Here is a 57,671-nt window from a genome sequence, read left to right as displayed (position 1 = left end):
CCAGAGCCGTTTGCCGCTGGCCCGGTCGATCGTCCACGCGCCCTGCGGACTCGACTCGCAGATCAGTTCACCCGAACAGAAGCCCACGAATGCGTCGTCGCGCACCGGCCGGCTCCACACCTGCCGGTACGTTTCCGTGGAGTACGCCGTGACCTCCAGGGCGTTGTGCCGGACCAGCAGCAGGTCCCCGCTGAGCTGCAAGGTGCCGGGGTCGACGACGGGAAAGCGATGCCGCACCGCACCCGTACGCGGATCCCGCAGTTCGGCGGCACCGTCGGCGGTCAACACCGCCAGGTCGTAGTCCCGGTCCGGCATCCTGGCCAGAGTGCCGTCGTCGAACAGGACGGTGACGCCGACAACCGCGGTGCTCAACACCTCGGAACGCCACCGCACCTGACCGGTGCTCAGCTCGATGCCGGTGACGACCCTCCCCAGCGGTGGCCCGTCGTAGAACTTTCCCCACGGCGACCCGTAGGACGTAGCTCCTCCGGGTGCGTTTGCCTGTGCTGGCTCGGTGGAGAAGAGCAGATCGATCGCGAGCGCCGTGCCGTCGCCGCCGAGTGATTGCACGTCGCTCGGCAGCGACCAGCGTTCCCGACCGGTACGGTCGTCGAGCGCGACCGTACGCATGCCGCTCCGGTCCGGTCGGGGTCCGCTGACCAGCAGCAGCCCGGCCCGGTGCTGAAGCTCCAGTTTGGTGTCCGGCCACACCGGCAGGTCGTACGTCCACATCCGACGCCCCCGGTCCAACTCGTACGCCGAAACCCGCCAGACCACATTGCGCTGCTGCGCGGTGGCGACGAAGAGCAGGTCGTCGGTGAGCAGCACGCCCCGGTCGGGGTAGGCGGCCGACTGGGGGGTGGACGGGCGCGGCAGGCTGGCGATCTGGCTCAGGATCGGTTCCGGTGGCAGCCCGGACCCACCGATCGTGAGCAGCAGCACCGCCGCGAGCCCGAACGCCACCGGGCGCAGCCGCCACCAGGTGAACGGTCGACGGGGCGAAACCTCGACCGGATCGTCCCGCACGGTACCGAGGTCGATCACCAGTTCCGGTGGATCCCCGGCACGTTCGCCGGTCCGTTCCGTGCCGACCATCGCCGTCCCCCGTTTTCGGTGTCACACCGAATGTTAGGTGGAGATGGATGTCAGGTGGGGGTGCCGGATCTCAGGTGGGCATTGACGTCAGGGGGAGGTGTGCGATCTCAGGTGGGACGGACGTCAGGTGGGGATGGCGGCGAGTAGGCGGGCGCGTAGTGGGGCGGCGCGTTCGGCGAAGCCGCGCTGGGCGGCGGCGTACTCGGCCCGTCCCTCCGCGGTCTCCACCCGCACCGGCGGATGACCGAGAGCGGCGAGATCGTACGGGCTGGCCCGCATGTCCAGCGTCCGGATCTCCCGGGCCAGCTCGAACGCGTCGGCCACCAACTCGCTCGGCACCAGCGGCGACAGCTTGTAGGCCCACTTGTAAAGATCCATGTTGCCGTGCAGACAGCCGGGCTGCTCCAGCTCGTGCTGAGTTTCCCGGGTCGGGCTGAGCAGGTTCAACGGCCGAGCCGGAGCGGTGAAGAACCGGTACGCGTCGAAGTGGCTGCACCGTACGCCGGTCCGCTCGACGGTCTGCGCGGTCTGCTCCGGTGACAGCCGCAGCGGCCAGGAGTTGTGCCTGACCTCCTGCTGGTTCTGCCGGTAGACCATCGCCCACTCATGCATGCCGAAGCAGCCGAACTGGGCGGGACGGTCGGCGGTGCGGCTCAGCAGCGTACGGATCCAGTCGATCGAATCGCCGCGCCGCGCGCGTACCGCATCGGTGTCGAGGGTGAGTCCGGCGGACGTCGACCGGTAGTCGCGGCCGAAATCGTCCGGGTCCGCGTCGGCCAGCAGCACCCCGGCGCCCGGATGCCAACGTCGCAGTTGCGCCGGCCGGTGCGAGTAGTAGGTGAACAGGAAGTCCTCGACCGGGTGCCGCTCACCGGCCCGCCGCCGCTGCAGGTGCGGCGCCAGCCAGCCGTCCACCCGGCGTTCGTGGGCCGCCCGCCGTTCCCGCCAGGTCGTCGCGTCGAGCACGACGGTACGGGCGGCAGCAATGGTCACCGGCCCAGCGTACGCAGTGCCTGACCGCCCGGCCCGGCCAGCGGTGGCAGTGCCTGCCCGGCGCGGCCAGCGGTGGCAGTGCCTGCCCGGCGCGGCCAGCGGTGGCAGTGCCTGCCCGGCGCGGCCAGCGGTGGCAGTGCCTGCTCGGCCCGGCCAGTGGCGGCTTGGCTGACCGCCCGGCCCAGCCGGTGGTGGCAGTGCCTGCTCGGCCCGGCTAGCGGTGGCAGCGCAGGTAGTGGCCGTGAGTTCCAGCGCGTAGCGGTGCGAGGTTCTGGGCACGATCACTCCTTCGGCCGAACCCGCCGCCCGGCCCAGCGAGCGGCGGGGCTAGCCGGCGGTGAACCGTTCGACGTACCGCCGCTGCCACGGTGTCTCGACGGCGTGGCGGTCGTAGTGCTCCCGGACGTAGGCCACCGCCCGACCGGCGGGCACCCCGTCGATCACCGCGATACAGGCGAGCGCGGTCCCGGTACGCCCCCGCCCGCCGCCGCAGGCGACCTCGATCCGCTCGCTGGCGGCCCGCTCCCAGATGTCGGCGAACACGCTGCTGGCCTGCTCACGGTCGCTGGGCAGACGGAAGTCCGGCCAGCGCAGCCACTGCGCCGGCCAGGTCGTCGGCGGTGGCGGGCGGCCGAGGAGGTAGACGCCGGACGTCGGCTCCGGCCCGGCCGGGAGCGGATTCCGCAGGCCACGCCCCCGGACCAGTCGCCCGGACGGCAGCCGCAGTACGCCGGGGTCCGTCGGTTCCCAGAGCTGCGTCACCCGGCCAGCCTAGGTCCGCCGCCCGGTTCGAGCGCCCCGACTCGGCCCGAGCGCCCCCGACTCGGTCGCGCGGGTGGGCTTGATCCACGCGCGCTGAGCTGTTGCCGAGGGGCCTCCGAGAACAGCTCAGCGCGCAATGATCATGAGTGGCGGGTGGCGCGGCGAGTGCTGGTCAGGTTACGGCGACGCTTACGCCGGCTGAGAAGACCGCGCCGCGTAGCTCGACCCGGGTGGGCGGGTTCGGCCCGTCCATGGTGAACACGATCGGGAAGAGCATCCGTTCGCTCGGTGGCACCGGCTCAGCGAAGATGTCCCGCCCGCCGTTGACCGCCCTGGTGGCGCCGAGATCCGTGGTCACCCAGTTGCCCGTCGCCGCGTACGCCCGCTGCGACTCGCCGTACCAGAGCTGGGGTTCCTTGCTGACGTTGCGGGCGCTGATAGTGGCCAGGCACCGGTGTCCGGACGGCCGTGGTCCGGCGGGTTGCTGGACCGTGTCCCCGCAGTTCACACGGTAGATGGTGAACTCGAAGGTGGCGTCGCGCATCGTCGCGCCGATCGTGCCCGTGCTGGTCCGGCCCACCCAGGCGCCGCTGGTCGGTTGTTTGCCCGTGTCGATCGCGCTGACCTTGGAGGTCGCCGCCCAGGTCGCCGCCGTCACCACCAGCCCGACGATCACCACCGCGATTCCGATCACCCCCCACAGCGGTGGCCCCGTACGACCCTTGCTCCGACCCGGTACGGCCGGTCGGGGCGGTGCCGTCGGCGACCCGCCGGAGAGGAACGTGTTCGGTATGCCGTCGGGCATTCTCGGAATGGTCGCCGAGAGCTGGCGCGCTTGATCTTGCTGTCGGCTCGGACCAGGCTGGGATGTGCCGGACTGGGTCGTGCTGGGCTGGCTCGGTCCGCCGGTTTGGCTCGGGCCGCCGGGTTGGCTCGGGCCGCCGGGTTGGCTCGGTCCGGACTGGGGTGCGCCGGGCTGCGCCCTGCCCGGCTGTGACGGGGATGGTGCGTCGGCGCTGGCCGGGGGCAGGTCGACCGAGGCCCAACCGGTCGCCGGTCGTTCCTCGGGCGGGATGTGTCCGCCCCACGTCGGCCTCGGTGAGGGCCACGACTCGGCGCCGTCACCCGGGCGGATCCGGGCCACACCGCGGGCCAACCCTCGGGCGAGCCCGGGCGGTGGGCGGTCCAACGCCGCCGGCCGGTCGAGGAAGGGCGGCTCACCGACACCGCGAGGTGCCGCCGCGCCACTCCGGTCCACCGAGCCACCTCCGGCCCCCGAGCCAGCTCCGCCCCCCGAGCCACCTCCGGCCGTGGCGCCACCTCCGGACTGTGCGCCACCTCCGGTCGGTGCGCCCACACCCGCCGGAGTCCCGCCGCCGGCTGGTGCTCCGCCCCCGGATGCTGCTCCGCCCCCGGCCGATGGCCCGCCACCGGATGACGTCCCGCCGCCGGTCGGTGGCCCACCGAAGCCCCGTGAAGCCCCACCGCCCGGTCCATCACCGCCCGGTCCACCGCGGCCCGGTCCTCCGTCAGGGCCACGGTCGGCCCGCTGGCGGATCCGGCGGCGCCACCACCAGAGTCCCGCCACCAGGAGCAGCACGAGCACCGCCACCGCGCCGAACAGGTACGCCGGGCGCTGCCAGATCGCCGGGTCGGCGTCCTCCGCCTTCTCCGCCGTGCCGGCCTGCCAGGTCGCGCTCGCGCAGTCGAAGGGGATGTCGCCGGTCCCCGCGAATGCGCAGGCAGGTGCGCTCATCGGGACACCGGCCGGCGTCGGGGCGAGGGCGGTGTTCAGCGTGTGCATGCCGCCGGGCGGGAGTTGCAGGCGCCAGGAGATTTCCGTACCGCCGGTCTGTCCGGCGGGTTGGCTGGTCTGGCCGCCGTCGCTGACCACGGTCGGGGAGGTGCCGCGGGGCAACTCCTGCCGGACGGTGGTGTCGATGGTGCTGGTGGTGCCGTTGTGCACCAGGATCTGATAGGTGGGCGCGTGCTGGCCGCCGCTCGCCATCACGACCGTGACCGCCGAAGGCGCTGCCCGTGCGGCCCCGTCGGGCAGGATGGTGGAGAGCAGACAGCCCGCGAGGACCGTACTGGCCAGGCGCCGTCGGGTCGATGCAGAAATCACAACGAGACCTCCTTTTCTGACGCTAAGCCGCCTGTCGGTCAATGGTGTTTGGAAGGGGCGAATCGCGTCGCGAAATCGGCGGGCTGGCGTATGGTGCGGCGTCGCCGTACCGGCACCGTCGGTGGTCGCCGGCCGGATTGACGCTGGTACGGCTAGATTGGCTGCGTGCGTATCGTTCGTTTTGCTCATGCCAAGGGAATGTCGTTCGGCGTCGTGGAGGGTGAGCCGGACGCCGGCCCCGGCGCCCTCACGGTGGCCGAGATCGAGGGTCACCCGTTCGGGGAGATCAAGCTCACCAACGCCCGCTGGGCGCTGGCTGACGTACGGCTCGTCTCGCCGATCCTGCCCAGCAAGGTGGTAGCGGTCGGGCGCAACTACGTCGAGCACGCGGCCGAGCACGGCGCCGAGGTGCCGAGCGAGCCGCTGCTCTTCCTCAAGCCCTCCACCTCGGTGATCGGGCCGCGGGACGCGATCCGGTTGCCGACCCAGTCCAAGCGGGTCGAGCACGAGGCCGAGCTGGCTGTGGTCATCGGTGTGACCGGTGCCCGCCGGGTCGACCGGGCGACCGCCGCGAAGGCGATCTTCGGTTACACCGCCGCGAACGACGTCACCGCGCGCGACCTGCAACGCGCCGACGGCCAGTGGACGCGAGCGAAGAGCTTCGACTCGTTCTGCCCGATCGGGCCGTGGATCGTCACCGACCTCGACGTCAGTGACGTGGAGGTTCGCTGCGAGGTAGGGCGCAACCCCGACCAGATGGAGGTACGTCAGCTCGGCCGTACCAAGGACATGGTCTTCGACGTACCGACGCTGGTGTCCTACATCTCACACGTGATGACGCTGCTGCCCGGCGACGTGATCCTGACCGGCACCCCGGCGGGGGTTAGTCAGCTCACCGACGGGGATACCGTCACGGTGCGGATCGACGGGATCGGCGAGCTGTCGAATCCCGTGGTGGCGCTGGACTGAGCCACCCGCCCAGTACGGCGAGCGGCCCGGCCAACGGCCGCTCATCCGCTGGTGGAGGCCGGATCCATAACCCGATTTGGCCTCTCCCAGTCGGTCCGGTAAAGTCTTTTCTCGGTGCCGGAAGGCACCGATGGGGTATGGGGTAATTGGCAGCCCAACTGATTCTGGTTCAGTTAGTCTAGGTTCGAGTCCTGGTACCCCAGCTACCGACGCCAGAGATGGCGCCGGTAGCTGATCTCTGATAGAGTTCAGCGGTCCTCTTCGGAGGACAAAGTAAGACAGGTAAGACAGAAAGTCCTGGCCCCGTCGTCTAGCGGCCTAGGACGCCGCCCTCTCAAGGCGGTAGCGCGGGTTCGAATCCCGTCGGGGCTACAGGTTCGGAGCCCGTGTCACGCAAGTGGCGCGGGCTATTTTTATTATGCGATAGCGAGCGCGGTGCCGCCGGCACTTCGCTCGCTTTTTCGTCGCCCGTTTCGCACCCGGTTCCGCGCTCGTCCTGACTCGCGCCGGTCGTGCTCCCTGCCACCGCACCCGGTTCCGCGCCCGCTCTGACTCGCGCCAGTCGTGCTCCCTGCCACAGCACCCGGTTCCGCGCCCGCTCTGACTCGCGCCAGTCATGCTCCCTGCCGCCGCACCCGGTTCCGCGCGCTCGCCGTGCTCGCGCTCGGTTCGGCGCTCGCCGTGCTCGCGCTCGGTTCGGCGCTCGCCGTGCTCGCGCTCGGTTCCGCGCTCGGTTCCGCGCTCGCGCTCGCCCCGTCCGTGTCGGCCTCGCTCTGGTGCCAGCCGCGCCCGGTGCCAGCCGCGTTCCGCGCGCTCGCCCAGCCCCGGCCCCCGTGCCGCTCGCCCCCACCCCCAACACCCAACGGGTCACCCCACTTGTAGAGAAAGAGGGGCTATCCGCGATGAGATAACCCTCTTTCTCTCCAAGAGGGCGGATCTTGGGGGAAGGGGGAGGAGAAGGAGGAAGGAGGAGGGGGTTAGAGGCCGCTTAGGCGTTGGCCGGCGCGGACTACGGCCATGGCGTGGCGGTCGCCGGGGCGGCGGCCGAGGCGCTCTATCGGGCCGGAGATGCTGACCGAGGCGATCACCCGGCCGGTCCGGTCGCGGATCGGGGCGGAGACGCTGGCCACACCGACCTCCCGTTCGGCGACGCTCTGTGCCCAGCCGCGGCGGCGTACCTCGGCGAGGGTGCGGCCGGTGAACTTGCAGCGGGGCAGCAGCGGCATGACCGCCTCCGGGGGCTCCCAGGCGAGCAGGACCTGGGCGGCCGATCCGGCGGTCATCGGCAGCACCGCCCCGATCGGTACGGTGTCGCGCAGCCCGCTGGCCCGCTCGGCGGCGGCCACGCAGATCCGTTCGTCCGCCCGGCGCAGGTAAAGCTGTGCGCTCTCCCCGGTGGCGTCGCGCAGCGCGGCCAGCAGTGGCTCGGCGGCGGTCAGCAGCACATCGGGTGCGGCGTTGGCAAGCTCGCCCAGCCGCGGGCCCGGTCGCCACCGCCCCTGGGTGTCGCGTACCAGCATTCGATGGATCTCCAGGGCCTGTGCCAACCGGTGCGCGGTGGCTCTCGGCAGCTTGGTGCGATCGACGAGTTCGGCCAGGCTGGCGCCGTCCACGCAGGCGGCCAGGATGACCACCGCCTTGTCGAGAACGCCGACACCGCTCATACTGTGTCCCACAAGCCGAAACATACCTCCCAGAATTTAGGATGTCCAGATGGTGGGAGTCACGCCAACACCGTCCTCGCCCAGGACCCTGGCCGAGAAGGTCTGGGACGCTCACGTGGTGCGATCCGCCGACGGCGAACCGGATCTGCTCTTCATCGACCTGCACCTGCTGCACGAGGTGACCAGCCCGCAGGCCTTCGACGGGCTGCGGATGGCCGGTCGCCGGGTCCGGCGTACCGACCTCACGCTCGCGACCGAGGACCACAACACCCCGACCGGGTACGCCGATCCTGCGTTCCGCGCCCGTCGCGGTGACCTGCTCACGATCGACGACCCGACCTCGCGTACGCAGATCGAGACGCTGCGCCGCAACTGCGCCGAGTTCGGGGTCAGGCTGCACCCGCTCGGCGACGAGAACCAGGGCATCGTGCACGTGATCGGCCCCCAGCTCGGGCTGACCCAGCCGGGCCTCACGATTGTCTGCGGTGACTCGCACACCGCCACCCACGGCGCGTTCGGCGCGCTGGCCTTCGGCATCGGCACCAGCGAGGTCGAGCATGTGCTGGCGACCCAGACGTTGCCGCAGATCCGGCCGAAGACGATGGCGGTCACGGTCACCGGTGAACTCGGCCCCGGCGTCACCGCCAAGGACCTGGTGCTGGCCCTGATCACCCAGGTCGGCACGGGTGGCGGGCGCGGCCACATCGTGGAGTACCGGGGCGAGGCGATCCGCAAGCTCTCCATGGAGGGCCGGATGACCATCGCGAACATGTCGATCGAGTGGGGCGCCAAGGCCGGCATGATCGCGCCGGACGAGACCACTTTCGCGTACCTCAAGGGTCGCCCGAACGCGCCGCAGGGCGCCGACTGGGACGCGGCGGAGGCGTACTGGCGCACGCTGCCGACCGACTCCGACGCGACCTTCGACACCGAGGTCTTCCTCGACGCGAGCCGGATCACCCCGTTCGTCACCTGGGGCACCAACCCGGGCCAGGGCGCCGCGCTGAGCGCGGTCGTGCCGGACCCGGAGGACTTCGTCACCGAGGCCGAGCAGACCGCCGCCCGCAAGGCGCTGGAATACATGGACCTGCGCGCCGGTACGCCGCTGCGCGAGGTACCGGTCGACGTGGTCTTCGTCGGCTCCTGTACCAACGGCCGGCTGGAGGACCTCCGGGCCGCGGCCGACGTGCTGCGCGGGCACACCGTCGCCGACGGCGTACGGATGCTGGTCGTACCCGGCTCGGCCGCGGTGCGCGAGGCGGCCGAGCAGGAGGGGCTGGACAAGGTCTTCACCGACGCCGGAGCCGAGTGGCGCTTCGCCGGCTGCTCCATGTGCCTGGGCATGAACCCGGACACGCTCAAGCCGGGGCAGCGTTCCGCCTCCACCTCCAACCGCAACTTCGAGGGCCGGCAGGGCCGTGGCGGGCGTACCCATCTGGTCTCGCCACCGGTCGCCGCCGCCACCGCCGTGATCGGCCGGCTGGCCGCCCCGGCCGACCTGTGAAGGGCTGATACGACATGGAAAAGTTCACCGTGCACAGCGGCACCGCGGTCCCGTTGCGTCGCTCCAATGTGGATACAGATCAGATCATTCCGGCGGTGTATCTCAAGCGGGTCACCAGAACCGGCTTCGCCGACGGCCTCTTCAGTGCGTGGCGAGAGGACCCGGCATTCGTACTCAACGATTCCATTTATTCCGGTGCGTCGATCCTATTGGCCGGGCCGGAGTTCGGCACGGGGTCATCGCGCGAGCACGCCGTGTGGGCACTGCGGGACTGGGGATTCCGCGTAGTGATCTCTCCCCGCTTCGGTGACATCTTCCGCGGCAACTCGCTCAAGGAAGGCCTCTTGCCGGTCGAGCTCGAATTGAAGGCGGTCGAGGAACTGTGGGACCTGGTCGAGGCCGACCCGACCACCCGCATCACCGTCGACCTGACTGCCCGGGAGGTTCGGGCAGGTGACTCCACCTGGTCGTTCCCGCTCGACGACTTCAGCCGCTGGCGGCTCATCGAGGGCTTGGATGACATAGGACTGACCCTCCGCCACGAGACCAACATCACCGAGTACGAGCGCCACCGGCTCCCCTTCCTGCCGGTCGTGGCATAGCCCACACCGCCCTCCCGGGAGCCGATTTCGCCCCCGCCGGACTTACGGATTCGTTGCTGCCCTACGCCTTCCGGGCAGCTCCGAGCCGCCGGTGGGGGCGAATCCGTTGCGACACAATGGCTTTTTTCCCGCAGATGTTTGTGTCCCGGTGGCACAGGGCATACCGTGCGCGCAGAATGGCTCGCGTTGAGTCCAGTTGCACATACGGGAGGGAAGTCGTGAACAAGGCCGAGCTCATCGAGGCGCTCGCCGCTCGCCTGGGGGACCGGAAGACGGCGACGGCGGCGCTCGACGCGGTCCTCGCCGAGGTTCAGGGGGCGGTCGCCAAGGGGGAGAAAGTGGCGATCACCGGTTTCGGAGTCTTCGAAAAGCGTGTCCGGGGGGCGCGAACAGCGCGGAACCCTCGAACAGGCGAGTCGGTGAAGGTGAAGAAGACATCGGTCCCGGCCTTCCGGCCGGGCGCCGGGTTCAAGGACATGGTGTCCAGCGGCAAGGTGCCGAAGACCGCCGCCGCGGCGAAGAAGACCACGGCGACGGCGGCGGCCACCAAGTCGACGACCAAGGCCACCACGGCCACGAAGGCGACGGCCACCAAGAAGGCGACCGCCACCAAGAAGGCCGCGACACCGGCCAAGACCACCGCCACCAAGGCGGCGGCCAAGAAGACCGCACCGGCGACCAAGGCCGCCGGGGCCAAGAAGACCACCGCGGCCAAGAAGACCACGGCGGCGAAGAGCACTTCGACCCGCGCCACAGCGGCGAAGAAGGCTCCCGCGAAGAAGGCCCCGGCCAAGAAGGCCGCAGCCCGACGCTGAAACACCGCACCACCTGGGCGCCCACCGGTTCCGCCGGTGGGCGCCTTCGTACGCGGCGCCCGACAAGGACACCGCCGGCCGGGGGCGGAAACCGGTACGTGACAGGCGTGTCGCGGCGGGGCACGCCGGCCGGGCCGGACAACGGGTACGAACACCGACCGGGTACGGGCGTTGACCCGTCGATGGCTTCGCCGGAGAATGGCCCGACCTCGTCCGCCCCCGCCCCCACGGGAGTCCCGGTGCGTCGTTCGGCTCCTGCGCTCATCGCCGCCGCCCTCGGCGTGCTGCTGCTCGTCGACATCCTGCGGGTCTGGCTGCCCTCGATCATCACCATCTTCGGGCAGGCCGCGTCCACCCCGGCCGAGCTGATGGGCGCCTTCGCCCTGCTCTGGTTCGTACTCCCGCTCGGTGCGCCAGCACTGTTCCGGTTCCTCGGCGCCGCCCGGGTCACCGCCGTGGCGGCGGTCGTCCTGGCCGGCAGCCGGCTGCTGCTGCCGGCCACCGAGGGCGGGCAGGCGCAGCTCTACCTGGCCAGCGCCGGCCTGCTCGCCGGACTGGTCTGGCTCGCCGGACTGGCCGCCACCGCACCGGTTGCCGTACCGGGGGTGGTGGTGGGGCTGGCGGCGACGACCGTACTGCACACCGCACTCGGCACGTACGACCTGGTGTGGCGCGGAAACGTGGACTTTCTGGTGGCGGTACCGGTGGCGGGAGCGTTCCTCTACGCGCAGCTATCAAGGTGGGGTCCGTACCGGGCGGGGCCGGCGCGACCGTGGCTGCTCGTCGGCCCGGCGCTGCTGCTCTGGGGCATGCTCGCCGGTTCACCCGCGCTCGCCGCGACCGGCGCGTCCTACCTGGCCGGTGTCGTCGCCGGCTTCGACCGGGTGGCGGTCCCGCCCTCGGGCGAACCGCTGCCGGTGACCGTGCTGGTCGCGGCGGCGGTCGGACTGTTCCTGGCCACCGCACTCGGGCCGGTACGCCAACGCCTGCTTCGCGGGCTCTACCCGGTCGCGCTGCTGGCCGGCAGCGTACTGTTCGCGCTCGACCTGCCGCTGGCGCTGCCGCTGGCGATACTGCTCGCCGCCGCCGGACTCGGCGGCTGCCTGGCCCTGGCGAACGCTTCCGCCGCTGCGTCCGTGGTGGACGATGGCACCGGTGGGACGGACGGGTCCACCGGGACTGCTGGGCCCTCCGCCCGGCCGAGCTACGCCGCACTCGGTGGGACGCTCGTTTTCGTCGTCGGCGCGATCGGTTACTACGCCGCCTACGACATCGGTTACCCCAACGGGGCGCTGCCGGTGCTGGTGGCGCTCTTCGTGGCCGTGCTGGCGATCCGGGCTCCGGCGGCGAGCGAACCGGTGCGGGCGGAGGGCGTACCCGAAACGGCCGGCGGCGGGGTGCGGGCGCCGCTGCGGTCCTGGCGGCGCACGGCGGTGATATCCGGGACGGCGCTCGCCGTGGTCGGCGGCCTGCTGGCCCCGCCGGGCGCGGACGCCGCGCCGGCCCCGGACGGCAACCGGGTACGCCTGGTCGCCTACAACATCCGCATGGGTTTCGGGCTCGACGGGCGGTTCGACCTGGACGGGCTCACCGGTGTGCTCACCGGTCAGCGGCCCGACGTGGTGGTGCTCAGCGAGGTCGACCGCGCCTGGCTGCTCAACGGCGGCCACGACACCCTCGCCCTGCTCGCCGGGCGCCTCGGCATGCGGTACACGTTCGCACCGGCCGCCGACCCGGTCTGGGGCGACGCCGTGCTGACCTCGCTGCCGGTCGACTCGGCCGGCACGGTGGTGCTGCCCCGGCTGGGTGCGGTCACCGGCGCCCAGGCGCTCGGCGTGGTGCTCCGGGTCGGCGACACCGACCTGGTCGTCGTCTCCACCCACCTGCAACCGCCACCCGACGACGGACCGGTGGCACAGGCCCGTGAAGCGGCCCGTTACGCCGTCGAGTTGGCCGCTGGGCGGCCGTTGGTGCTGGCCGGGGACCTGAACACCCAACCGGGGGAGCCGGCGTTCCAGGCCCTGCTGGACGCCGGTCTGGTCGACGCGCTCGCCGCCGACCGACCGCTGCCGACCAGCCCGGCCGACGACCCGGTGGAACAGATCGACCACGTGCTCGTAGCCGGCGGTGTCACCACGACCGAGGTGACCGTCGTACGCAGCACCGCCTCCGACCACCTGGCCGTGGCCGCGACCCTCACCCTGCCCGCCTGACGACGCCCGCCTAGAGGCGGTCGGCGCCGAGCAGGCGGTCGGCGGAGAAGGCGAGCAGCCAACCGCCACCCTTCGGGGTGCGGTAGTCGCCCGGTACGCCGGTCAGCTGCTCCAACGCGCCCGGAATCACCTTGCCCTGGCTGCACACCACCGTCGTACGCCCGTCGACCGCCAACTCCACCAGCCGGGCGGCCAGGGCCAACGCGCACTCGGCCACGTCCTGTCCCGGCTTCGGCTCGTCGAGGTCGGAGTCGACGTCGATCGGCAGGTCCAGCAGCTCGGCCAGCGGCTCGACCGTCTGTACGCAGCGCCGCGCGGTCGCCGAGCGGAGCCGTACCGGCCGGATCAGCGCCCCCAGCGACGCCACCGTACGGGCCTGGGCCATCCCCTCCTGGTCCAGCGGCCGGGCGGTGTCCGGCCCGGACCAGGTGGCCCGGTTGCCGGCCTGGGCGTGCCGGAACACCGCCAGCACCGCGGTCACCGGCGCCAGGGCGGCGAAATCGCGCAGCACCCAGATGTCGTGCGGGTACGTGACCAGGCCGATAGCCTCGTCCAGCGCAAGCCAACGGATGTCGTCGACCTCCGTACCCGGTTCGAAGCCGCCCGTGCCCACCGCCCGCATCGCCCAGTAGTCCACGCGTTTGGGTCGCCCGTCGCTGAAGTACCGGACGCTGCGCAACCGGGCCTGCGGCACCGCCCGTACGTCGGCCTCCTCGGCGACCTCGCGTACGGCTGCGGCCAGCGGGTGCTCGTCCCGGTCCAGCTTGCCCTTGGGCAACGACCAGTCGTCGTAGCGGGGGCGGTGCACCACGCACACCTGCACACCCCGCTCGGACGGGCGCCAGACGACACCGCCGGCCGCTCGGATCAGTGGGCTCACGGCAGCCAATCCGTCCGGCTTCCCTTGGTGGTGCCGCGCCACGCGTCCGGGAACTCCGCCCGTACCCGGCGGATAGTGGTCCGCTCCCGTTCGGCCAGCCGTCCGGCGGTGACCGCCAGAGCGTGGTCGGTCGGATCGTCGGCGGCCACCCCGAGCCAGGTCTCGGCGGCCACCGCCGCGTCCTGGTGCTCGCCGAGCAGCTCCTGCACCCGCGACAGCGACTTCGCCAGCTTGCGGGCCCCGCCGCCAAGGACCGGGGCGACCGCGTCGACCGCGTACCGGGCCTTCTTGCCGTTGATCCGTACCGCGTGCCACCGCTCGTCCGGTGCCAGCGGGTCGAGGTCGGCGGCGGCGTCGCTGTCCTTGCCGCCGTGGGCCAGCCGGCGCCACGGTTTCGCGACCAACTTCGGCAGTACGTCGACCGCCCGGCCCCGGGCCGCGCCGGTCAACTGCGGCTCACGGGTCGCCGCGACCAGCGCCTCGACCAGGGCGGCGTAACGCTCCGAGCCGAGGGCCTCGTCGACCGAGGTCAGCGCCTGTTCGTGCCGCCGCTCCAACACCGCGTCGATCCGGTCCACCGCCGCCCGGTCCAGGTGGCTGAGCGGGTCCGCGTCCGCGGTCACGTGCAGCCGGGCCCGCAACACCTCCGCGTCCCGGGCCGCGCCGAGCACGTCGGCGAGCCACTTCAGCTCGTCCCGCAACGGGTCGACCCACTCGGGCCGCAGCAGCGACCGGAACGTACGCAGGTCGCTGCGCAGCCGCCGGCAGCCGACCCGCATCTGGTGTACGGCGGTGTCGTCGTCGCCGACCGGTTGGCGCAACCGGACCAGCGGATCGTGTGCGAGCACCCGGCCGACACCGCGCCGGATCGCGTTCGTCACCACGTCCGCGGCGCTCGGCTTGCCGGGCAGCTCCGTCGGCGCGACCAGGTCCGCCGGCCCGGCCGCCGCCTTGCCGAGCGCGCGTACGTGCTTGGGCGTGAACCCGCCCGCGACCGCACCGGCCTCGCCGAGAACCGCCTCCACCCGGTCGAGCAGGTCCCCGTCGCCGCCCTTGCGTTCGACCTCGACCTCCCGGAACCGTTTGCGCACCCGGTCGCCGTCGAGCACCGAGACCGCGTCGTCGGCGATCTCGGCCAGCACCCGGTCGGCGTCGTCCCGCAGCTCGTACGCGTGCCGGACGCTGCGCACCACGGCCGCCGGCACCAGCGGCACCCCCCGCGAGTACGCGGTGACGAGCGCGGTCAGCTCGGCGGGGGTTTCCCGGCGCTTGCCGGGGCGGGAGATCTCGTGCCGCGTTCCTGGCACGTCGGACGGGAGCTTCACCGTCCAGGGCAGCGGATCACCCTTGCGGTGGCGCAACGAGACACCGGCGCGGGCCAGCCGCAGGTCGGTGGTGTCGAGGTAGGTGGCGGTGAGGGTCACCGGGGGCAGGGCGAGTACCCGGCCCCCGGGCGGCACCGTCGCGGACAGGTCCGGCAGCGTGAAGTTCTCGTCAACCTCGTACTTGCGTTCCTCCTCCAACATCCACCAAGCCTATCCACGCCGGCCCCCGCGGCGGAGTTCCGCGCCGATCCGCCTACTTCGCGGTCCGCGATCCGCCTACTTCGCGGTCCGGGCGACCCGGCGCAGCATCGCGTCCTGGAAGTCGACCAGCGGCCGGTCCGGCTCGCCGGTCCGCCGGCTCCAGGTGCCGTCCGGGTGCAACTCGAACGAGGCGACGTCGTCGCTCATCGCCGTGGTCAGCACCTGGTCCAACTCGGCCCGCGCGATCGGGTCGGTGACCTGCACCAGCGCCTCCACCCGACGGTCCAGGTTGCGGTGCATCAGGTCCGCCGAGCCGATCCAGAACTCGGCCGAGCCGCCGTTGCCGACCGGTCGCCCACCGGCTGCCGCGTCGGCGGCGAGCGTGCCGCCGCCGTTGCCGAAGCGGAAGACCCGGGAATGTTCGAGGAAGCGGCCGAGGACCGACCGGACCCGGATGTTCTCCGACAGGCCGGGTACGCCGGGTCGGAGCGTGCACATGCCCCGGATCATCAGGTCGACGTGCACCCCGGCCCGCGAGGCGCGGTAGAGCGCGTCCACGATCTCCTCGTCGACCAGCGAGTTCACCTTGATCTGCACCAGGCTCGGCACACCGAGCGCGGCGTGCGCGATCTCCCGGTCGATCCGCTCGATCAGACCGCTGCGTACGCCCTCCGGTGCGACCAGCAGCCGGCGGAACCGGGTCTGCCGGCTGTAACCGGTCAGTACGTTGAACAGGTCGGTCAGGTCCGCGCCCACTTCCGGGTCGGCGGTGAGCATGCCGAAGTCCTCGTAGAGCCTGGCCGTCTTCGGGTGGTAGTTGCCGGTGCCGATGTGGCAGTAGCGGCGGATCTGGTTGCCCTCCTGGCGTACGACCAGGGCGGTCTTGCAGTGCGTCTTCAGACCGACCAGGCCGTACACGACGTGGCAGCCGGCGCGCTCCAGCACCCGCGCCCAGCCGATGTTCGCCACCTCGTCGAACCGGGCCTTCACCTCGACCAGCACCACCACCTGCTTGCCCGCGGCGGCGGCGTCGATCAGCGCGTCCACGATCGGGGAGTCGCCGCTGGTCCGGTAGAGGGTCTGCTTGATGGCGAGCACGTTCGGGTCGGCCGCGGCCTGCTCGATGAAGCGCTGCACGCTGGTCGCGAACGAGTGGTACGGGTGGTGCACCAGGATGTCGCCGTCGCGCAGGGTGGCGAAGACACTGCGCGGCACCTCGCCCTCGACCAGGCGCGGGTGGGTGGCCGGCACGAACGGGCGTTCCTTCAGATCGGGCCGGTCGCACTCCTTGTAGATCTGCCACAGCGAGGAGAGGTCGAGCAGCCCCGGCACCCGCAGCACGTCCTGGTCGTCCATGTCGAGTTCCCGGACCAGCAGGTCGAGTACGTGGTCGGAGATGGAGGATGCGACCTCGAGGCGTACCGGCGGGCCGAACCGGCGCCGGGCCAGCTCGCGTTCCAGCGCCTGGAGCAGGTCTTCGTCGCGGTCCTCGTCGACCTCCACCTCGGCGTTGCGGGTGATCCGGAACAGGTGGCACTCGACCACGGTCATACCGGGGAAGAGCTGGTTGAGGTGGGCCGCGATCAGGTCTTCCAACGGCAGGAAGCGCATGCCCGGGGTGTCCCGTTCGACCCGGACGAAACGCGGCACGTTGTTCGGCACCTTCACCCGGGCGAACAGCTCGGGCCCGCCGTCGGGGTCGCGTACGGCCACCGCCAGGTTCAGCGACCGGCTGGAGATGTACGGGAACGGGTGCGCCGGGTCGACCGCGAGCGGGGTGAGCACCGGGAAGATGTGTTCCCGGAAGTAGGTGCGCAGCCGTTCCCGCTCGGGTGCGGGCAGTTCCGCCCAACGGATCAGGTGGATGTCGGCGGCGGCGAGCCGGGGCACCACGTCGTCGACGAAGCAGCCGGCGTGCCGGGCGACCAGGTCGGCGGTCTTCTCCGAGATCAGCTCCAGTTGCGTACGCAGCGGCAGCCGGTCGCCGCCGCGTACCGGCAGTCCGGCCTGCAGCCGCCGCTTCAGGCCGGCGATCCGGACCATGTAGAACTCGTCCAGGTTGCTGGCGAAGATGGCCAGGAACTTGGCGCGTTCGAGCAGCGGGGTGGCCCGGTCCTCGGCCAGGGCCAGGACCCGGGCGTTGAAGTCCAGCCAGGAGAGTTCCCGGTTGAGGAACCGGTCCTCGGGCAGCGGTTCGGGCATCGCCGGTGGGTCCTGTGCCGGCGGCGGGGTGCTGCCGGTGCCGGTGCGGGGGCCGTTGTCCGATTCTGCGCCGTTTCCGGCGGGTCGGACGAACCGTCCGTTCGATCCCCGAGGGGGCGTGCCGGGCGGAACGAGTGGTTCCGAGTCCGGCAGCGCCGAACGCGGGGTGGTGGCCAGGGCGCGGCCGGGCGACTGGGGGCGGGGGTGGGCGGGCGGGGTGCTCACCGCTTCATCATTGCCCGAACCGGGTGAACGCAAAATGAACTTGCCGTCTTCGGATCACGGCAAGTCGGACAATGCGCTCGGCTGGGCCGGCGCAACCCGGTCATCTCACCCCGGAACGGGTCAAGCTGGCGCCGATAAATCCGGTTGGTCCAGTGGGTCGATGATCACACCAGGCCGGGCAGGGTGATCCGGCTAACCTCGCCGGACGAGCCGTGCTCGATCTTCAGGCGCTGGCCGAGGCGGAGCAGTCGCAGCCCCGAGGCGTCGAACGCCGCGGCCGGGAAGGCGACCTCGGTGCCGTCGTCCAGCAGCAGCGTGCCGGACCGGGTCTGCGGGTCGTACGTCGCCACGGTGCCCTGCATGCCCAGCACCGTACACCGGGCCGGTGGAGTCGGCTGCCGGCGGCGACGAGATGGGGCGTCGGGGAGCAGCGCCCGTCAGGGGAGCAGGGCGGCCGTGTGCCGGCCGAGGCCGAGCGCCGCCGCGGCCAGCAGGTCCTCGCGGGTGTCCACGTCGCGACGCAGGGTCGGCCCGGCCCCGGCCAGCGCGAGCGCCCCGGAGGCCGAGTGCGCCGCCGCCGACGGCCCACCGAAGCGCGGGTCCAGCGGTACGCCGGCTGGCGCCACCAGCAGCACCGTACCGGTGCCCGGGGTGTCCGGTGCGAACCGGCGCAGTCGCGGCGGACCGGCCGCCACCGCCGCCAGCGCGGCGGTCAACTCCGCCGGCCGCAGGGCCGGCAGGTCGGCGGTGAGTGCCGCCACCCCCGCACCGCCGACCAGGGCGGCACCCAGGGCGAAGGCGTTGTTCAGCCCACCGGCCGGCGGGTCCGGGGTGATCCGGGCGCCGAGCGCGCCCAGCGCCCGACCGGCCGCTATGTCGTCGGTCACGACCAGCACCCCGGCGACCGCCGGGCTCGCCAGCGCGGCGCTGACCGTGTCCAGCGCCAGCGCCAGGGCCAGCGGCTCGTGCGCAACCCCCGGCAGCGCGCCACGCAGCCGACTCTTTGCCGCGCTGAGCCGCTTGACCGGCACCACCACAGTCCAGGTCGGTTCGGTCACCCGATCATCCTGCCAGCCGCCGGCACCGGCCCCTCGCTGGCCGTACCAGGGGCGAGCAGGCATGATTTCGCTGCGGGCCGGGGCGGTTGGGCGGCACCGGGGCGCCCGGTGCTCCCTGGGCCCGGGGCACAACGAGGAGGGGCATAGTGGCACGACGCAGGCTGGGGTTCTGGCGGCGGTTCGCGATCGCGTTGGTGAAGCCGCCGATGTGGGTCTGGACCCGAAGGACCTGGGCCGGCATGGAGTACGTACCGACCTCCGGCGGCGTGATCATCGTGCCGAACCACATCTCGCACGCCGACCCGCTGGTGGTGGGGCACTACATCAACGACACCGGACGGTGGCCGCAGTTCCTCGGCAAGGCCAGCATCTTCCGGGTGCCGGTGGTCGGTTACATCCTGCTCAGGTGCCGCCAGATCCCGGTGGAACGAGGCACCGTCGACGCCGCCCGGTCGCTGGAAACCCTCGTCGCCGCGGTCAAGGACGGCGGCGCGGTGGTGATCTACCCGGAGGGCACCACCACCCGCGAACCCGACCTCTGGCCCATGCGCGGCAAGACCGGCGCGGCCCGGCTGGCCCTGGCCACCGGTGCCCCGGTCGTCCCGATCGCCATCTGGGGCGCGCAGAAGATGTTCGACCCGCGCGACGCCAAACTCAGCCTGCGCCCCCGGATCCCGGTCTCGGTGGTGGCCGGGCCTCCGGTCGACCTGAGCCGCTGGGCCGGTGCCGCCCCGACCAAGCAGGTGCTGGACGAGATGACCAACGAGATCATGCTGCGCCTGCGGGACCAGCTCGCCGAGATCCGGGGCGGCACACCACCGCCGATCTGGGCGCCGAACGGCCAGCGCCGGACCGTCGCCGAGGAGACCGCGCACCGCGACGGGGACGCCGCGTGACCGGCCACGTCGCCGTCCTCGGTGCCGGTTCCTGGGGTACGGCCTTCGCCAAGATCCTCGCCGACGCCGGTCGGGACGTCACCGTCTGGGCCCGCCGCGAGTCCGTGGTCGAGGCGATCCGGACCACCGGCCACAACTCCGAATACCTGCCCGGACTGCGGTTGCCGCAGCGGGTCACCGCCACCACCGACGCCGCCGCCGCGATCGGCGGCGCCGACCTGGTGGTGCTCGCCGTACCGTCGCAGACGCTGCGGGGCAACCTGGCCGACTGGGCCGCGTTCATCGAGCCCGACGCGACGCTGGTTTCCCTGATGAAGGGGATCGAGCTGGGCACGACCAAGCGGATGAGTCAGGTGATCGTGGAAACCGCCGGGGTGGCCGAGGACCGGGTGGTGGTGGTCTCCGGTCCCAACCTGGCCCCCGAGATCGCGCAGGAGCAGCCGGCCGCGACCGTGGTTGCCTGCACCGACATGGACCGGGCCACGCTGGTGCAGGCGTCGATCACCACGCCCTACTTCCGGCCGTACACGAACGACGACGTGATCGGCTGCGAACTCGGCGGCGCGGTGAAGAACGTGATCGCACTGGCTTACGGCATGGCCAACGCGATGGGGCTGGGCGACAACACCAAGGCCACCCTGATCACCCGCGGGCTGGCCGAGACCGCCCGCCTCGGTGTGGCGCTCGGCGCCGACCCGCTCACCTTCGCCGGGCTCGCCGGCCTGGGTGACCTGGTCGCCTCCTGCTCGTCCCCGCTGGCCCGCAACCGGACCTTCGGCGAGCACCTGGGCCGGGGCGAGACTCTCGAACAGGCCCAGGTGGCGACCCGGCAGACCGCCGAGGGGGTCAAGAGCTGCCTGGCGATCCGGGACCTGTCCCGGGCCCACGGGGTGGAGATGCCGATCACCGAGCAGGTCGAGCTGGTCTGCCACGAGGGCGCCAACCCGAGGCTGGCGATGGCGGTGCTGATGAGCCGCAAACCGAGACCGGAATGACCACTGACAACGCCGTACGGGCTGGAGAACCGATGATCGACGAGCAGGACCCGCACGGCTACGGCGACAGCACCCGGTGTGTGCACGCCGGACTTCCCGAGCCCGAGCCGGGCCAGCCGTTCCTGCCCGGTCCGGTGTTCGCCGCGCCGTACCACCTCGACCCGGAGGCCGGTCAGGGGACGAACCCGAACGGCTACGGTCGCCCGGACAACCCCACCCGGCGCGCGCTCGAATCGGCGATCGGTGAACTGGAGGGCGGCGACTGTCTCGCCTTCGCCAGCGGGCAGGCGGCGATCAGCGCGGTGCTGCTGGCACTGCTCAAGCCCGGTGACGGCGTCGTGCTGCCGACCGACGGCTACTTCCCGGTACGGGCGTTCGCCACCTCCACCCTCGCCACCATGGGCGTACGGGTCGAGTTCGCGCCGACGGCCGGACCGTACCCGTCGTTCGAGGGCGTACGGCTGTTGCTGCTGGAGACGCCGGCCAACCCCGGCCTGGACGTCTGCGACGTGGCTGAACTGGCCAACCGGGCGCACGCCGCCGGGGCGCTGGTCGTGGTGGACAACACCACCGCCACCCCGCTCGGCCAGCGTCCGCTCGACCTCGGCGCGGACCTGGTCGTCGCGTCCGGCACCAAGGCGTTGACCGGCCACTCCGACCTGTTGCTCGGTTACGTCGCGACCCGCTCCGCCGAGCTGCTCGACCCGCTGCGGGCGTGGCGGGCCACCACCGGCTCGGTCCCGGGTGCGTTCGACTCCTGGTTGGCGCACCGGTCGCTGGCCACGCTCGACCTGCGGCTGGGTCGGCAGAGCGCCAACGCGGCCGCGGTGGCGCTGGCGTTGAGCGAGCGGTCCGACGTCACCGGCCTGCGGTGGCCGGGGCTCGCCGACGACCCGTCGTACCCGGTGGCGAGTCGGCAGATGCGCCGGGTGCCGGGGGTGCTCTCGTTCGACCTCGGTGATGCCGACCGGGTGACCCGGTTCCTGCGGGCAGCCAAGCTGGTGTTCGCCGCGACCTCGTTCGGTGGCCTGCACAGCAGCGCCGACCGCCGGGCCCAGTGGGGCGACGACACCCCGGCGGGCTTCGTCCGGCTCTCCTGCGGCGTGGAGGACACCGCCGACCTGGTCGCGGACATCACCGCGGCACTCGACGCCGCCGGCTGAGAAGACCCACGCCCGGCGCGGACGAGGCACGGCCGGCTACGACGGCGACCCACGGCCCGCTACGACGAGGCACGGCGGAAGCCCCGATCGGAGGTGATCGGGGCTTCCGGTGATGCTGTGGTGCTGGTCGCGCTTGCTCGGTCGAGGCCGCCGAAGTCCCCACTGGACCGGGCCGGCGCGGTGTGGCCGTGGTCGTTCAGGTGCCGGTGCGGCTCGTCAGTCGATGATCGGGCCGGCCGGTACGGCACCGGCGAACGCCGACCAGGCGGCAGCCGGGAAGGTCAGGATCGGGCCGCCCGGATCCTTCGAGTCCCGGACCCCGATCGCCTCGGTGGTGACGGCGAACTCCACGCAGGCACCCTGGTCGCCACTGCGGCTGCTCTTGCGCCAGGCGGCGGTCGCGAAAGCGGCCATCGTGGTGGTGGTTGGAGCGGACATGTGTCTACCGTCCCTTCAGGAGGTTGGAGATCAGCTTGCAGCTCTCCTCCGGGCTCAGGGCCACGGTGCGCAGGTGCTGCATGATCTTCGTGCAGGTGTCCAGCTCGGGCGTGGTGTCGAAGGAGAGTTGTCCCGCGACAGTCTCGACCGAGGCCAAGGGTTGATCCTCTGGGCCGAATTCGAGGATGTGCAGTGATCCCCTGGTGCCGCGGTGGTAGCCGGCGCTGAGTGGGATCACCCCGATCGTGATGTGCGGTATCTCGGAGATCTTGATCAGGTGTTCTAGCTGCTCCGCCCAGACGTCGTCGCCGCCGACCCTGCGCATCAGCGCCACCTCGTCGATCACCGCGTCCAGGACCAGCGGCTCGGGGGTGGCGGCCAGCCGCTTCTGGCGGTTGAGGCGGAACTGGACCCGTCCCTCGATCTCGTCGTCGGTGAGGATGTGCGGGCCGCCGAGCATGATCGCCCGGATGTAGTCCGGGGTCTGCAACAGCCCCGGCACCAGGGACGGTTCGAAGGACTGGATGTAGGTCGCCTCGGACTCCAACGCGATGAAGTCCGCGGTCCTGCGGTCCAGCAGGTACGAGTACGACACCCACCAGCCGGGCTTCTTGGCCTCCTTGGCCAACTCGATCGTGCCCTTCAGCCCGTCTTCGTCCACGTTGTAGTGCGTGAGCAGGGCACGGACGGTCGCCGGGCTGGGCAGGCTGAGTGCGTTCTCGTATCTGGACAACGTGCTGCGGGTGCTGTTGATCTCCTCGGCCGCGCGTTCGAGGGTCAGCCCAGCAGCCTCGCGATAGGACCTGAGGGCGATGCCGAGGCGGCGGGCGCGGGCGGTCTTCGGTGCCATGGAGCGAGTTTGACACAGGTCGGCGAGAAAGTGTGCATGAGAGATCGCCCATGAGAGTTGCATTCACGCTTTCACGGATGGCAACCTGTGTTGGCGTCCTCGCTGCCGGTGGTCGTGTCGACGGTGGCGGCGAGTGACGGAAAGGGGAATGAGGCGCACGGTGGTCGGGGACTCCCCCGTACCCGGCCGCCGTGTGCCCCACCGCCGCGGAACCGGAGGTGTCGGATGACAGCGACCCCCTGTTGGCCTCGTGTTTCGCGTTGCCGATGGTGTACGCGGCCGGTGCTGCGAGACAACGACGGCGCGTGGATCCATGCCGACCTGGCATACGTCTGCCGGGACCGTTCCGGCGGCCTGGCCGGCACCACGGCCGAACCCGAGGCGGTGGCCCGCCATGCCGGCTGACCAGGACGAGGAGCAGGACCAGTGCCCGCAATCGCGCTCGTTTCCATGCCCGCAACCGCACCGGCACCGGCTCCGGTGCCCGCGACCTCCCCGGCCGCCGCGACCGTCGCGGCGCCTGCCGCCGTCCCGGTCCCCGCGCAGGCCGCAATCCCTGCAGCGGCAACCGCACCCGTGCCGACCCGGCCGTGCCGGTCGGTCCGCTCGATCGGCGCCGGTAGACCGCCCGTGGTGACCCGTTATCTCGTCGTCCTCACCGACGTCCGTCCACTCGGCATGGAGGGGCGCAACGAGCGGGTGGAGCCGGAGCGCCGCCGCCAGGTGGTCGGCGCCACCAGCCGGGACGCCGCGGACCGGATCGCCGGCGCGTTCGCCGCGCTCGGCATGGTCCGGGCCGGACGGCAACGGGTCAAAGTCATCGCCGTCGGACGGCGATCTCCCGAACCACACTGAATGCCGGGGTTCCCGGTGGTCGAGGTCCCCGACCACCGTGACCCTGGCCCGCGCCGCCCCGGGGCACCGGCTGGTGCCCGCCTGGCCGAGAGCCCCGGGGCGGGTCCGCGGAACCGCACGTCGCGACCGTGACCGCGACTCCGCGCAACCGCGCTTTACGGCCGTGACCGCGACTCCGCGCAATCGCGCTTCGCGTGCCCGTACGGCAGAGGTTTGCGGACCGCCCCATACCATCGCTCCGGGTGAGCCTGGGGCCTTGATCGAACTCCCGGCCTATCGACCCGCGCGGCGGCCACGCAGAGTAGGGTCACCCGCGTGACAAGCCCACGGAAGACCCGCGTCGCAGTCGTCTTCGGCGGTCGTAGCACGGAGCATGCGATCTCCTGCGTGAGCGCCGGAAGCATCATCAACGCCTTGGATCCGGACGAATACGAGGTGGTGCCCGTGGGGATCACCAAAGCCGGAGAATGGGTGCTGACCAGTGGTGACCCACAGCAATTGGTCATTACTGACCGTAATCTTCCTGAGATCACCGCGAGCGCCGGAACCGCCGTCGTGCTGCCGGCCGACCCGACCGGCAGCGGCCTGATGGTGCTCGACCCCACCGACGGTCCCGCCGCGCTGGCCGACATCGACCTGGTCTTCCCCGCCCTGCACGGCGCGTACGGCGAGGACGGCACCATCCAGGGCCTGCTGGAGATGGCCGGCATCCCGTACGTCGGATCGGGTGTCTTCGCCTCGGCCGCCGCCATGGACAAGGAGTTCACCAAGAAGCTCGCCGTGGCCGAGGGCATCCCCACCGGCCCGTACGTGGTGCTGCGCAGCGGGATGACGCTCACCGAGGAGGACAAGGAACGGCTCGGCCTGCCGGTTTTTGTCAAGCCCTCCCGGGCCGGATCGTCGTACGGCATCACCAAGGTCTCGGACTGGGCAGACCTCGATGCGGCGATCGTCACCGCCCGCCAGATCGACGTGAAGGTGCTGGTAGAGGCGGCGATCGTCGGCCGGGAGATCGAGTGCGGGGTGCTGGAGGGCGAAGCCGGGGGCGGCCCCGAGGCATCCCTGCTGGCCGAGGTACGGGTGGCCAACGACCGCGAGTTCTACGACTTCGAGGCCAAGTACCTCGGCGACGCCTGCGAGTACGACATCCCCGCCGGGCTGCCCGACCGGGTCACCCGCCAGGTCCAGGAGTACGCCTGCCGAACCTTCACCGCACTGGACTGCGCCGGCCTCGCCCGGGTCGACTTCTTCGTCACGCCCGACCTGGACATCTACCTCAACGAGATCAACACGATGCCGGGCTTCACCTCGACCTCGATGTTCCCGCAGATGTGGGCGGCGGCCGGGTTGGAGTACCCGAAGCTGGTCGACCGGTTGATCCGTACCGCGCTGCGCCGCGGCACCGGCCTGCGCTGACCGTGTGGGTGGCGGGGGCGGCTCAGGAGGTGCAGCCGGTCGGTTTCGTCTCGGCGGACGGGACGGCGGCGACCACCGGCTCGGCGACCGGTGCGATCCACTGCAGCGGCGGGTCGTAACCGCGGGGCACGGTGACCTGCACCGGCACCTCGCGGTCCACGGTGACGAACACCGTGGCGTCCGTCTGCTGCTGCGCGTGCCAGCAGACCGAGTTCACCACCCAGACCTGGTCGGTCGGTGGGAACGAGGGGAGCGGGGTGCCGCAGGCCACGGTGACCGCGGGGTCGCCGTACGCGGCGTTCTGCTCCGGGCCGGCGGTGACCGGCCGCTGGGCCAGCTCGCCCAGGCTCGCCGGAAGCCGGCTGAGCAGGGCCCGGCAGACCGTGGCCGCCCGTTCGCCGAGCGGCACCGCGGCCACCGGGACCGGTGCGGTGGACTGCACCCGCGGGGTGGACGAGGTGGCCGACGGGGTCGGATTGGCGGCAGCATCGGAGTCGGGTGCCAGCCGCCCGAAGGCGAACAGCGCCACGAGCACGGTCAGCGGCAGCGCGACCACGGTCGCCCAGATCGCCGCCTGCCGCCCCGAGCGGTCCGGCCCCACGGGCCCGACCGCCGCGCGGCCGTCGTCTGCCACTCCGGATCCGTCTGCCACGTCGGATCCGTCTGCCACGTCGGATCCGTTCGGTTCGTTCGGTTCGGTTGGTACGGGAACGGGCGCTGCCATCTAGAGCCGCACCACCGAGCAGGTCAGGGTACGGGTGATGCCGGGCACCAACTGGACCTTGCTGACGATCATCTTGCCCAACTCGTCGACCGTGTGCGCCTCGGTGAGAACGACCACGTCGTACGGCCCGGTCACGGCATCGACCCGGACCACGCCGGAGATATCCGTGATCTGCGCGGCCACGTCACGCGCCCTTCCGACCTCGGTCTGGATGAGGATGTACGCCTGGACCACGACCCGACCTCCGTCCGCCGCCGAGCGGCTCGACCGTGAAAATACCGTACGGAGTGGGTCGGATCCCCACCGGTGGTCAAGGGAGGCGCAAGTGAGCGTGCGGAGCGAGCGGATCGGTTGGTGTCGTGTGACGGGACACCGCCCGACGTGCGATGCCGGGGTCGGCGCGTGAGCGTGGCCAAAGCTGGTGAGTTCGGTCTGATCGCCCGGGTCACCGCCCGGCTGGGCAGCGGACCGTCGGTGCTGCTGGGGCCGGGGGACGACGCCGCCGTGGTGGCCGCACCGGACGGGCGGGTCGCCGCCTCGACGGACGTACTGGTCGAAGGGCGACACTTCCGGCGGGACTGGTCCTCGGCGGTCGATGTCGGGCACCGGGCCGCCGCCGCGAACCTCGCCGACATCGCCGCCATGGGCGCCCTGCCGACCGCGCTGCTGGTCGCGCTCTGCATCCCGCCGGACCTGGAGGTGCGCTGGGCCGAGGAACTCGCGGACGGGCTCGGCGCGGAGGCGGCGCTGGTCGGGGCGAGTGTGGTCGGCGGCGACATGTCGTCGAGCCCGACGCTCACCATCGCCGTCACCGCCCTCGGTGACCTGGGCGGCCGGGCGCCCGTCGTGCGCAGCGGCGCCCGGCCCGGCGACGTGGTCGCCCTCGCCGGCCGGATCGGGTACGCCGCAGCCGGCTACACCGTGCTCTCGCGCGGATTCCGTACGCCGAAACTGCTGGTGGAGGCGTACCGGCGGCCGGAGGTGCCGTACCGGGCCGGACCGCAGGCCGCCCGGCTCGGCGCCACCTCGATGATCGACGTGTCGGACGGGCTGCTCGCCGACCTCGGGCACGTGGCCACGGCCAGCGAGGTCGGCATCGACCTGCGCACCGCTGCCTTCGAGGTTCCCGCGCAGATGCGGGACGCGGCGCACGCCCTCGGTGTCGACCCGTACGCCTGGGTGCTCGGGGGTGGGGACGACCACGCCCTGGCCGCCACCTTCCCGGCGCACCTGGCGCTGCCGGACGACTGGCGGGTGATCGGGCGAGTGGTCGACGGGAGCGGGCTGACCGTCGACGGGAAGGCGTACAAGGGTCCGGCCGGCTGGGACCACTTCCGGTAACCGGCGAGGTCCGGTGGATAACCGTTCTCCGGTGAGATCTTCGCGACCGGGATCCGGATCAGTAAGGGACGGCTGCGGCCGTACCCTTTACGGGTGAGTGAGATCGAGATCCGCGTGGTGCGCTACGACTCGCTGGTTGCCCAGCAACTCGTGGCCGACGCCCTGGCCGACCTGGGCAAGCGGTACGGCGGCAGCGGTGACGACACACCGGTCGAGCCGGCCGAGTTCGAGGCGCCGTCCGGGGCGTTCCTGGTCGCGTACCGGGGTGGGGAGCCGGTCGGCTGCGCCGGCTGGCGCAGCCACGGCGACGCGGGCGACACGGCCGAGCTGAAGCGGATGTACACCACCCCGGCGGCTCGGGGTCGGGGGGTGGCCCGCGCGGTGCTGACCGCGGTGGAGCGCTCCGCCCGCGAGTACGGGCGCAAGCGGCTCATCCTGGAGTGCGGCGACCAGCAGCCCGAGGCGATCGCGATGTACCAGGCCTGCGGTTACGTCCAGATCGAGAACTTCGGCTACTACCGCAACGAACCCGGCACCCTCTCCTTCGCCCGCCCCCTCTGACCCCTCCCGCGAGCCACTCCTGCAGAGGCCGCCACTCCTGTAGAGAATGAGTGGTCATTCCGGCGGATGAAGCCCCTCATTCTCCACAAGAGGGGCTTCGTCGCATGGGGGAGGGATGTGGGAGGGGTACGCAAGTAGCCGTCGGGTCCTGGGGGACCCGACGGCTGATGCTTGGGTGGTTCGGTGGGGTGCCGGACCGGGGGGACGCGGCGAACGCGTCAGGCGCGGACGACCTTGCCGGCCTTGATGCAGGAGGTGCAGACCTGCATCTTGCGGGTGTTGCCGCCACCGGCCGGGGTGCGCACGGTCTGGATGTTCGGGTTCCAGCGGCGGTTGGTCCGCCGGTGCGAGTGGGAAACGTTGTGGCCGAAGCCCGGCCCCTTGCCACAGACGTCGCACACGCTAGCCACGGGATACTCCTGGGATTGATCGTTCATGAAGTTGCCGGCAGGGTGCTGTCCGGGCAACCTCGTCAGGTTACCCGATGCCCTGCTCGGCCGGCGAATCGGCTCCACCCACCCGCTCGTCGAGCCGTCAGGAAGGGCCCGTTCCGGGCGTCAGGAAGGGGCTCGTACCGGGCGACAAACGATAACAAGCGGCCCTTACTCGGGCGGCCGTCGCGGCGACGGGCGGGCGTCGGGGGCCACCAGTAGGCTTCACGCCGTGCTGGACACCCTCGACGCCGCCGCTGTCCGGCGGTGGTGCGCGGGCGGGCTGGCGGCACTCAAACGGCACCAGGCGGAGATCGACGAGCTGAACGTCTACCCGGTGCCCGACGGTGACACCGGCACGAATCTGGTGCTCACCCTCACCTCGGCACAGCAGGCGCTGGCGCTCGACCTGGACAACTCACCCGAGGCCACGCAGACGGGCGAGCAGAACACCGGGCCGGTCCCGCAGAGCCCGCACGGGCGGGTGCTGCGGTTGATGGCACGGGGGGCGCTGCTCGGCGCGAGGGGCAACTCCGGCGTGATCGTCTCGCAGATCCTGCGCGGCCTGGCCGACGCCCTCGCCACCTCGACGGCGGTACGCGGACGGGACCTGGCACGCGCGCTCGGGACGGCCAGCACGGCGGCGTACGCGGCGGTGGCGGTGCCGGTCGAGGGGACCGTGCTGACGGTCGCGGCGGCAGCGGCGCAGGCGGCGGTACGCCTCGACAGCGACGACCTGGGCGAGGTGACGCGGGCCGCGGCGGACGCTGCCGCGGACGCGTTGGCGCGTACCCCCGAGCAGTTGCCGGCGTTGGCCCGCGCCGGGGTGGTCGACGCCGGTGGGCGCGGCCTCTGTCTGCTGCTCGACGCGCTGGTCGAGGTGGTCACCGGTGCGGCCCCGAGCCGAGCCGCGCCCACCCCGCCGCCGCCCGTGCCGGCCCCGCCGGTCACCGCCGTCCGCGAAACCGGCGCCGAGACGTACGCCTACGAGGTGCAGTTCCTGCTCGACGCCGAGCCGGCCGCGGTGGAGCGGATGCGGGCCGTGCTCGCCGGGCTCGGTGACTCGCTGGTGGTGGTCGGCGACGACGCCGCACCCGGTGCGGTGACCACCTGGAACGTGCACGTACACGTCAACGACGTCGGCGCGACCGTGGAGGCGGGGGTCGCCGCCGGCCGGCCGTACCACATCACGGTCGTGCGCTTCGCCGACCAGGGCAGCGGTGTGCCGGTCGGGGAAGCGGCCGTGGCCGAGCCGTCCCGCCCGCAGGGCCGGGCTGCGGTGGTGGTGGCGCACGGTGCGGGGCTGGCCGAACTCCTCACCGCCGAGGGCGCCACCGTGGTCCGGGGCAACCCGTCGACCCTGGACTTGCTGAGCGCGATCCGGTCCACCGGGGCAGCCAAGGTGGTGGTGCTGCCCAACGACCCGAACACCCAGGCGGTGGCGAACGCCGCCGCCAAGGAGGCGTACGGCCACGGGGTCAGGGTGAGCGTGGTGCCGACCCGTTCACCTGTGCAGGCACTGGCGGCGCTCGCCGTACGCGACCCGGGGCGCCGGTTCGAGGACGACGTCATCGCGATGGCCGAGGCGGCCGGGGCGTGCCGGTACGGCGAGGTCTGTTACGCCACCCGGGAGGCGCTGACGGTGGCCGGCCGGTGCCAGCCCGGTGACGTACTGGCGCTGGTCGAGGGCGAGGTGCACCTGATCGGCAGCGAACTGGTGCCGACCTGCGCCGGGCTGCTCGACCGGATGCTCGGTGGCGGCGGCGAACTGGTCACCCTGCTGCTCGGTGCCGACGCGCCGGCCGGACTCGCCGACTCCGTACGAGCACACGTATCGCGCCGCTGGCCGTTCGTGGAGGTGCACGATTATCCCGGCGGGCAGCCGTTCTACCCGCTGCTGGTGGGGATCGAATGACCGAGCGGAGAGAAGGCATGACCGAGCCGTTGACGCCTGACACACCGTCAAAGGCGGCGCCTGACACGCCGCTGAAGCTGACGCCCGACACGCCGCTCAAGACGCCGCTCGGTGACAAGACGGCCAAGGCGCTCGCCAGTCACCTCGACCTGCACACGGTCGGTGACCTGCTCTACCACTTCCCCCGCCGGTACGACGAGCGCGGCGAGCACACCGACATCCGGTCGCTGGAGATCGGCGAGCAGGTCACCGTGCTCGGCCAGGTGCAGCGCACCACGGTCCGACCGATGCGGCAGCGGCGCGGCAACCTGCTGGAGGTGATCGTCGGCGACTCCTCCGGCGGCACCCTGACCCTGACCTTCTTCGGCAACCAGGCCTGGCGGGAGCGGGAGCTGCGTGCCGGCCGGTGGGGGCTGTTCGCCGGGAAGGTCACCGAGTTCCGCGGCAAGCGGCAGCTCAACGGCCCCGAGTACGTCCTGCTCGGCGAGGGCGTGGCCGACGGTGAGGTGGCAGCCGCCGAGGAGGTCGAGGAGTTCGCCGGTGCGCTGATCCCGGTGTACCCGGCCGCGGCGGCGGTGCCGACCTGGGTGATCGCCCGCTGTGTCCGGGTGGTGCTGGACACGGTGACCATGCCGGAGGATCCGCTGCCGGCGACCATGCGGGCCAGCCGCAACCTGGTCGGGCTCGGCTCCGCCCTGCGGGAGATCCACCGGCCGGCGACCAAGGAGGACCTGTACCGGGCCCGGCACCGGCTCAAGTGGGACGAGGCGTTCGCCGTACAGCTGACGTTGGTGCAGCGCAAGCACCGCGCGGCGGCGTGGCCGGCGCGACCCCGGCCACCCCGCGACGCCGGCCTGCTCGCCGCCTTCGACGCGCGCCTGCCCTACGAACTGACCGAGGGTCAGCGGGCCGTCGGCGAGGAGATCGCCACCGACCTCGCCACCGCGCACCCGATGCACCGGTTGTTGCAGGGCGAGGTCGGCTCGGGCAAGACCGTCTGCGCGCTGCGGGCCATGCTCCAGGTGGTCGACGACGGGGGACAGGCGGCGCTGCTGGCGCCGACCGAGGTGCTCGCCGCCCAGCACTACCGGGGCATGCTCGACCTGCTCGGACCGCTCGGCCGTGCCGGTGAGCTGGACGGCGACCCGGCCGGGACGCGGGTCGCGCTGGTCACCGGGTCGCTCGGCGCGGCGGCCCGGCGTGCCGCGCTGGAAGAGGTCGCCGCCGGCCGCGCCGGCATCGTGCTGGGCACCCACGCCCTGCTGTACGAGGGGGTCGACTTCGCCGACCTGGGGCTGGTGGTGGTCGACGAGCAGCACCGGTTCGGGGTCGAGCAGCGCGACGCGTTGCGGGCCAAGGCCGAGCAGCCGCCGCACGTGCTGGTGATGACCGCGACCCCGATCCCCCGCACGGTCGCGATGACCGTCTACGGCGACCTGGAGATCTCCACCCTGGCCCAGTTGCCGCGCGGGCGTTCGCCGATCGCCTCGCACGTGGTTCCGGCCTCGGAGAAGCCGGCGTTCCTGGACCGGGCCTGGCGCCGCCTGCGTGAGGAGGTCAACGCCGGACACCAGGCGTACGTGGTCTGCCCGCGTATCGGCGACGGCCCGGCGTCGGCCGAGGAGGCACCGGCGGACGAGTCCGCGAAGCGCCCTCCGCTGGCGGTGACCGAGGTGGCGCCGCTGCTGGCCGAGGGGCCATTGCACGGGCTGCGGATCGGGGTGCTGCACGGCCGGCTGCCGGCGGACGAGAAGGACGCGGTGATGCGCTCCTTCGCAGCCGGGGACCTGGACGTGCTGGTCGCCACGACGGTGGTCGAGGTGGGTGTGGACGTACCGAACGCCACCGTGATGGTCGTGCTCGACGCCGACCGGTTCGGCGTCTCCCAGTTGCACCAGCTCCGCGGCCGGGTGGGCCGGGGTTCGGCCGCCGGGCTCTGCCTGCTGGTTTCCGAGGCCCTGGAGGGTACGCCGGCCCGTGAGCGGCTGGACGCGGTCGCCTCCACCTCGGACGGCTTCCGGCTGGCGGAACTGGACCTGGAGCAGCGCCGCGAGGGTGACGTGCTCGGCGCCACCCAGTCCGGTCGCCGTTCCCACCTGCGGCTGCTCTCGCTGCTGCGCGACACCGACCTGATCCGGGATGCGCGGGCCGAGGCGATCACGCTGGTCGACGAGGACCCGGAGCTTGCCGGTCATCCGGCGCTCGCCGCCTCGGTGGCCGCCCTGGTGGACGAGGAACGCGCGGAGTACCTGGAAAAGGGCTGACCCGACAGAAACTCGCGGGCGCACCGACCGGATGGTCAGTACGCCCGCGAGCTGTTGTTGGTTCAGTTCACCTGCGTCGGCAGGATCAGGCGGTGAAGGTCAGCCGGCGACGGCGGGCCACCACGAAGAGCACGACACCGACGGCGAGCAGCACCAGGGCACCGGCGGCGATGCCACCGGCCGCGGCACCGGTGACCGGCAGACCGCCGCCACCGCCCCCGCAGTCCTCGGGCTTCTCCCAGGCGATCGGCGTGGTGTCGTCGAGGCCTTCGGCGCTCGGGGTGACGGTCAGGCCCTCCGAAGCCGGGAACTTCGCGGTCTCGGTCGTGCCCGGCGCGACGGTCAGGGTCTTCGGCTCACCCGTGCTGGGGGTGAGCGTCAGGGTGACCGGCTCGCCGTCCTCCGGGTTGCTGATCATGAAGATGAGTTCCTCGCAGGTGGACTCGTAGCCGCCCACCGGCTCGCCCGGCTCGACGCAGTTCTCCGGCTCGGCCCAGGTGATGGTCTCACCGACCTGCTTGTCACCCTCGGTGATCTTGATTTCGCCGGCATTGGCCGGTACGACGATGTCGTCCTTGCTGGTGCCGGGCTTCAGCGTGTAGGTCTTGTCGAAGCCGGTGGCCTTGACCCGGAGCACGGCGTCCGCGGTGGCGTCCTCGCCGTTGCTGAGGGTCACCGCGACGGTGCCGTCGCAAGCGGACGAGGTGGACGCGTTAGGGCTGCTCACCTTGGCCGGCGGGGTCGTCGGCGTCGTGGTCGGCGTGGGGGTGGGGGTGGGTGACGCCGACGGAGTGGGCTCCGGGGTGTCCTTGTCGCAGGTCCCCTCCAGGGTCACGTTGCCCTCGCGGAGGTCCTGCTCGCGGAAGCCGTCGCTCCAGGTGGCCTTCACGTCAAGCTCGGCCTTGGTCGTGGTGCCGGGAACCCGCTGGGTACCCACGATCGGGGCGTCGACCGGGTAGTCCTTGTTGCGGACGATGCCGTCGATCGGAGCGTCCTTCGGGGTCGTGCGGATGTAGTGCAGCTTGAACGTGTCGGAATTGAAGTGCAGGGTGCTCTCGACCTTCCAGGTGACCACCCACTCGCCGGTCTTGGTGTCGCAGACGGCGCTGCCGGAGGGCACGGAGATGTGGGCACTGGCGGGAGCGGCTACGGCGACTGCGGCCGCGAGGCCCACGAAGGTGGCCCCGAGTACGGCGAGCGGCCGCCGGAACGACAGCTTGGGACGGATCACGCGTGACTCCTGAGGGGTGAAAGCTTCAGGACACGACGAGGAGTGGCGGGAACGGTCGCTGCCGAATTAGGGCGCGACCCGCGTTGACGCCTCCCCGACGTCGTACGCCGGGCAAATTCGCACCGGCACAGCGCCCGACCTTAGCGATGTCGACGGAGCAGCAACAGCCTTGAGCAGCAGTTAAGGATTCTGTTATTCATTCGAGATAGTCGACGTGGTGCGAAGTTCCTCGGGAATTTGCATCCAGGTACATGTTCTGCATTTCCGTACCGACCCGACTGCTCAGAGTGATCGGCGTCGATCATCCGAAGTGGTCGGTCGATTCTGCGACGAAAATGCCGAGGGCGCGTCGACCGGTTGGTCGACGCGCCCTCGGACTCTTGGTTCAGGTGCGCGGTGGAACGGTCACACGGATCAGGCGGTGAAGCGGACCCGGCGGCGACGGGCCACCACGAAGAGCACGGCGCCCGCGGCGAGCAGGACGGCCGCGGCGGCGGCGATGCCACCGGCGGCAGCACCGGTCAGCGGCAGGTCGCCCTCGCCGGCACCCGTGCCGCTCGTGCAATCGGCCGGCTTCTCCCACGCGACCGGCGTGGTGTCCTCCATGCCCTCGCTGCTCGGCGTGACGGTCAGGCCCTCCTCGCCGGGGAACTTCGCCGTCTCGGTCTTGCCCGGCTCGACGGTGATCGTCTTCGGCTCGCCCTTGTTCGGGGTGAAGGTGACGGTCACGGTCTTGCCGTTCTCCGGGTTGCTGACCTCGAAGAGCAGTTCGTCACAGGTGGAACCGAAGTTTCCGGTCGGCTCGCCCGGGGGGACGCAGTCGGCCGACTCCTTCCAGGTATACGCGTCGCCAACCGCCTTGCCCTTTTCGGTGACCTTGATGGTCCCGGCACCGGCGGGTACGACGATCGGCTCGCTGTTGCTGTTCGGCTTGACCGAGACGGTCTTGCTGAAGTCCTTGGCCGAGACGACCAGTTCGACCGGGACGGTGGCGTCCTTGCCGTTGTTCAGGATGACGGTGACCGTGCCGTCGCAGTCCGAGGAGAAGCTCGCGGTCGGCTTGGTCACCTCCTGCGGCTTGGTCGGGGTGGCCGACGGGGTCGGGGTCGCCGGGGTGGTGGGCGGGGTGGGCTTGGCGCAGGTCCCCTCGAAGGTGATGGTCTTCGAGTAGGTGGGCTTGCCCGAGAACTGCGGCCAGGTGAGCTGGACCGACAGGCTTGCCGACTTCTCGCTGGCGGGCACGCGCTGCTCGCCCTGCAACCTGCCCCAGTTGTTCTGGTCAGCCATGCTGCCGACCCGTACCGGAACCTGGGCGTCCACCTTGATGTCGCCGGTGAGCGTGGTGCCCGCAGGGGTCAGCGGGTCGACCTTCTTGACCTTGGCCTTCTTGGTGTCCATGTCGTTCAGGACGGTCCAGTTGACGACCCATTCACCGGTTTCGGTGTCACAGCGGTGGGTGCCTGTCAGGGCGCCAGCGTGCGCGCTCGCGGGGGCGGCGACAGCGAACGTCGCGGCGAGGCCGACGAAGGTGGCCCCGAGGATGGCGAGCGGTCGCCGGAGCGACAGCTTGGGATGGGTCACGCGTACTCCTGAGGGGTAAATACGTCAGGGCACGACGTGGGAAAGCGCGGGCGATCACTGCCGCAAAGTGGCGCGACCCGCAGTGGCGCCTCCCCAACGCCGCGCACCGGCCAATCAGAGCCGGCACAGCGCGAGACACTACCGATTACGGGCGTATTGAGACAGTCTTGAGATCATTCGGCAAATCCTGTTGCCAACTTGAGATGTTTGATCGACGCCGCGTGTTCAACAGGTCCCTGATGGTCAATGAGTGGTGTTGCCGGGCCTGCCGAGATCGTCGGCGTACCGTTTCCGTGTGCAGAGCGGGAGTTCACAGTGACCCGGATCGTGGCGGGCAGCTTCGGTGGGAGGCGCATCGTCGCGCCGCCGGGTGCGTCCACCCGGCCCACCTCCGACCGGGTACGCGAGGCGCTCTTCAGCGCGCTCGACACCCAGGTCGAACTGGACGGTGCCCGCTTCGCCGACCTGTACGCCGGTTCCGGCGCGGTCGGGTTGGAGGCGCTCTCCCGCGGGGCGGTGCACGTACTGCTGGTCGAGGCCGACCCGAGGGCGGCCCGGATCGCCCGCGACAACCTCGCCACCCTGCGGGCCACCCCGGCGGCGCGGCTGGTCACCGGGAAGGTCGCCCAGGTGCTCGCCGGTGGCCCCGACGGTGGCCCGTACGACGTGATCTTCGCCGATCCGCCGTACGCGGTGCCGAACGAGGAGATCACCCTGATGCTGACCGCCCTGGTCGAGCACGGCTGGCTGGCCCCGGACGGGGTGGTCGTGATCGAGCGGTCGACGCGTACCGGTCCCCTGGAAGAGGTGCAGGGGATCACTGTCGAGCGCGGTCGGCGTTACGGAGAGACCACTCTTTGGTACGGTCGCGGATCATGAGACGTGCGGTCTGTCCCGGCTCGTTCGACCCGGTCACCAACGGCCACCTCGACATCATCGGGCGGGCCAGTCGACTCTTCGACGAGGTGATCGTCGGCGTGCTGATCAACCAGTCCAAGAGCGGGCTGTTCACCGTCGACGAGCGGATCGCGATGCTGCGCGAGGTGACCTCGTCGTACGAGAACGTCCGGGTGGCGTCGTTCCGCGGCCTGTTGGTCGACTTCTGCCGGGCCCAGGACGCGTCGGTCCTGGTCAAGGGCATCCGGGCGGTGAGTGACTTCGACTACGAGCTGCAGATGGCGCAGATGAACATCGGGCTGGCCGGCGTCGAGACGCTCTTCATGCCGACCAACCCGCTCTACTCGTTCCTCTCCTCGAGCCTGGTCAAAGACGTCGCCAAGTGGGGCGGCGACGTCTCCCCGCACGTGCCCGACCTGGTACGCCGAGCGCTGCGCGAGCGGCTGAACAACACCGCCCCGGCCTGACCACCGCCGTCGGTGGGGATCGATCCCCGCCGACGGCCGAGCGTGTCTACCGCAGCGGGGGCGGGTGTGCTCCGCGCCACGCCGGGGAGTTTGGTCCCCTTGTCCCTCGGGCACCGCATCATTGGTTGAGCAGCAACCCGGTTGGACGCCGCATCATGTAGGTCGGCAGACGAACGACAGGAGTGAGGTACCGGTGGACCCGCTCGACCGCATCGACGAACTCATCAACATCGTGGAGACGGCACGCTCCGTCCCGATGTCGCGTACCAACTGCATGGTCGACCGGGCGGACTTCATCGCGGCTCTCGACGAGCTCCGCGGCGAGCTGCCGATCGACCTGCGCCGGGCGGCCGCGCTGCTCGACGAGCGGGACAAGATCATGGACGCCGGCCGGCGTGAGGCGGACCGGATCATCAGCGAGGGTGAGGCGGAACACGCCCGCCTCGTCTCGGTGAACGAGATCACCGTCTCGGCCGAGCACGAGGGCGCCCGGATCATCGCCGAGGCGCGGGCCGAGTCGCAGCGGCTGCGCGCGGAGGTGGACGATTACGTGGACACGGCGCTGGCCAACTTCGAACAGTTCCTCACCCGCGCGCTCGCCTCGATCGAGCGGGGCCGGGACAAGATGCACGCCCTGCGTGAGATCGGCACTTTCGCCGGCGAGGAGAGCGAACGCCCGCTGCCGTTCTGATCGTCACCATCACCGACCGACGAACGGGCGGGGGGAACCGCCGGGCTACGGCGGGCCGTTGAGCGCGGAGTGCGCTTCCCGGTGCCCCGGTTCGACGCCCGGGCCGCTGCCCAGGTAACCTGTTTCGTCGGCCTCCAACAGGCCGGAGTCTGATTATGCCCAAACACACGCCAAGCCAACTCGATCCCAGGTCGCCGCTGGTCCTCGACACGAGGGAACTGCCGCGTCGGCCTGGTGCGTTGCGTACGGTCACGCGGGTGGTAAAGGCGCCGGCGGACCTCGGCGTGGAGATGGTCGGCGTGCCGGAGGGCACGGACCTGAGTCTCGACCTGAGCCTCCAGTCGGTGTCCGAGGGCGTATACGTCTCCGGGACCGTCTCCGGGGCCGTGCAGGGCGAGTGTGGTCGCTGCCTGCGCCAGATCGACGACTCCGTGGTCGTCACGATCCAGGAGCTGTACGCGTACGCGAACAGCACCACGGACGAGACGACCGAGGAGGACGAGGTGGGCCGCATGCAGGGCGACCTGATCGACCTGGAGCCGGCGCTGCGGGACGCGGTGGTGCTTGCACTACCGACGAACCCGCTGTGCCGAGAGGACTGCCCGGGACTGTGCACCGATTGTGGGGTGCACTGGGACGAGCTGCCGGCTGACCACAGCCACCAGCAGATCGACCCGCGCTGGGCGGGCCTGACGCAACTGACCCGTAAAGAGGAGTAGGAACCGTGGCCGTCCCGAAGCGCAAGATGTCGCGCAGCAACACCCGGTCCCGCCGGGCGAACTGGAAGGCCACGGTGGTCGCCACCGTGGCGTGCCCGCAGTGCAAGTCGCCGAAGCTGCCGCACGCCGCGTGCAGTGTCTGTGGCACCTACAACGGCCGCCAGGTCCTCGAGGTCTGACACCGGCATTCGAGTGACGCTCCCGACCCCGGGTCGGGTGGCGCCCACGCCCTGGCGACTGCCCGGTGCACCGGCTCCCGCCGGCGCCAGCCGTATCGTGACGGCCGGCGTCCCAGTGGAGCCGGGCACCGTGCGGATCGCCGTCGACCTCCTCGGCGGGGACGGAGCTCCCGCCGTCGTGGTTGACGGCGCTCTGCGGGCGTTCGGCGCCGACCCCGACCTACACCTGCTGCTCGTCGGCCCGCCTGAGGCGGCCGACGAGCTGTTGGGCGTTCTGCACCCGGCCGACCGGGACCGGATCTCGGTCCGGCCGGTCCGGCACGGGGTCGCGATGAGCGAGGACCCGAGGCGGGTCAGCCGGGCCGACACGACCGTCCGGGCGGCGGTGGCCGCGGTCGTCGAGGGGACCGCCGACGCCGTCGTCTCGGCCGGACCCACCGGCGCCACCGTCACCGCCGCCGTACTCGGTTTCGGGCGCTGGCCGCAGGTGCGCCGTCCGGCGCTGGTCGCGACCATGCCGGCACTCGGCGGCCCGGTCGTGCTGCTCGACGTCGGTGGCTCGCTCGAGGCCCGGCCGGGCACCCTCGCCCGGCACGCGGTGCTCGGTGCCGCCTACGCCGCGGTGGTGCACGGGGTGACCGAACCCCGCGTCGGTCTGCTCTCCGTCGGCACCGAAGCGGGCAAGGGGGACCGGGCCCGGCGCGCCGCCGACCCGGTGCTCGCCCTGGCCGCGCTGCCGCCGGGCGCGCACTACGTCGGCCTCGTCGAGGGGTACGACGTCGCCGTCGGCAGCCGGGCCGACGTGATCGTCACAGACGGATTCACCGGCAACATCCTGCTCAAGGGGATCGAGGGCGCGTACGCCATGGCCGGCGGGCCTCCGGCCAGCGGAGGGGCGCCCCGGGCCGCCGCCCTGCTCGGCGTGGCCGGTACGGTCGTCGTCTGCCACGGCGCGGCACGCGACGACGATCTCGCCTCCGGGATCGCACTCGCCGCCCACCTGCACCGCCGCGGTGCGACCGCGGCGATCTCCGGGCTGCTCGCCGACCACACCCGGGACGGCCGTACGACCGAGCGGAGTACGGCCACCGGCCGTACCGGTCATGGCGCGGACGACCGGACCGAGGAGACTCCATGACCGACACCGAGGTAACCGGATGACCAACGACAAGCGCCGTCGCGCACCGATCGGGTACCTGGAGGCCGCGTTCGGCGTCAGCCTCGACCCGGAGCTGCTGGAGCGGGCGCTGACCCACCGCTCGTTCGCGTACGAGAACGGTGGGCTGCCGACCAACGAGCGCCTGGAGTTCCTGGGCGACTCGGTGCTCGGTGTGGTCATCACCGCGGCGCTCTTCCACAACCACCCGGACCTGCCCGAGGGGCAGCTCGCCAAGCTGCGCGCCAGCGTGGTGAACATGCGGGCGCTGGCCGACGTGGCCCGGGGACTCGGTCCGGACGGGCTCGGCCCGTACCTGCTGCTGGGCAAGGGCGAGGAGACGACCGGTGGCCGGGACAAGGCGAGCATCCTGGCCGACACGCTGGAGGCACTGCTCGGCGCGATCTACCTCCAGTACGGCCTGGACACCGCCGGAATCGTGATCCACCGGCTGTTCGACCCGCTGATGGCGGAGTCGGCCGGTCGCGGGGCGGCCCTGGACTGGAAGACCAGCCTGCAGGAGCTGACCGCGGCGCTCGGCCTCGGTGTGCCGGAGTACCGGATCGACGACACCGGGCCGGACCACGCGAAGACGTTCACCGCCTGGGTGGTGGTCGCCGGCCGGCGGTACGGCGGCGCGGACGGCCGGAGCAAGAAGGAAGCCGAGCAGCGGGCCGCCGAGGCGGCCTGGCGGATCCTGTCCGAGCCGGCCGAACCCGCCGAACCGGCGGCCGAGGAGTCGACGGTCGACGGCGCGACGGTAGACAGTGCGACGGTCGACGGCGCGACGGTCGACGGGGTGGCGGTTGACGGGGTGGCGGTAGACAGTGCGACGGTCGACGGGGTGGCGGTCGACGAGCCGGCGGTCGCCGGGGCGGCCGGGTCGGCCACCGGATCCGACGCGCCGGAGGCGCAAACGGACACTGTCGGACCCCACGGACAGGTCGGCGGCACCGGCGACGCCCGCTGAGTACGCTCGATTACCGCGTGCCGTAACGAAGCATCCGGCGTACCGAAGCCGGTGCTCGCGGCGTGCCCGAGCCGGAGCTTCCGGCGGATCCGAGTGAGGTGACGAAGTGCCTGAGCTGCCCGAGGTGGAGACGGTCCGGCAGGGCCTGGCGAAATGGGTCACCGGTCGGCGGATCGCCACCGTAGAGGTCCGCCACCCGCGTGCCATCCGCCGGCACGTGGCCGGTGACGCGCACTTCGCGGCCGTACTCGCGGGCAGGACCGTGGTCGACGCCTGCCGGCGGGGCAAGTACCTGTGGCTGCCGCTGGACAGCGGTGACGCGGTGATCGGACATCTGGGCATGTCCGGGCAGTTGTTGCTGCAACCGGCGCAGACGCCGGACGAGACGCACCTGCGGATCCGGTTCGGTTTCGACGACAACGGCCCGGAGCTGCGCTTCGTCGACCAGCGCACCTTCGGCGGACTGTCGGTTTCCGAGGGCGGTGCGAGCCTGCCGGCGGAGATCGCGCACATCGCCCGGGACCCGATCGACCCGTCCTTCTCCGACGAGGGCTTCGTGACCGCGTTGCGCCGCAGGCGGACCGAGATCAAGCGGGCCCTGCTGGACCAGACATTGATCTCCGGGGTCGGCAACATCTACGCCGACGAGGCCCTGTGGCGGGCCAAGCTGCACGGCGCCCGACCCGCGGACGCGCTCACCGCGCCGGCCGCGCGCCGCCTGCTCGGGCACATCCGGGACGTGCTCGGCGAGGCCCTGACCGCGGGCGGCACCAGCTTCGACGCGCTGTACGTGAACGTGAACGGGGAGAGCGGCTACTTCGACCGGGCGCTGAACGCGTACGGCCGGGAGGGTTTGCCCTGTAACCGGTGCGGCGCGGCGATCCGGCGGGAGTCGTTCATGAACCGCTCGTCGTACAGCTGCCCCCGTTGCCAGCCCCGCCCCCGAGGTCAGGCGGCGGTCAGCGGGCGATAGGGACGGCGGGGCAGAGTTCACGCCAGGCGGTGAGGTCGCGTTCCTTGCGGATGGTGGCGAAGCCGTAGCCCTGCGCGGCGGTGCAGAAGTCGTCGGCCAGGGTGTCGTACTCGACCTGGAAGACCGGTTTGCGGGTTTCGACGAACGGCAGCAACTGGTCGCACTCGGCCCGGCGGAAGCACTCCTCGTTGACCGCGAAGTCGAAGTACGGCTCCAGCGCCACCACCTGTTCGAGGTCGTTGGTCAGCCCCGGTGACAGTTTCGTCGACCGGGCCAGCGCGGCCAGCCGTCGGTTGAACACGAGCTGGTCGTCGAAGGTGAGCGGAAAACCGGACTCCCGGGCGTAGCCGTCCATGTTCGCCGGCATGACCGCGGTGAAGCCCTTGCCGTAGCAGAGCCGGAACCGGTCGGCGATGACCGGTTCGAGCGCCGACCACTGCCGGATGTCGAGCCAGCGCTCGTCCACCCCGTCGGCGGGTGCGCCGATCAGGGTTTCCGGGAAGCGGTCCGCGTCCGGCCGCTCGCGCTCGTACGTCCCGACGTTGACGTAGCAGACCGGGCGGCGGTCGCGTTCGCGCAGCCGGCGTACGTCCTCGACCGGGGTACGGAAGGCGTCGAGCACGAACACCTCGGCGTCCACGTTCGGGTCGAACTCACCGCGTAGCTGCCACTGCCAGGTGGGGGTGGGGCCGAACGGCCACGGCGGGATCGGCACCGGCCGGGCCCACTGCGGTACGCATCCGGCCAGCGCCGGCAGCAGCAGGACGAGCACCAGCAGGAGTGCGCAGCGGGGCGAACGGGCGACGGTGGCCGGTAGCTGCGGTGAGTGGGCGGCGAGGTGTCCGGTTCCGGCCGGTGGTGCCGGTCGGAACCTGGGTACGGGTGCCCGCCCGGGCACGGATCAGTGGGCCGCGGTTGTCAAGAGCAGCACACCCCCTCGTTGTGTCCCAACGAGCCAGCCGCCGGTACGGCACGGGTGACGGCACGGTCACGCCACCGGTCGCGCCCTCCGAGGCCGGCTGACAGGCTTTCCGGGACCAGCCGACAGGCTTTCCGGGGCCGGATCGACGGCGGATCGGTGTCAGGCCACCGTGCCGAACATCTGGGTCCAGTAGAGCCGGCCGGCGGAGTTGGCCGCGATCCCGACCCCGATCGCCTTCGCGTCGCAGTTGAGGATGTTCGTCCGGTGGCCCTGGCTGTCCATCCAGCCGTCCATCACGGCGTTCGGGTTGGCGTACCCCATCGCGACGTTCTCGCTCATCGGGTTGTTGTACCCGGCCTCCTTGGCGCGGTCGACGAACGAGCTGCCGTCGCTGCCGTCGTGCGACATCTTGTCGTGGGCGGCCTGGTCCTCGCTGTGCAGCCGGGCTGCCTCGGCCAGCTTGTCGTTCGTCGAGACGGAGCCGCAGCCGTTCGCCGCCCGTTCCCGGTTGACGATCTCGACCACCTGCGCCTCGCGGCTGTCCGCGCCCGCGCTGGTCGCCTTCGGCGCCTTGCTCGGCGTACGGGACGGGGTGGGGCGGGCGGGGGGTGGGGTGGTCCGTCGGGCGCTGGGCGTCGGGCTGGCGCTGGTCGGGGCGGGTGCCGGGCCGAGGACGCCGACACCGATCGCCTCGACGGCCGGGTCGCCGCCGGTCGGGGCCGCGTCGGGGGCGCTGGCGAGGCCGATCGGCAGCACCGCGGCGCCGACCCCGAACATGACCAGCAGCAGGGTGACCGCGGTGGCCAGTCCGACCGGGCCGGGCAGCCGACGCGCGTCGCGGTGCCGGCCGGTGAAGTTCTCCGGTGCCGAGTGCCGCTGCGCCCTGCCGCCGTGGGCGTTCCGTTCGGTTCGCCCCTGCACTCGTACGCCTCCGGCTCGGATCTGGGGGTGGGCCGGTGCGGACGCTACGCGGGGCCGGGTCGGCCGGGCAACGTGGCTAAGGAAGATCTAAGACAGCAGGTGGTAGCCGGATGACCAGGCGGAGTTAAACTTCAGAGGTCCGAACAGCGATCTTTGTTCGTGCCTCGCGGCGACCCTCGGCAAGCAAACCGGTTGACATGAGAGTGATCTGCGCCCGGTCCAACTTGACGAGACGGGGGACATCGGCACACTATATAGGTGTCGCCAGTCGCGCCCAGGCATGCCCGCGTGTTCCTGCGGGTAGGTAGTCGCGAACGAGTTGGGCGCGCGTTGGCCGGCCTTTCCGGCAGCGCATTACAAGGAGACGCAATATGGCGAAGGCCCTCTACGGCCACGTTGGTGCGGCGCCCGACCGGCGCCTGCTCGACGAGGTCACCCGACTGCGTTCCAGGGTTCAGGCACTCGAGTTCGAGATCACCCGGTTGCGTGCCGACAATGATCGGCTCGAAGCGGCGGTGTCCGAGGCAGACGACCTGCTGCGGCTCGCCGAACCGGCACTGACCTGATCGTGCGGGCGCCGGGGACCGGCGTCCACCGCCTGTACGGCTGAAACGCACCAGCACCGACCGCGCGCCGACACATTTGTGGCGGCGCGCAGCTTTTTGTCCGGAACGAGTGGTGAATCTCGCCGGGCAAAGTTACCGACCGTGACGGCGTACTCCGGTGATGGTCTACCCGGAGGGCCGCTGCCAGGCATCCGACGCGCTCGGGGGCGTGTGCCGCGTCGGCCGGGACACCGGTTCGGGTTACGCTGCGGGTTGACCAGGTCCCCGCAGCCGGGAGCGGCCGGCCGGCCCCGACGACCGCGGTGGTGACGAGTCCCGGTGGCCGGATGCTCGCCTACGGCCGCCCGACAGACCGGCGCTCACGTCGGACGAGGATCGGCAACGTGTATCTGAAGAGCCTGACGGTGAAGGGTTTCAAGTCCTTCGCCTCCGCGACGACGCTCCGGCTGGAACCGGGCATCACCTGCGTGGTGGGCCCGAACGGCTCCGGCAAGTCGAACGTCGTCGACGCCATCGCCTGGGTGCTCGGCGAGCACAGCGCCAAGGCGTTGCGGGGCGGCAAGATGGAGGACGTCATCTTCGCCGGCACCGCCGGCCGGGCGCCGCTGGGCCGGGCCGAGGTGACACTCACCATCGACAATACCGACGGTGCTCTGCCGATCGACTACACCGAGGTCTCGATCACCCGCCGGATGTTCCGCTCCGGTGAGAGCGAGTACGAGATCAACGGCAACTCGTGCCGGCTGCTGGACATCCAGGAACTTCTCTCCGATTCCGGTATCGGTCGAGAGATGCACGTCATCGTCGGGCAGGGTCAGCTCGACGCCGTACTGCACGCCAAGCCGGAGGACCGGCGCGCGTTCATCGAGGAGGCGGCCGGCGTACTGAAGCATCGCAAGCGCAAGGAGAAGGCGCTGCGCAAGCTGGACGCGATGCAGACCAACCTCAACCGGCTCAACGACCTGACCGCCGAACTGCGCCGCCAGCTCAAGCCACTGGGCCGGCAGGCAGAGGTGGCCCGCCGGGCCGCCGCGATCCAGTCCAACCTGCGTGACGCCCGGCTGCGGCTGCTCGCCGACGACCTCGCCACCCTGCGTACGACGCTGGACAAGGAGATCGCCGACGAGGCCGCTCTGCGGGACCGGCGCGAGCAGGTCGAGGCGGAACACACCGAGGTGCAGCACCGGCTGGCCGAGTTGGAGGAGGCGCTGGCCGAGGACGCGCCGCTGCTCACCCGGGCCCAGGACACCTGGTACAAGCTCTCCGCCCTGCAGGAGCGGTTCCGTTCCACCGAACAGCTCGCCCGGGAACGGCTGCGGCACCTGAGCGCCACCCCGGACGACGAGCGGCCCGGCCGCGACCCGGACCAGCTCGCCGCCGAAGCGGAGACGGTCCGGGAGCACGAGGCGGAACTGCGCGCCGCCCTCACCGACGACCAGGTACGCCTGGCCGAAGCGGTGGAGAACCGCCAGCAGCTCGAACGGCAGCTCGCCGAAGCGGAACGAGCGCTGGTCACCGCGGCGAAGGCGATCGCCGACCGGCGGGAGGGGCTGGCCCGGCTCACCGGTCAGGTCAACTCGGCGCGGGCGCGTACCGGCACCGCGGCCGAGGAGATCGCCCGGTTGGCCGCCGCACACACCGACGCCCAGGGCCGGGCGGAACGGGCGCAGGCCGAGGTGGACGCGGTGGCCGCCCAGTCGACCGCGGCCGAGCGGGACAACGTCGACCTGGACACCAGGCATGCCGAGGCGCAGGCCGCGCACGAGGCGGCGAACGCGGCCGTACGGGCGCTGTCGGATGCCGAGCGCCGGGCCGAGAAGGACGCGGCGACCTGGAAGGCGCGCGAGGAGGCGCTGGCCATGGGGCTGCGCCGCAAGGACGGTGCCGGGGCGCTGCTGGCCCGCGCCGACCAGGTGCCGGGGCTGCTCGGCGGGCTGGCCGGCATGCTGACCGTCGCGCCGGGCAACGAGGCCGCGCTGGCCGCCGCGCTCGGTGCGCTCGCCGACGCGGTCGCGGTCAGCGGCGTGGACGAGGCCGCCGAGGCGATGCGGCTACTCAAGATCCAGGACGCCGGGCGAGCGAGTCTGCTGGTCGGTGGCGCCGCCGGCCCCGGCATGATCGGCTCGTTGGACGCGCTCCGCCCCGCCCTGCCCGACGGTGCACGCTGGGCGCCCGACCTGGTCGGCTGCCCGGAGGAGATCCGCCCGGCGGTGCACCGGGCGCTGCGTGACGTCGTACTCGTCGACGATCTTGAAGCGGCGACCCGGCTGGTCGGCGCGAACCCGGAGTTGCGCGCGGTCACCCCCGACGGGGACGTGGTCGGCGCCTACGCCGCCGCCGGTGGTTCGGCCAAGGCACCGAGTTTCATCGAGGTGCAGGCCGCGGTCGAGGAGGCCCGGACCAACCGGCTCACCGCCGAGGCGACCATCGCCGAACTCACCGGCCAGCTCGCCGACGCCCGAGCCGAGGTGGCCGAGCGCAAGGAGGCCGTCACCGCCGCCGCGGCGGTGAAGCGGGAGGCCGAGGGGCAGCGCAACGCCGCCGCCCGGCGGCTCGCCGAACTCGGCGCCGCCGCCCGCTCCGCCAAGGCCGAAACCGACCGGCTGGCCGAGTCACGGGCCCGCGCCGAGGCCGCCCGGGACCAGGACCTGGCCGGACTCGCCGAATTGGAGGAGCGGCTGCGGCTGGCCGAGGTCACCCCGATCGACGCCGAGCCGTCCACCGAGGAACGCGACGAACTCGCCCGTTACCTGCCGCCGGCCCGGCAGAACGAGATGGAGGTCCGGCTCGCCGTCCGTACCGCCGAGGAACGCGTCGCCGCCATCGCCGGCCGGGCCGACTCGCTGGCCCGGCAGGCGAACGCCGAACGGGCCGCCCGGGAGCGCGCCGCCGCCCGCCGGGCCGCGCGTACCCGCGGCGCCGCGATCGCCCGCGCCGTCGAGTACGGCGCCCGCGAGGCGCTCACCCGGGTGGTGGCATCGCTCACCGCCGCCGAGCGCACCCGCGACGAGGTCGCCCGCGCCCGCGCCTCCCGCGAGGCCGAACTGCAGGAGGTACGCGGCGCGGCCAAGCGGCTCGGCGCCGACCTCGAACGGCTGACCAGTGCGGTGCACCGGGACGAGGTCGCCCGAGCCGAGCAACGGATGCGGATCGAGCAGCTCGAAATCAAGGCCGCCGAGGACTTCGCCCTCGACGTGGAGACGCTGATCAGCGAGTACGGACCGCAGCAGCTCGTCCCGCCGACCCCGGCCGACGTGGCCGCCGCCGAGCGGGACGGTACGCCGGTGCCCGAGCCGGTGCCGTTCGAGCGCCCGGTGCAGGAGAAGCGGGCCGCCAAGGCCGAACGGGAACTGGGCCTGCTCGGCAAGGTCAACCCGCTCGCGCTGGAGGAGTTCGCCGCTCTCGAAGAGCGGTTCAAGTTCCTCTCCGAGCAGCTCGAAGACCTCAAGGCCACCCGCCGGGACCTGCTCACCGTGGTCAAGGACGTGGACGACCGGATCCTGGAGGTCTTCGCCAGCGCCTTTGCCGACACCGCCCGCGAGTTCGAGCAGGTGTTCACCGTGCTCTTCCCCGGCGGCGAGGGGCGGCTGATCCTCACCGAGCCGGACGACCTGCTCACCACCGGCGTCGAGGTCGAGGCCCGCCCACCCGGCAAGAAGATCAAGCGGCTGTCGCTGCTCTCCGGCGGCGAGCGGTCGCTGACCGCGGTTGCCATGCTGGTCGCGATCTTCCGCGCCCGGCCCAGCCCGTTCTACATCATGGACGAGGTGGAGGCGGCGCTCGACGACGTCAACCTCGGTCGCCTGATCACCCTGATGGCTCAGCTCAGGGAGAAGAGCCAGCTCATTATCATCACCCACCAGAAGCGCACCATGGAAGTGGCCGACGCGCTGTACGGCGTCACCATGCGCAACGGGGTCACCGAGGTGATCAGCCAGCGGCTCGGCAGGGAAGAGGACTGATGGCTCGGGAAAAGGCGACTGCGCTGCTGGTCGACTTCGACGGGGTACTGCGACAGTGGGATCCGGCGGTCAACGAGGCGGTGGAACGGGAGTTCGGCCTGCCGGCCGGCGCACTGCTCGACACCGCGACGCGCTGGTCGCTGCTCCAGCCGGCAGTCACCGGCCAGGTCAGCCACCTGGACTGGATGGCCGGGGTCGCGGACGCGCTGGCCGAACCGGCCGGCAGCCGGGAGCGGGCACTGGCGGCAGTGGACCAGTGGCAGGCGTACCGGGGCGAGGTGGACGCCGAGGTGCTCGCCTTCGTCCGGGAGGTACGCGCGAGCGGCGTACGGGTCGGGCTGGCCACCAACGCCACCGACCGGCTTGACGCCGACCTGGCCGAGTTGGGCCTGGTGGACGAGGTGGACCTGGTGCTCAACTCGTCCGTACTCGGGGTGCACAAGCCGGCCCCCGAATACTTCCGTACCGCCTGCGAGGCGCTCGGCACCCCGCCACGCCGGGTCCTGTTCGTGGACGACGACGACCGCTCCGTACGCGGAGCCCGCGCCGCCGGCCTCTCGGCCCACCGCTGGACCGGCCCCGCCGACCTGCGCTACCTCCGCGCCGCCCTAACCCCCTAACCCCACCCCACCTGCCCGCCGCGCCGCCGCCGGGTGGGCCGCTGCGCGCCTGAGCGGCGGGCGGCGGGCGCCAGGCGGCGGGCGTCCGGTGTCGGGCGGGGAGGGGAGGGGCGGGGGGTCAGGGGACGACGGTTACGGGCCAGTGGCCGGATTTGACCAGGCGGGTGGCGATCGAGCCGACCAGGCGGTGACCGGCCTGGGTGGAGGCGCCGACCACGACCATGTCGGCGCGCATCTCGTCGGCGACCGTACGCAGCTCGGCGTAGGGGTCACCGCGGCGGCCGAGGAAGGTCAGCGGTACGCCCAGTTCCTCGGCGGCGCTGCCGATCTCGTGACGCAGCTCGGCGCCCAACTCGTCCAGCGCGTCCTGTACCTGGCTGCCGACCCCCGGTGTGAGTCCGGCGAGTACGGACGGCGCGGCCACGAAGACCACCACCAGTTCGCTGTTCTGCCGGCGGGCCAGGCCGGCTGCGTACGCGACCGCCCGCATCGAGGTGACCGAACCGTCGACCCCGGCTAGTACCACCTTCGGGCCGTCCGTACCGCGTTCGAACGGTGACGGGGCTGCGGCCGGGCCGTACCGTACGCGGTCGGGTTGCTCGGTGCGGGGCGGGTCGTACGCCGGTTGGTCGGCGGGCTCGACGGTCATCGGACCGCTCCTGGCGTCGCGGCGGTGGCCGCCCCCGGACGGAACTGGCCGCCGGACCCGGGTGTGCCCTGACCGTGCTGGCCGCCGGACTCGGGTGTCCCCGTGCTGGACAGATCGGTGCCGCTCTGTTGGCGCAACGGGACCTCCTTGATGAAGATGACCGCGATCAGGGTGATCAGCGCGAAGGGTGCCGCGGTCAGGAAGATGTCGCCTGCTCCGTGACCGTACGCGATCTCGACGACGGCACGGATCGGGCCCGGCAGGGTGGCCACGTTCGGGATGGCGCCGCCGCCGTCGGGTGCGGTCACCCCGAGGGAGCCGAACCCGTCGGCGAGGTAGCCGGCGACCCGGTGCCCGAGTAGCGCGCCGAGCGCGGAGACTCCGACCGCGCCGCCCAGGCTGCGGGAGAACGCGACCAGGGAGCTGGCCGCGCCGAGTTCGCGGATCGCGACCGTGTTCTGGACCGCGAGTACCAGGTTCTGCATGGTCATGCCGAGTCCGATACCCAGCACGGCCATGTAAACGCTCATCAGCGGGAAGCTGGTTTCGGCGCGGAGTGTGCCCATCAGGGCGAAACCGACGGTGAGTAGGACCGCACCGCTCACCAGGTACCGCTTCCACCGCCCGGTACGGGTGATCAGGCGTCCGGTGAGGGTCGAGGCGACGAGCAGTCCGAGGATCATCGGCAGGGTCATCAGCCCGGCTCGGGTGGGGCTCTCGCCCCGGCTGATCTGGAAGTACTGGCCGAGGAAGACGGATGCCCCGTACATGGCGACGCCGACGGCGACGCTGGCGAGGGTGGCCAGGGCGACGGTGCGGGAGCGGAACAGGTGCAGCGGGATGATCGGCTCGGCGGCCCGGGACTCGACCCGCAGGGCGAGGGCGCCGAGTACGACCGCGCCGAGCACCATCACCGGGGTCTGCCAGGCCAGCCAGGCGAAGTTGTTGCCGGCGAGCGAGACCCAGATCAGCAGCAGCGACACCGAGGCGGAGATCAGCGTGGCGCCGAGGTAGTCGATCTTGGCTTTGCGGGTGACCACCGGCAGGTTCAGCGTCTTCTGCAGCACCACGATCGCGGCCACCGCGAACGGCACCCCGACGTAGAAGCACCAGCGCCAGCCGAGCCACGAGGTGTCGACGATGACGCCGCCGATCAGCGGTCCGCCGATCGTGCCGAGCGCGAAGACCGCACCGAGGTAGCCGCTGTACCGGCCGCGCTGCCGGGGCGCGATCATCGCGGCCATGATGATCTGGGCGAGTGCGGTGAGGCCGCCGGCGCCGACGCCCTGGATCACCCGGCAGGCGATCAGTTCGCCGGTGGTCTGGGCCAGGCCGGCCAGCACCGAGCCGAGGACGTAGATCACCAGGGCGAGCTGGACCAGCAGCTTCTTGCTGGTGAGGTCGGCGAGCTTGCCCCAAATCGGCGTGGTCGCGGTCAGCGCCAGCAGCGTCGCGGTGACCACCCAGGTGTACGACGACTCGGTGCCGTGCAGCTCGGAGATGATCCGGGGGAGGGCGTTGGAGACGACGGTCGACGACAGGATCGCCACGAACATGCCGAGCAGCAGTCCGGAGAGGGCTTCGAGGATCTGCCGGTGCGTCATCGCGGTTCCGGGAGTCGCGTCCGTGCTCGGATCGGGCGCCGGAACCGCCGGCTCGGTTGCCTGGGTCATGGAGTGGTTCCTTTGGCGGATAGCTCTCCCCGGCGGGTTCCGCCGCTGCCCACCGGTTGGTTGCCGGATCCCACGCTAGGCAGAACTAGTTGCCTCGGGCAACTAAAGCGGGGGAAGTGTGATCGGTCAGTCCGGCAGCGGGGGAAGCTTTCGCCGCGATCGTCCCAGGCAGCCGGCGTGCGGGGACAGACCCGGCGTGGTGCAGTGGGGCTCGGCGCTCAGCGGGATTCGGCGTTCAGCGGGATTCGGCGTTGTACCGGGACAGCAACCGGGCGAACTCGACCTGGTCTGCGGTGGGCCAGCCGGCCAGGGTCCGGTGCAACTGCTCCTGCCGGGCGCCGCGCGCATCGGCGAACCGGCGCTGCCCCTCCTCGGTCAGGTCGAGCAGGGCGGCACGCCCGTCCACCGGGTCGGGCTGCCGTCGTACCAGGCCCAGTTCCGCCAGCGCGGCGATCTGCCGGCTGAGCGTGCCCTTGCCGATGCCCAGCTCCGCGGCCAGGTCGGTCAGCCGGGTCGGACCGGACCGGAACAGCAGGAGCAGCAGCCCGTACGCGTTCGGCTCCAGGTGCGGATGCACCTCGCGGGCCACCTCCCAGGAGACCGCACGGGCCCGGCGCAGCAGCACCGTCAGCTCGTGTTCGACCGCGCGCAGCGGTTCCGGCTCGGCCGTGTCCCGGCCGCCGTCCCCGTTGCCCCGCTCGCCCGCCACCGATCTCCTCCCGGAAATCACCCGCCGTCACCGGTCCGCCCCGGATCGCCCAATCACCGGTCGCCGATCGCGGTCGCCGCTCGCCGGTCGCCGCTCGCCGCTCGCCGGTCGCCGGTCCGCACCGGATCACCGCCGTCTGGCCGGCGGAACCGTCCGTGAGCAGCCTACGACCGGTTCGGGCTGGCGGTCGCCGTCGGCCGGGTGAGGTGCTGGTGGCCGACCACCCGCAGGACACCGTCCTTGCCGGTGCCCTCGATCACCACCTCGGCCGCCGGGCCGGTGTGCCGCAGGCTGCTGATCGCGTTGCCGAAGTACGGCCCGGTCAGCCGCCGCCAGCGCACCCCCGGGCGGGGCACCCCGGCGGAACGGGCCAGCGCCCGCGCCGCCCCGCTCGGGCCGGGATGCCAGCCCAGCTTCAGTAGCGGGCGCATGAAGGCGGGCACCTGGTTGTGGATCGGCGAGCAGGTCAACTGGTGTACGGGGGTCTTCACCTCGTCGGTGAACCGCGCCCGGGCGACGTACGAGTGGTGCACGTCGCCGGAGAGCACGCTGATCGACGCCGGTGCCGGGTACGCCGGACCCGCACCGACCAGCGCCGGGGCGTCACCACTGCCGGTGCCGCCAGCCTCGGGGCGGCCGGTGCCGATCCGGGCGAAGAGTGCGGCCAGGGCGTCGAACGACCGGTCGAAGGCGGCCCAGTGTTCCAGGTCGAAGGCCCGGCGCAGCCGCTCGGCGAGGGCGGCCACCCGAGGGCTGCGTGAGTCTGCGAGCCGCTCGTTCCACGACTCGACGTGGTGTACGGCCGGCGGGAGCAGCCAGGGCAGCGACGAGCCGACCACCAGGTGGTCGTACCGGCCGTGGGCCCGGTCGACGAACCAGGCCCACTCCTTGGGCGAGAGCATCGAGCGCCGGGACCGGTCCAGCACCCGGCCGCACCGGTTGTCCAGCATCACCAGCCGGGTCCGGCCGATGTCGAGGCCGTAGCTCCACTGGTAGCGCTCGACCCGTACCGGTCCGCCGAGCGGGTCGCCGCCGACCACACCCGCCGTGCTGGGACCGGCGGCCTCGGACACGTGCGCGTCCACCTGCTCGCCGAACTCCCGCAGCACCGAGGTGGCGTCCCCGGCGGCGACGACCTTGGTGTAGACGGGGTCGGCCGCGACCTCGTCCGGGTCCAGGTTGCCGATGTGCTGGTAGACCCAGTAGGAGGCGATTCCGCTGGCGATCCGCTCGTTCCACCAGGGCTCTTCGCGTACCTCGGCCCGCCAGCGCGCCGAGGTGTTCCAGTCGTCGATGATCTCGTGGTCGTCGAACATCATCACGCTCGGCACGGTCGCCAGCAGCCAGCGGATCTCCGGGTCGCGCCAGGACTCCAGGTAGAGCTTGGTGTACTCGTCGAAGCTGACCACCTGGTCGGCCGGGGCGCCGTGCGGGCGGTGCCGGCGCCGGCTGAGCAGCTTGCGGACCGTGGGTGAGGTCTGGTCCGCGTACACCTGGTCGCCGAGCAGCACCATCAGGTCGGGCAGTTCGGCCGCCGCGTCCTCGCTGGCCATCAACCGCCGGGCGTACGCATCGAGGGCGTCGGGCGGCAGCCGGCGCGCGGTCGCGTGCTGGGTGGTCTCCCGGCACGAGCCGAAGATCAGGTGGACCGGTTCGGTCTCGTCGTCGCCCCGGGTACGGATCAGGCTCGGCGGGTACTTCGAATCCGGCTGCGGCCAGACCCGCTCGTCGTCGAGCCACACCTCGTACGGCTCGGCGCTGCCCGGTGTCAGCCCCTCCACCACCACCAGCGCGTAGTGGTGGTCGAAGGCGGTGAACGTGGCGGCCGTACCGCTGGCGCCGGACGCGGTCCGGACCTGGGCGACGGCGGGTGAGCTCGTCTCCACCCAGACGGTGGCCCGGGTGCCGACCACACGGCGCAGCAGCGGGCCGATCAGCAACCGACTTTCGGGCATTGCGGGACCTCCGAGGGGTGGGTGGATCCATCCTTGCTACCCGGCCGGTCCCACCGCCATCCGGGTTTCGCCGGAGGGTACCGGTGATCTCCGTCGCGCCCATCGGGAGCGGCGGCTGGGCCGGCCGAGCCGGCATCTGTCAGGATTCCCGCATGGAGTACCTCGTTCTCGCGCTGATCCTGCTAGGTGTGCTGCTGCTCGGCACCGTCGGCCTGGTGGTGCCGCGGCTGCGTCGGCGGCCCGAGCCGCCGCTGCCGCCCGAGACGAGCGTGTCTACCCGCCCTACCGGCGTGATCACCCCGCCGGAGGCGCCGGAAGCCGCGGAAGCGCAGGTCACCGACACGGTGACGGCACCGCCGGTACCGGTGACGCCGCCGGCCGAACCGGCACCGACGCTGGAGCGCCCGGAACCGACCGCCGGCCGGCTGGTCCGGCTGCGGGCCCGGCTGTCCCGCTCGCAGAACGTGTTCGGCAAGGGCCTGCTCACCCTGCTCAGCCGGGACCACCTCGACGAGGAGGTCTGGGAGGAGATCGAGGACGCCCTGATCACCGCCGACGTCGGCGTGGACGCCACCCGGGAGATCGTCGACCGGTTGCGCGAGCGGACCGCGGTGCTCGGCACCCGTACGGCACGTGACCTGCGTACCCTGCTCGCGGTCGAACTGGTCAACGCGCTCGATCCGGGCATGGACCGGGCGCTGCGGGCCACCGCGCACGACGGCACCCCCGGGGTGGTGCTGGTGGTCGGGGTCAACGGCGCCGGCAAGACCACCACCTGCGGCAAGATCGCCCGGGTGCTGGTCGCGGACGGCCGTACGGTGCTGCTCGGCGCCGCTGACACGTTCCGGGCCGCCGCCGCCGAACAGCTCACCACCTGGGGTGGCCGGGTGGGTGCCGAGGTGGTCCGGGGACCGGAGGGAGCGGATCCGGCGAGTGTGGCATTCGACGCGGTCCGCCGGGGTATCGAACTCGGGGTGGACACCGTACTGATCGACACCGCCGGCCGGTTGCAGAACAAGGTCGGCCTGATGGACGAGTTGGGCAAGGTCAAGCGGGTGGTGGAGAAGCACGGCCCGGTCGACGAGACGCTGCTCGTACTGGACGCGACCACCGGGCAGAACGGGCTGGAGCAGGCCCGGGTGTTCATGGAGGTGGTCGACGTGACCGGGGTGGTGCTGACCAAGCTCGACGGCACCGCCAAGGGCGGGATCGTGATCGCCGTACAGCGCAAGCTCGGGCTGCCGGTCAAGCTGGTCGGCCTCGGCGAGGGCCCGGACGACCTGGCCCCGTTCGACCCGGCGCAGTTCGTCGACGCGCTCATCGGCGCCGATCCGCTGGGCGCCGAGGCGTAACCTCGGTGGCTTACCGTGAACCGCCGCCGCGCATCGGGAGACCGTACGTGACTTCGCAGGAAATTCCACTGCACGGCGGCAACGTGAGCACCGTCGTACGGGTCGGAGACACCGTACGGCGCAACGCCGGACCGTGGACACCCTCGGTGCACGCGCTGCTGCGGCACCTGGAATACGTCGGGTTCACCGGCTCGCCCCGCGCGCTCGGCATGGACGAGCGCAACCGGGAGGTGCTGTCCTACGTGGAGGGCGAGTGCGGCGAGTACCCGCTCGCCCCGCACTGGGTCACCGACGAGGCACTGGTCACCGTCGCCACCATGCTGCGGATGTTCCACGACGCCCAGTACGGCTTCGCCCCGGTCACCGGTGCGGTCTGGCGCTCGTTCGGGCCACCGCCGCCGGACACCGAGGTGATCTGCCACCACGACGCCGCCCCGCACAACGTGATCTGGCGGCCGGACGGCACCCTCGCCCTGATCGACTTCGACCTGGCCTCACCGGGTGCCCGGATCTACGACGTGGCGTACGCGGCCTGGACCTGGGTGCCGCTCTTCTCCGACCGGGACTCGTACACGCTGGGCTGGAAGCGGCCGAACCGCCCCCGCCGGCTGCGCCTGTTCGCGGACGCGTACGGTCTGATCCCACGGGACCGGCACCGGTTGGTGCGGACCATCCGTAAGCGGATCGTCGACCACGTCGAGGGGATCCGCCGGATGGCGGCGGCGGGCGAGCCGGCGTTCGTACGGATAGTGCACAAGGGTCACCTGCGGCGGCCGATGCGCGATCTGCGCCTGCTCGATTACGAACGGCACACGCTGGAGTACGCGCTCCGCTGACCTGTGTCGCTTTCCGTATACCTCCAGCGCGCCTTTCGGCTGATATGCCCCCACCCGTTCTATCGACTGTGAGACTTTCTTCACACGTACGAAACAACTGGTGACGCCCCGGAAACGCGGTGGGGACCCTGGGTGAAACAGCCGGCCGGGAAGCTTCCGCCCAACCGGCGCACGGGCGGCGCTGCCCCTGGGTCGGTGGAAGTTTCGGCTCGGGCAGCGAGGGCAGCGGGACAGTGCCCGGCACGAATCGGAGCTTTCGAGGGGAGGAAACTCACTTTTAGGAGGCCAGCGTGCCTGAAGCACCGACGATCGACGGCGCCAACACTACGTGGCTGCTGGTTTCGACGGCGCTCGTGCTGCTCATGACACCCGGACTGGCGCTGTTCTACGGCGGCCTGAACCGGTCCAAGGGCGTACTTAACATGATGATGATGAGCTTCTCGGCTATCGGGCTCATCTCGATTCTGTGGTGGTTCTACGGATTCAGCGTCGCCTTCGGGGCCGACGTGAACGGGTTCTGGGGCGATCCCGGCGCCTACCTCGGTACCAAGACGTTCCTCGCGGAGACCGACCTCTGGGGCGCGACCGCGGAGAACCCCAGCGGCATCGGCGTCCCGCTCTACGTGTTCATGGCCTTCCAGATGGTCTTCGCGGTGATCACCGTCGCGCTGATCAGCGGTGCCATCTCCGACCGGGCCAAGTTCGGCGGCTGGCTGCTCTTCGCCTTCGGCTGGGCCACCCTGGTCTACTTCCCGGTCGCGCACTGGGTGTGGGGCGGCGGCATCATCGGCGGTGACATCCACGCGCTCGACTTCGCCGGTGGTACGGCCGTGCACATCAACGCCGGTGCGGCGGCTCTCGCCGTGGCGCTGGTGCTCGGCAAGCGGCTCGGCTGGCCCAAGGAGGGCATGAAGCCGCACAACATCCCGCTCGTCGCGCTCGGTGCCGGCCTGCTCTGGTTCGGCTGGTTCGGCTTCAATGCCGGCTCCGAACTGACCGTCGACTCGGTTGCCGGTCTGGCCTTCATCAACACCCAGCTCGCCACCGCCGCGGCCGTACTCGGCTGGATCGTGGTCGAGTGGATCAAGGGTGGCAAGCCGACCATGGTCGGTGCCTCCTCCGGTGCCATCGCCGGCCTGGTCGCGATCACCCCGGCCTGTGGTTTCATCGCTCCCTGGGCGTCCGTGCTGCTCGGCATCGTCGCCGGCATCGTCTGCGCCCTGGCGGTCAGCCTGAAGTACAAGCTCGGCTTCGACGACTCGCTCGACGTGGTCGGCGTGCACTTCGTCGGTGGCTGGATCGGGTCGCTCTGGCTCGGCCTGTTCGCCACCAACTCGGTCAACGCCGCGATCACCGACGTGGTCGGCGCATCCGACGGTCTCTTCTACGGCGGCGGCGCGACCCAGCTCGGTCGGCAGGCCCTCGCCGGTCTGATCGTCACGGTATGGTCGTTCGCCATCGCCTGGGTGCTGGCCTTCGTGATCGAGAAGACCATCGGCTTCCGGGTGAAGTCCGAGGCCGAGGTCGACGGGATCGACATCGCGGAGCACGCTGAGGCGGGCTACGACCTCTCCACCGGTGGCGGCAGCGGCGGTGGCGGTGCGTTCGCCATGGCCGGGATCGGCACTCCCGGTAACACCGCGGCCGAGCCGGCCGCTCCGGTCAGCGAAAAGGTCGCCGGTTAACGTTCCTGTGATGGAGGGGTTGGACATGAAGCTGGTGACCGCGGTCATCAAGCCGTACCAGCTGGACGCGGTGAAGGAGGCCCTGCACGCCCTCGGCGTGGCCGGCCTGACCGTCAGCGAGGTCCAGGGGTACGGACGGCAGAAGGGCCACACCGAGGTGTACCGGGGTGCCGAGTACACGGTGGAGTTCCTGCCGAAGATCCGGGTCGAGGTGCTGACCGACGAGATCGACGTCGAGAAGGTCGTCGACGCGGTGGTCACGGCGGCCCGTACGGGCAAGATCGGTGACGGCAAGGTCTGGGTCACGGCCGTGGAGGATGTCGTCCGCGTCCGGACCGGTGAGCGCGGCCTCGACGCGCTCTGAGCATATGGCGATGACCAGGGGAACACCGCCGGCAGTCGGACTGACCGACGACGGAACACCACTGCTCACCGCCGGGATCGGCGCCGCCGCACGCGAACAGCGGGCGGCGGC

The 57,671-nt window shown here is 71.6% G+C and carries 52 protein-coding genes, 2 tRNA genes and 1 pseudogene (1 of these 55 running past the window's edge); 32 read left to right on the top strand and 23 right to left on the bottom strand.

From position 1 onward, the window contains the following. The 4 genes from AB0J90_RS28325 to AB0J90_RS28310 form a co-directional block, all read right to left on the bottom strand. On the bottom strand, window positions 1–1,095 hold the 5' portion of the coding sequence (locus AB0J90_RS28325; protein ID WP_363600915.1) for a PQQ-binding-like beta-propeller repeat protein. The gene continues 369 nt to the left of window position 1, outside the view; only the first 1,095 of its 1,464 coding nucleotides appear in the window; it begins with the start codon at window positions 1,093–1,095; its stop codon lies off the left edge, out of view. A 123-nt stretch (window positions 1,096–1,218) separates the two neighbouring features. After that, window positions 1,219–2,088, bottom strand: coding sequence for a 3-methyladenine DNA glycosylase (locus tag AB0J90_RS28320; RefSeq protein WP_363600913.1), 870 nt, complete (start codon window positions 2,086–2,088; stop codon window positions 1,219–1,221). 327 nt (window positions 2,089–2,415) lie between these two features. Beyond that, on the bottom strand, window positions 2,416–2,850 hold the full coding sequence (locus AB0J90_RS28315) for a protein-tyrosine phosphatase family protein (RefSeq protein WP_363600911.1): 435 nt from the start codon (window positions 2,848–2,850) through the stop codon (window positions 2,416–2,418). 172 nt (window positions 2,851–3,022) lie between these two features. Beyond that, on the bottom strand, window positions 3,023–4,975 hold the full coding sequence (locus AB0J90_RS28310; RefSeq protein ID WP_363600909.1) for a hypothetical protein: 1,953 nt from the start codon (window positions 4,973–4,975) through the stop codon (window positions 3,023–3,025). A 165-nt stretch (window positions 4,976–5,140) separates the two neighbouring features. Between AB0J90_RS28310 and AB0J90_RS28305 the strand changes: the two genes are divergently transcribed. The 3 genes from AB0J90_RS28305 (at window position 5,141) to AB0J90_RS28295 (ending at window position 6,316) form a co-directional block, all read left to right on the top strand. After that, on the top strand, window positions 5,141–5,944 hold the full coding sequence (locus tag AB0J90_RS28305) for a fumarylacetoacetate hydrolase family protein (RefSeq protein WP_363600907.1): 804 nt from the start codon (window positions 5,141–5,143) through the stop codon (window positions 5,942–5,944). Window positions 5,945–6,075: 131 nt separating this feature from the next. Further along, window positions 6,076–6,147, top strand: a tRNA-Gln gene (locus AB0J90_RS28300). 96 nt (window positions 6,148–6,243) lie between these two features. Further along, a tRNA-Glu gene (locus AB0J90_RS28295) sits at window positions 6,244–6,316 on the top strand. A gap of 605 nt (window positions 6,317–6,921) precedes the next feature. Here AB0J90_RS28295 and AB0J90_RS28290 read toward each other — a convergent pair. Further along, window positions 6,922–7,608, bottom strand: coding sequence for an IclR family transcriptional regulator (locus AB0J90_RS28290; RefSeq protein WP_326560479.1), 687 nt, complete (start codon window positions 7,606–7,608; stop codon window positions 6,922–6,924). 49 nt (window positions 7,609–7,657) lie between these two features. Between AB0J90_RS28290 and leuC the strand changes: the two genes are divergently transcribed. From leuC to AB0J90_RS28270, 4 genes are all read left to right on the top strand, one after another. Beyond that, window positions 7,658–9,112 (top strand): 3-isopropylmalate dehydratase large subunit, encoded by a 1,455-nt coding sequence (gene leuC / locus AB0J90_RS28285; RefSeq protein WP_363600905.1) that lies wholly within the window; start codon window positions 7,658–7,660, stop codon window positions 9,110–9,112. A gap of 14 nt (window positions 9,113–9,126) precedes the next feature. After that, entirely contained in the window at window positions 9,127–9,714 is a 588-nt protein-coding gene (gene leuD, locus AB0J90_RS28280; RefSeq protein WP_326560477.1) for a 3-isopropylmalate dehydratase small subunit, read from the top strand. Between the two features lie 218 nt (window positions 9,715–9,932). Continuing rightward, on the top strand, window positions 9,933–10,529 hold the full coding sequence (locus AB0J90_RS28275; protein ID WP_363600903.1) for an HU family DNA-binding protein: 597 nt from the start codon (window positions 9,933–9,935) through the stop codon (window positions 10,527–10,529). A 239-nt stretch (window positions 10,530–10,768) separates the two neighbouring features. After that, window positions 10,769–12,742 carry an endonuclease/exonuclease/phosphatase family protein gene (locus AB0J90_RS28270; protein ID WP_363600901.1) on the top strand — a complete coding sequence of 658 codons (1,974 nt, stop codon included), beginning with the start codon at window positions 10,769–10,771 and terminating at the stop codon, window positions 12,740–12,742. Between the two features lie 10 nt (window positions 12,743–12,752). Here AB0J90_RS28270 and AB0J90_RS28265 read toward each other — a convergent pair whose 3' ends face one another. From AB0J90_RS28265 to cofC, 5 genes are all read right to left on the bottom strand, one after another. Further along, complete coding sequence (locus AB0J90_RS28265; protein WP_363600899.1) at window positions 12,753–13,622, bottom strand: NUDIX hydrolase; 870 nt, start codon at window positions 13,620–13,622, stop codon at window positions 12,753–12,755. Continuing rightward, a complete protein-coding gene (locus tag AB0J90_RS28260; RefSeq protein WP_363600897.1) occupies window positions 13,619–15,148 on the bottom strand; it encodes a CYTH and CHAD domain-containing protein in 1,530 nt (509 codons plus the stop codon). Before AB0J90_RS28260 ends, AB0J90_RS28265 begins: the two co-directional genes overlap by 4 nt. A 75-nt stretch (window positions 15,149–15,223) precedes the next feature. Next, window positions 15,224–17,527: an RNA degradosome polyphosphate kinase gene (locus tag AB0J90_RS28255; RefSeq protein ID WP_363601062.1), complete on the bottom strand. Its 2,304-nt coding sequence runs from the start codon at window positions 17,525–17,527 to the stop codon at window positions 15,224–15,226. Window positions 17,528–17,739: 212 nt separating this feature from the next. Next, entirely contained in the window at window positions 17,740–17,937 is a 198-nt protein-coding gene (locus tag AB0J90_RS28250; protein WP_363600895.1) for a cold-shock protein, read from the bottom strand. A 75-nt stretch (window positions 17,938–18,012) separates the two neighbouring features. After that, window positions 18,013–18,633 (bottom strand): 2-phospho-L-lactate guanylyltransferase, encoded by a 621-nt coding sequence (gene cofC / locus AB0J90_RS28245; RefSeq protein ID WP_363600893.1) that lies wholly within the window; start codon window positions 18,631–18,633, stop codon window positions 18,013–18,015. Window positions 18,634–18,779: 146 nt separating this feature from the next. Here cofC and AB0J90_RS28240 point away from each other — a divergent pair, with 146 nt between their 5' ends. The 3 genes from AB0J90_RS28240 to AB0J90_RS28230 are packed head-to-tail and all read left to right on the top strand — an operon-like array spanning window position 18,780 to window position 21,687. Further along, window positions 18,780–19,529: a lysophospholipid acyltransferase family protein gene (locus AB0J90_RS28240; protein ID WP_363600891.1), complete on the top strand. Its 750-nt coding sequence runs from the start codon at window positions 18,780–18,782 to the stop codon at window positions 19,527–19,529. Then, window positions 19,526–20,524, top strand: coding sequence for an NAD(P)H-dependent glycerol-3-phosphate dehydrogenase (locus tag AB0J90_RS28235; RefSeq protein ID WP_363600889.1), 999 nt, complete (start codon window positions 19,526–19,528; stop codon window positions 20,522–20,524). Before AB0J90_RS28240 ends, AB0J90_RS28235 begins: the two co-directional genes overlap by 4 nt. Before the next feature lie 32 nt (window positions 20,525–20,556). Continuing rightward, window positions 20,557–21,687, top strand: a complete 1,131-nt coding sequence (locus AB0J90_RS28230; RefSeq protein ID WP_363601060.1) for a cystathionine gamma-lyase — start codon at window positions 20,557–20,559, stop codon at window positions 21,685–21,687. A 216-nt stretch (window positions 21,688–21,903) separates the two neighbouring features. Here AB0J90_RS28230 and AB0J90_RS28225 read toward each other — a convergent pair whose 3' ends face one another. Then, complete coding sequence (locus tag AB0J90_RS28225; RefSeq protein WP_363600887.1) at window positions 21,904–22,125, bottom strand: DUF397 domain-containing protein; 222 nt, start codon at window positions 22,123–22,125, stop codon at window positions 21,904–21,906. A gap of 4 nt (window positions 22,126–22,129) precedes the next feature. Beyond that, window positions 22,130–22,975, bottom strand: a complete 846-nt coding sequence (locus tag AB0J90_RS28220; protein ID WP_363600885.1) for a helix-turn-helix transcriptional regulator — start codon at window positions 22,973–22,975, stop codon at window positions 22,130–22,132. 282 nt (window positions 22,976–23,257) lie between these two features. Between AB0J90_RS28220 and AB0J90_RS28215 the strand changes: the two genes are divergently transcribed. From AB0J90_RS28215 to AB0J90_RS28205, 3 genes are all read left to right on the top strand, one after another. Next, window positions 23,258–23,380, top strand: a complete 123-nt coding sequence (locus AB0J90_RS28215; protein ID WP_281278644.1) for a hypothetical protein — start codon at window positions 23,258–23,260, stop codon at window positions 23,378–23,380. 228 nt (window positions 23,381–23,608) lie between these two features. Then, a complete protein-coding gene (locus AB0J90_RS28210) occupies window positions 23,609–23,830 on the top strand; it encodes a hypothetical protein (protein WP_363600883.1) in 222 nt (73 codons plus the stop codon). Between the two features lie 315 nt (window positions 23,831–24,145). Next, entirely contained in the window at window positions 24,146–25,246 is a 1,101-nt protein-coding gene (locus AB0J90_RS28205) for a D-alanine--D-alanine ligase family protein (RefSeq protein WP_363600881.1), read from the top strand. A gap of 22 nt (window positions 25,247–25,268) precedes the next feature. Here the strand turns inward: AB0J90_RS28205 and AB0J90_RS28200 are convergent, their stop codons facing one another. Together AB0J90_RS28200 and AB0J90_RS28195 are read right to left on the bottom strand one after the other, a co-directional pair. Further along, window positions 25,269–25,970, bottom strand: a complete 702-nt coding sequence (locus AB0J90_RS28200; protein WP_363600879.1) for a DUF3515 family protein — start codon at window positions 25,968–25,970, stop codon at window positions 25,269–25,271. Then, complete coding sequence (locus AB0J90_RS28195) at window positions 25,971–26,204, bottom strand: Lrp/AsnC ligand binding domain-containing protein (RefSeq protein ID WP_326560463.1); 234 nt, start codon at window positions 26,202–26,204, stop codon at window positions 25,971–25,973. 168 nt (window positions 26,205–26,372) lie between these two features. Between AB0J90_RS28195 and AB0J90_RS28190 the strand changes: the two genes are divergently transcribed. Both AB0J90_RS28190 and AB0J90_RS28185 read left to right on the top strand, forming a co-directional pair. Further along, window positions 26,373–27,311: a thiamine-phosphate kinase gene (locus tag AB0J90_RS28190; RefSeq protein WP_363600877.1), complete on the top strand. Its 939-nt coding sequence runs from the start codon at window positions 26,373–26,375 to the stop codon at window positions 27,309–27,311. Window positions 27,312–27,404: 93 nt separating this feature from the next. Next, window positions 27,405–27,872 (top strand): GNAT family N-acetyltransferase, encoded by a 468-nt coding sequence (locus tag AB0J90_RS28185; protein ID WP_363600875.1) that lies wholly within the window; start codon window positions 27,405–27,407, stop codon window positions 27,870–27,872. A 218-nt stretch (window positions 27,873–28,090) separates the two neighbouring features. Here the strand turns inward: AB0J90_RS28185 and rpmB are convergent, their stop codons facing one another. Beyond that, the gene (gene rpmB, locus AB0J90_RS28180; RefSeq protein ID WP_326560460.1) at window positions 28,091–28,282 is read right to left on the bottom strand and encodes a 50S ribosomal protein L28; all 192 of its coding nucleotides are present in this window, start codon (window positions 28,280–28,282) and stop codon (window positions 28,091–28,093) included. A 253-nt stretch (window positions 28,283–28,535) separates the two neighbouring features. Between rpmB and AB0J90_RS28175 the strand changes: the two genes are divergently transcribed. Together AB0J90_RS28175 and recG are read left to right on the top strand one after the other, a co-directional pair. Beyond that, window positions 28,536–30,218 (top strand): DAK2 domain-containing protein, encoded by a 1,683-nt coding sequence (locus AB0J90_RS28175; RefSeq protein ID WP_363600873.1) that lies wholly within the window; start codon window positions 28,536–28,538, stop codon window positions 30,216–30,218. 17 nt (window positions 30,219–30,235) lie between these two features. After that, on the top strand, window positions 30,236–32,482 hold the full coding sequence (recG, locus tag AB0J90_RS28170) for an ATP-dependent DNA helicase RecG (protein WP_363600871.1): 2,247 nt from the start codon (window positions 30,236–30,238) through the stop codon (window positions 32,480–32,482). A gap of 85 nt (window positions 32,483–32,567) precedes the next feature. Here recG and AB0J90_RS28165 read toward each other — a convergent pair whose 3' ends face one another. Both AB0J90_RS28165 and AB0J90_RS28160 read right to left on the bottom strand, forming a co-directional pair. Then, window positions 32,568–33,713, bottom strand: coding sequence for a cell wall anchor protein (locus AB0J90_RS28165; RefSeq protein WP_363600869.1), 1,146 nt, complete (start codon window positions 33,711–33,713; stop codon window positions 32,568–32,570). A 414-nt stretch (window positions 33,714–34,127) separates the two neighbouring features. Next, the gene (locus AB0J90_RS28160; RefSeq protein WP_363600867.1) at window positions 34,128–35,294 is read right to left on the bottom strand and encodes an LPXTG cell wall anchor domain-containing protein; all 1,167 of its coding nucleotides are present in this window, start codon (window positions 35,292–35,294) and stop codon (window positions 34,128–34,130) included. A gap of 315 nt (window positions 35,295–35,609) precedes the next feature. Here AB0J90_RS28160 and rsmD point away from each other — a divergent pair, with 315 nt between their 5' ends. The 8 genes and pseudogenes from rsmD (at window position 35,610) to mutM (ending at window position 41,346) form a co-directional block, all read left to right on the top strand. After that, window positions 35,610–36,173, top strand: a complete 564-nt coding sequence (gene rsmD / locus AB0J90_RS28155) for a 16S rRNA (guanine(966)-N(2))-methyltransferase RsmD (protein WP_363600865.1) — start codon at window positions 35,610–35,612, stop codon at window positions 36,171–36,173. Then, the gene (gene coaD, locus AB0J90_RS28150) at window positions 36,170–36,658 is read left to right on the top strand and encodes a pantetheine-phosphate adenylyltransferase (protein ID WP_363600863.1); all 489 of its coding nucleotides are present in this window, start codon (window positions 36,170–36,172) and stop codon (window positions 36,656–36,658) included. The genes rsmD and coaD overlap by 4 nt, the downstream gene beginning before the upstream one ends. Before the next feature lie 193 nt (window positions 36,659–36,851). Next, window positions 36,852–37,349 (top strand): hypothetical protein, encoded by a 498-nt coding sequence (locus AB0J90_RS28145; RefSeq protein WP_363600861.1) that lies wholly within the window; start codon window positions 36,852–36,854, stop codon window positions 37,347–37,349. A 155-nt stretch (window positions 37,350–37,504) separates the two neighbouring features. Continuing rightward, window positions 37,505–38,068 (top strand): YceD family protein, encoded by a 564-nt coding sequence (locus AB0J90_RS28140; protein WP_363600859.1) that lies wholly within the window; start codon window positions 37,505–37,507, stop codon window positions 38,066–38,068. Window positions 38,069–38,073: 5 nt separating this feature from the next. Further along, window positions 38,074–38,247 carry a 50S ribosomal protein L32 gene (gene rpmF / locus AB0J90_RS28135; RefSeq protein ID WP_030335284.1) on the top strand — a complete coding sequence of 58 codons (174 nt, stop codon included), beginning with the start codon at window positions 38,074–38,076 and terminating at the stop codon, window positions 38,245–38,247. A gap of 115 nt (window positions 38,248–38,362) precedes the next feature. After that, window positions 38,363–39,385 (top strand): phosphate acyltransferase PlsX, encoded by a 1,023-nt coding sequence (locus tag AB0J90_RS28130; protein WP_363601058.1) that lies wholly within the window; start codon window positions 38,363–38,365, stop codon window positions 39,383–39,385. Window positions 39,386–39,404: 19 nt separating this feature from the next. After that, a pseudogene (gene rnc / locus AB0J90_RS28125) lies at window positions 39,405–40,118 on the top strand (ribonuclease III); the annotation flags it as partial. A gap of 361 nt (window positions 40,119–40,479) precedes the next feature. Then, window positions 40,480–41,346, top strand: coding sequence for a bifunctional DNA-formamidopyrimidine glycosylase/DNA-(apurinic or apyrimidinic site) lyase (mutM, locus tag AB0J90_RS28120; RefSeq protein WP_363600857.1), 867 nt, complete (start codon window positions 40,480–40,482; stop codon window positions 41,344–41,346). On the opposite strand, the gene AB0J90_RS28115 is transcribed toward mutM, so the two are convergent. Together AB0J90_RS28115 and AB0J90_RS28110 are read right to left on the bottom strand one after the other, a co-directional pair. Beyond that, on the bottom strand, window positions 41,333–42,244 hold the full coding sequence (locus AB0J90_RS28115; RefSeq protein ID WP_363600855.1) for an endo alpha-1,4 polygalactosaminidase: 912 nt from the start codon (window positions 42,242–42,244) through the stop codon (window positions 41,333–41,335). The two genes, mutM and AB0J90_RS28115, sit on opposite strands and share 14 nt — an antisense overlap. A 183-nt stretch (window positions 42,245–42,427) precedes the next feature. Next, a complete protein-coding gene (locus AB0J90_RS28110; RefSeq protein ID WP_363600853.1) occupies window positions 42,428–43,189 on the bottom strand; it encodes a CAP domain-containing protein in 762 nt (253 codons plus the stop codon). A 371-nt stretch (window positions 43,190–43,560) separates the two neighbouring features. Between AB0J90_RS28110 and AB0J90_RS28105 the strand changes: the two genes are divergently transcribed. The 3 genes from AB0J90_RS28105 (at window position 43,561) to AB0J90_RS28095 (ending at window position 48,337) form a co-directional block, all read left to right on the top strand. Beyond that, the gene (locus tag AB0J90_RS28105) at window positions 43,561–43,755 is read left to right on the top strand and encodes a hypothetical protein (protein WP_326560444.1); all 195 of its coding nucleotides are present in this window, start codon (window positions 43,561–43,563) and stop codon (window positions 43,753–43,755) included. Window positions 43,756–44,138: 383 nt separating this feature from the next. Beyond that, window positions 44,139–47,717, top strand: coding sequence for a chromosome segregation protein SMC (gene smc, locus AB0J90_RS28100; protein WP_363600851.1), 3,579 nt, complete (start codon window positions 44,139–44,141; stop codon window positions 47,715–47,717). Continuing rightward, window positions 47,717–48,337, top strand: coding sequence for an HAD-IA family hydrolase (locus tag AB0J90_RS28095; RefSeq protein WP_363600849.1), 621 nt, complete (start codon window positions 47,717–47,719; stop codon window positions 48,335–48,337). The genes smc and AB0J90_RS28095 overlap by 1 nt, the downstream gene beginning before the upstream one ends. Before the next feature lie 118 nt (window positions 48,338–48,455). On the opposite strand, the gene AB0J90_RS28090 is transcribed toward AB0J90_RS28095, so the two are convergent. The 4 genes from AB0J90_RS28090 to AB0J90_RS28075 all read right to left on the bottom strand — a co-directional run bounded on the left by AB0J90_RS28090 (window position 48,456) and on the right by AB0J90_RS28075 (window position 53,323). After that, window positions 48,456–48,986, bottom strand: coding sequence for a universal stress protein (locus AB0J90_RS28090; protein WP_363600847.1), 531 nt, complete (start codon window positions 48,984–48,986; stop codon window positions 48,456–48,458). Beyond that, a complete protein-coding gene (locus AB0J90_RS28085; RefSeq protein ID WP_363601056.1) occupies window positions 48,983–50,590 on the bottom strand; it encodes an MDR family MFS transporter in 1,608 nt (535 codons plus the stop codon). Before AB0J90_RS28085 ends, AB0J90_RS28090 begins: the two co-directional genes overlap by 4 nt. A 304-nt stretch (window positions 50,591–50,894) precedes the next feature. After that, window positions 50,895–51,368, bottom strand: a complete 474-nt coding sequence (locus AB0J90_RS28080; protein ID WP_363600845.1) for a MarR family transcriptional regulator — start codon at window positions 51,366–51,368, stop codon at window positions 50,895–50,897. Between the two features lie 164 nt (window positions 51,369–51,532). Continuing rightward, on the bottom strand, window positions 51,533–53,323 hold the full coding sequence (locus AB0J90_RS28075; RefSeq protein WP_363600843.1) for an alkaline phosphatase D family protein: 1,791 nt from the start codon (window positions 53,321–53,323) through the stop codon (window positions 51,533–51,535). Between the two features lie 152 nt (window positions 53,324–53,475). On the opposite strand from AB0J90_RS28075, the gene ftsY reads away from it, so the two are divergent. The 4 genes from ftsY to AB0J90_RS28055 all read left to right on the top strand — a co-directional run bounded on the left by ftsY (window position 53,476) and on the right by AB0J90_RS28055 (window position 57,560). Continuing rightward, a complete protein-coding gene (gene ftsY / locus AB0J90_RS28070; RefSeq protein ID WP_363600841.1) occupies window positions 53,476–54,675 on the top strand; it encodes a signal recognition particle-docking protein FtsY in 1,200 nt (399 codons plus the stop codon). A 5-nt stretch (window positions 54,676–54,680) separates the two neighbouring features. Next, a complete protein-coding gene (locus AB0J90_RS28065) occupies window positions 54,681–55,511 on the top strand; it encodes an aminoglycoside phosphotransferase family protein (protein ID WP_363600839.1) in 831 nt (276 codons plus the stop codon). A gap of 290 nt (window positions 55,512–55,801) precedes the next feature. Next, on the top strand, window positions 55,802–57,196 hold the full coding sequence (locus AB0J90_RS28060) for an ammonium transporter (protein ID WP_363600837.1): 1,395 nt from the start codon (window positions 55,802–55,804) through the stop codon (window positions 57,194–57,196). Window positions 57,197–57,221: 25 nt separating this feature from the next. Beyond that, window positions 57,222–57,560 carry a P-II family nitrogen regulator gene (locus tag AB0J90_RS28055; protein WP_173041812.1) on the top strand — a complete coding sequence of 113 codons (339 nt, stop codon included), beginning with the start codon at window positions 57,222–57,224 and terminating at the stop codon, window positions 57,558–57,560. The last annotated feature ends 111 nt before the right edge of the window (window positions 57,561–57,671 follow it).

The organism is Micromonospora sp. NPDC049523 (genome assembly GCF_040676775.1).
GTDB lineage: Bacteria > Actinomycetota > Actinomycetes > Mycobacteriales > Micromonosporaceae > Micromonospora_G.
The sequence above is the reverse complement of the archived record's forward strand: the minus strand, read 5'-3'. Positions and strand labels throughout refer to the sequence as shown.

Bases quoted from the DNA above. Each gene is read 5' to 3' on its own strand.
- AB0J90_RS28230 (WP_363601060.1), top strand. From the start codon at position 20,557: ATGATCGACGAGCAGGACCCGCACGGCTACGGCGACAGCACCCGGTGT.
- AB0J90_RS28140 (WP_363600859.1), top strand. From the start codon at position 37,505: ATGCCCAAACACACGCCAAGCCAACTCGATCCCAGGTCGCCGCTGGTC.
- AB0J90_RS28290 (WP_326560479.1), bottom strand. From the start codon at position 7,608: ATGAGCGGTGTCGGCGTTCTCGACAAGGCGGTGGTCATCCTGGCCGCC.
- AB0J90_RS28105 (WP_326560444.1), top strand. From the start codon at position 43,561: ATGGCGAAGGCCCTCTACGGCCACGTTGGTGCGGCGCCCGACCGGCGC.
- leuC (WP_363600905.1), top strand. From the start codon at position 7,658: ATGGTGGGAGTCACGCCAACACCGTCCTCGCCCAGGACCCTGGCCGAG.
- AB0J90_RS28085 (WP_363601056.1), bottom strand. From the start codon at position 50,590: ATGACGCACCGGCAGATCCTCGAAGCCCTCTCCGGACTGCTGCTCGGC.
- ftsY (WP_363600841.1), top strand. From the start codon at position 53,476: ATGGAGTACCTCGTTCTCGCGCTGATCCTGCTAGGTGTGCTGCTGCTC.
- AB0J90_RS28075 (WP_363600843.1), bottom strand. From the start codon at position 53,323: ATGCCCGAAAGTCGGTTGCTGATCGGCCCGCTGCTGCGCCGTGTGGTC.
- recG (WP_363600871.1), top strand. From the start codon at position 30,236: ATGACCGAGCCGTTGACGCCTGACACACCGTCAAAGGCGGCGCCTGAC.
- coaD (WP_363600863.1), top strand. From the start codon at position 36,170: ATGAGACGTGCGGTCTGTCCCGGCTCGTTCGACCCGGTCACCAACGGC.
- leuD (WP_326560477.1), top strand. From the start codon at position 9,127: ATGGAAAAGTTCACCGTGCACAGCGGCACCGCGGTCCCGTTGCGTCGC.
- AB0J90_RS28090 (WP_363600847.1), bottom strand. From the start codon at position 48,986: ATGACCGTCGAGCCCGCCGACCAACCGGCGTACGACCCGCCCCGCACC.
- AB0J90_RS28220 (WP_363600885.1), bottom strand. From the start codon at position 22,975: ATGGCACCGAAGACCGCCCGCGCCCGCCGCCTCGGCATCGCCCTCAGG.
- AB0J90_RS28095 (WP_363600849.1), top strand. From the start codon at position 47,717: ATGGCTCGGGAAAAGGCGACTGCGCTGCTGGTCGACTTCGACGGGGTA.
- AB0J90_RS28200 (WP_363600879.1), bottom strand. From the start codon at position 25,970: ATGGCAGCGCCCGTTCCCGTACCAACCGAACCGAACGAACCGAACGGA.
- AB0J90_RS28225 (WP_363600887.1), bottom strand. From the start codon at position 22,125: ATGTCCGCTCCAACCACCACCACGATGGCCGCTTTCGCGACCGCCGCC.
- AB0J90_RS28055 (WP_173041812.1), top strand. From the start codon at position 57,222: ATGAAGCTGGTGACCGCGGTCATCAAGCCGTACCAGCTGGACGCGGTG.
- AB0J90_RS28250 (WP_363600895.1), bottom strand. From the start codon at position 17,937: ATGCAGGGCACCGTGGCGACGTACGACCCGCAGACCCGGTCCGGCACG.
- AB0J90_RS28260 (WP_363600897.1), bottom strand. From the start codon at position 15,148: ATGTTGGAGGAGGAACGCAAGTACGAGGTTGACGAGAACTTCACGCTG.